At 42.2% G+C, this 57,671-nt stretch carries 34 protein-coding genes and 1 riboswitch (1 of these 35 running past the window's edge); of the genes, 10 read left to right on the plus strand and 24 right to left on the minus strand.

Translation table 11 applies throughout. The features are described from left to right. Window positions 1-226 precede the first annotated feature (226 nt). Entirely contained in the window at window positions 227-3,712 is a 3,486-nt protein-coding gene (locus E7303_RS01550; RefSeq protein ID WP_292143532.1) for a DNA polymerase III subunit alpha, read from the plus strand. Window positions 3,713-3,735: 23 nt separating this feature from the next. On the opposite strand, the gene E7303_RS01555 is transcribed toward E7303_RS01550, so the two are convergent. The 5 genes from E7303_RS01555 to E7303_RS01575 form a co-directional block, all read right to left on the minus strand. Beyond that, window positions 3,736-5,973: a glycosyl hydrolase 115 family protein gene (locus tag E7303_RS01555; protein ID WP_292143533.1), complete on the minus strand. Its 2,238-nt coding sequence runs from the start codon at window positions 5,971-5,973 to the stop codon at window positions 3,736-3,738. A gap of 51 nt (window positions 5,974-6,024) precedes the next feature. After that, complete coding sequence (locus E7303_RS01560; protein WP_292143534.1) at window positions 6,025-8,007, minus strand: glycosyl hydrolase; 1,983 nt, start codon at window positions 8,005-8,007, stop codon at window positions 6,025-6,027. A gap of 1,426 nt (window positions 8,008-9,433) precedes the next feature. Further along, window positions 9,434-10,624 (minus strand): methionine adenosyltransferase, encoded by a 1,191-nt coding sequence (gene metK / locus E7303_RS01565; protein WP_292143535.1) that lies wholly within the window; start codon window positions 10,622-10,624, stop codon window positions 9,434-9,436. Window positions 10,625-10,719: 95 nt separating this feature from the next. Further along, a riboswitch (SAM riboswitch) is annotated at window positions 10,720-10,839 on the minus strand. A 170-nt stretch (window positions 10,840-11,009) separates the two neighbouring features. Then, complete coding sequence (gene xylB / locus E7303_RS01570) at window positions 11,010-12,479, minus strand: xylulokinase (protein ID WP_292143536.1); 1,470 nt, start codon at window positions 12,477-12,479, stop codon at window positions 11,010-11,012. 196 nt (window positions 12,480-12,675) lie between these two features. Beyond that, entirely contained in the window at window positions 12,676-15,342 is a 2,667-nt protein-coding gene (locus E7303_RS01575; protein WP_292143537.1) for a Tex family protein, read from the minus strand. Between the two features lie 188 nt (window positions 15,343-15,530). On the opposite strand from E7303_RS01575, the gene E7303_RS01580 reads away from it, so the two are divergent. The 4 genes from E7303_RS01580 to E7303_RS01595 are packed head-to-tail and all read left to right on the plus strand — an operon-like array spanning window position 15,531 to window position 19,159. Next, a complete protein-coding gene (locus E7303_RS01580) occupies window positions 15,531-15,935 on the plus strand; it encodes a hypothetical protein (RefSeq protein ID WP_292143538.1) in 405 nt (134 codons plus the stop codon). Window positions 15,936-15,967: 32 nt separating this feature from the next. Continuing rightward, window positions 15,968-16,465 carry a hypothetical protein gene (locus E7303_RS01585; RefSeq protein ID WP_292143539.1) on the plus strand — a complete coding sequence of 166 codons (498 nt, stop codon included), beginning with the start codon at window positions 15,968-15,970 and terminating at the stop codon, window positions 16,463-16,465. A gap of 19 nt (window positions 16,466-16,484) precedes the next feature. Further along, on the plus strand, window positions 16,485-17,219 hold the full coding sequence (locus E7303_RS01590) for a DUF975 family protein (protein WP_292143540.1): 735 nt from the start codon (window positions 16,485-16,487) through the stop codon (window positions 17,217-17,219). Between the two features lie 14 nt (window positions 17,220-17,233). Then, window positions 17,234-19,159 carry a glycoside hydrolase family 2 protein gene (locus tag E7303_RS01595; RefSeq protein ID WP_292143541.1) on the plus strand — a complete coding sequence of 642 codons (1,926 nt, stop codon included), beginning with the start codon at window positions 17,234-17,236 and terminating at the stop codon, window positions 19,157-19,159. Window positions 19,160-19,238: 79 nt separating this feature from the next. On the opposite strand, the gene E7303_RS01600 is transcribed toward E7303_RS01595, so the two are convergent. The 5 genes from E7303_RS01600 to E7303_RS01620 all read right to left on the minus strand — a co-directional run bounded on the left by E7303_RS01600 (window position 19,239) and on the right by E7303_RS01620 (window position 27,999). Continuing rightward, window positions 19,239-20,609, minus strand: a complete 1,371-nt coding sequence (locus E7303_RS01600) for an MATE family efflux transporter (protein WP_292143542.1) — start codon at window positions 20,607-20,609, stop codon at window positions 19,239-19,241. 221 nt (window positions 20,610-20,830) lie between these two features. Further along, window positions 20,831-21,274 (minus strand): hypothetical protein, encoded by a 444-nt coding sequence (locus E7303_RS01605; protein ID WP_292143543.1) that lies wholly within the window; start codon window positions 21,272-21,274, stop codon window positions 20,831-20,833. A 2-nt stretch (window positions 21,275-21,276) separates the two neighbouring features. After that, the gene (locus tag E7303_RS01610) at window positions 21,277-24,480 is read right to left on the minus strand and encodes a glycoside hydrolase family 3 C-terminal domain-containing protein (RefSeq protein WP_292143544.1); all 3,204 of its coding nucleotides are present in this window, start codon (window positions 24,478-24,480) and stop codon (window positions 21,277-21,279) included. A 16-nt stretch (window positions 24,481-24,496) separates the two neighbouring features. Further along, window positions 24,497-26,029, minus strand: a complete 1,533-nt coding sequence (locus E7303_RS01615; RefSeq protein WP_292143545.1) for an MFS transporter — start codon at window positions 26,027-26,029, stop codon at window positions 24,497-24,499. 17 nt (window positions 26,030-26,046) lie between these two features. Continuing rightward, the gene (locus tag E7303_RS01620) at window positions 26,047-27,999 is read right to left on the minus strand and encodes a glycoside hydrolase family 2 protein (protein ID WP_292143546.1); all 1,953 of its coding nucleotides are present in this window, start codon (window positions 27,997-27,999) and stop codon (window positions 26,047-26,049) included. 125 nt (window positions 28,000-28,124) lie between these two features. Here E7303_RS01620 and E7303_RS01625 point away from each other — a divergent pair, with 125 nt between their 5' ends. The 3 genes from E7303_RS01625 (at window position 28,125) to arcC (ending at window position 31,145) form a co-directional block, all read left to right on the plus strand. Beyond that, the gene (locus tag E7303_RS01625; protein WP_292143547.1) at window positions 28,125-28,838 is read left to right on the plus strand and encodes a LytR/AlgR family response regulator transcription factor; all 714 of its coding nucleotides are present in this window, start codon (window positions 28,125-28,127) and stop codon (window positions 28,836-28,838) included. Window positions 28,839-28,845: 7 nt separating this feature from the next. After that, a complete protein-coding gene (locus tag E7303_RS01630; protein ID WP_292143548.1) occupies window positions 28,846-30,132 on the plus strand; it encodes a GHKL domain-containing protein in 1,287 nt (428 codons plus the stop codon). 74 nt (window positions 30,133-30,206) lie between these two features. Next, window positions 30,207-31,145: a carbamate kinase gene (gene arcC, locus E7303_RS01635; protein WP_292143549.1), complete on the plus strand. Its 939-nt coding sequence runs from the start codon at window positions 30,207-30,209 to the stop codon at window positions 31,143-31,145. A 67-nt stretch (window positions 31,146-31,212) separates the two neighbouring features. On the opposite strand, the gene E7303_RS01640 is transcribed toward arcC, so the two are convergent. Continuing rightward, window positions 31,213-36,345: a hypothetical protein gene (locus E7303_RS01640; protein ID WP_292143550.1), complete on the minus strand. Its 5,133-nt coding sequence runs from the start codon at window positions 36,343-36,345 to the stop codon at window positions 31,213-31,215. A gap of 22 nt (window positions 36,346-36,367) precedes the next feature. Next, a complete protein-coding gene (locus tag E7303_RS01645) occupies window positions 36,368-37,888 on the minus strand; it encodes a glycoside hydrolase family 32 protein (protein ID WP_292143551.1) in 1,521 nt (506 codons plus the stop codon). Between the two features lie 236 nt (window positions 37,889-38,124). Between E7303_RS01645 and E7303_RS01650 the strand changes: the two genes are divergently transcribed. Further along, window positions 38,125-39,189 (plus strand): LacI family DNA-binding transcriptional regulator, encoded by a 1,065-nt coding sequence (locus tag E7303_RS01650; protein ID WP_103868141.1) that lies wholly within the window; start codon window positions 38,125-38,127, stop codon window positions 39,187-39,189. A 113-nt stretch (window positions 39,190-39,302) separates the two neighbouring features. Next, entirely contained in the window at window positions 39,303-40,859 is a 1,557-nt protein-coding gene (gene clpX / locus E7303_RS01655; RefSeq protein WP_292143552.1) for an ATP-dependent Clp protease ATP-binding subunit ClpX, read from the plus strand. Between the two features lie 101 nt (window positions 40,860-40,960). Here clpX and E7303_RS01660 read toward each other — a convergent pair whose 3' ends face one another. The 12 genes from E7303_RS01660 to E7303_RS01715 form a co-directional block, all read right to left on the minus strand. Then, complete coding sequence (locus tag E7303_RS01660; RefSeq protein WP_292143553.1) at window positions 40,961-42,580, minus strand: S1C family serine protease; 1,620 nt, start codon at window positions 42,578-42,580, stop codon at window positions 40,961-40,963. 191 nt (window positions 42,581-42,771) lie between these two features. Continuing rightward, a complete protein-coding gene (locus E7303_RS01665) occupies window positions 42,772-43,041 on the minus strand; it encodes a hypothetical protein (RefSeq protein ID WP_022772435.1) in 270 nt (89 codons plus the stop codon). Beyond that, window positions 43,022-43,837, minus strand: a complete 816-nt coding sequence (locus E7303_RS01670; protein WP_292143554.1) for a phosphatase — start codon at window positions 43,835-43,837, stop codon at window positions 43,022-43,024. The genes E7303_RS01665 and E7303_RS01670 overlap by 20 nt, the downstream gene beginning before the upstream one ends. A 21-nt stretch (window positions 43,838-43,858) precedes the next feature. Next, window positions 43,859-44,875, minus strand: coding sequence for a UDP-glucose 4-epimerase GalE (gene galE, locus E7303_RS01675; protein WP_292143555.1), 1,017 nt, complete (start codon window positions 44,873-44,875; stop codon window positions 43,859-43,861). A 169-nt stretch (window positions 44,876-45,044) separates the two neighbouring features. Next, on the minus strand, window positions 45,045-46,274 hold the full coding sequence (locus tag E7303_RS01680; RefSeq protein WP_292143556.1) for a UTP--glucose-1-phosphate uridylyltransferase: 1,230 nt from the start codon (window positions 46,272-46,274) through the stop codon (window positions 45,045-45,047). A 153-nt stretch (window positions 46,275-46,427) separates the two neighbouring features. Further along, window positions 46,428-48,134, minus strand: coding sequence for a GH25 family lysozyme (locus E7303_RS01685; RefSeq protein ID WP_292143557.1), 1,707 nt, complete (start codon window positions 48,132-48,134; stop codon window positions 46,428-46,430). 209 nt (window positions 48,135-48,343) lie between these two features. Next, window positions 48,344-49,822 carry an L-fucose/L-arabinose isomerase family protein gene (locus E7303_RS01690; RefSeq protein ID WP_292143558.1) on the minus strand — a complete coding sequence of 493 codons (1,479 nt, stop codon included), beginning with the start codon at window positions 49,820-49,822 and terminating at the stop codon, window positions 48,344-48,346. Between the two features lie 161 nt (window positions 49,823-49,983). Next, window positions 49,984-52,107: a glycoside hydrolase family 3 C-terminal domain-containing protein gene (locus E7303_RS01695; protein WP_292143559.1), complete on the minus strand. Its 2,124-nt coding sequence runs from the start codon at window positions 52,105-52,107 to the stop codon at window positions 49,984-49,986. Between the two features lie 185 nt (window positions 52,108-52,292). Further along, window positions 52,293-54,011, minus strand: coding sequence for an extracellular solute-binding protein (locus tag E7303_RS01700; RefSeq protein WP_292143560.1), 1,719 nt, complete (start codon window positions 54,009-54,011; stop codon window positions 52,293-52,295). A 50-nt stretch (window positions 54,012-54,061) separates the two neighbouring features. After that, complete coding sequence (locus E7303_RS01705; RefSeq protein WP_292143561.1) at window positions 54,062-54,946, minus strand: carbohydrate ABC transporter permease; 885 nt, start codon at window positions 54,944-54,946, stop codon at window positions 54,062-54,064. Between the two features lie 43 nt (window positions 54,947-54,989). Further along, window positions 54,990-55,937, minus strand: coding sequence for an ABC transporter permease (locus E7303_RS01710; protein WP_292143562.1), 948 nt, complete (start codon window positions 55,935-55,937; stop codon window positions 54,990-54,992). Between the two features lie 201 nt (window positions 55,938-56,138). Continuing rightward, window positions 56,139-57,671, minus strand: partial view of an alpha-glucuronidase family glycosyl hydrolase gene (locus tag E7303_RS01715; RefSeq protein WP_292143563.1) — the 3' portion only. 453 nt of this gene lie beyond the right edge of the window; only the last 1,533 of its 1,986 coding nucleotides appear in the window; its start codon lies beyond the right edge, outside the window — the gene reads right to left on this strand; its stop codon occupies window positions 56,139-56,141.

A 57,671-nucleotide genomic window follows, 5' to 3' on the forward strand; every position in this document is an offset into this window, starting at 1 on the left:
ACTTTTACCCTAAAACTAATGCGAGGTTTCCGCATAATTACTGCGGTTCCTCGCATTTAGACTGTCAAAGATGGGAATTTAAATCTGCAACGGAAACGTTTCTTATTTCAATTTTTTTTAACATTTTCACTAATTATTTTATCATATTGTCTGCTTTCTTGTGGTATTGGATGTTAATCCCATTGATGCTATAATCTTCTAATAATCATTAAAGTTGAGGGAAAACATGGCATTTACGCATCTTCACGTCCACACTGAATACAGTCTTTTGGACGGATCTAACAAAATAAAAGAATATGTAAAAAGGCTTAAAGAACTTGGTATGACCGCCGGCGCAATTACCGATCACGGAGTAATGTACGGTGTGATTGATTTCTATAAAGCCTGCAAAGAGGCCGGCATCAACCCTGTTATCGGCTGTGAAGTGTACGTTGCTCCTTCTTCACGTTTTGATAAGGAAGCTTCTGCCACTGACGACAGGTACTATCATCTGGTTCTTTTGGCTGAAAATAATGTAGGCTACGCCAACCTCTCGCATATTGTAAGCCGCGGATTTACCGAAGGTTACTACTACAAGCCACGTGTAGACATGGAGCTTTTGGAGAAATATCACGAGGGTATCATCGCCTTGAGCGCGTGTCTTGCCGGCGAGATTCCCCGCAATATATTAAAAAGAGAAAACGCCAAGGCAAAAGAAGCTGCCATCCGCATGGACAGGATATTCGGTCATGGCAATTTCTTTTTAGAGCTGCAGGATCACGGTATTCCCGATCAGAGAACTGTGAACAATACTCTTTTGGCCCTTTCAGATGAGCTTGACATTCCGCTGGTTGCAACCAACGACTGTCACTACACTTACGCTGACGACGCGGAAGCTCACGATCTTCTTTTGTGCATCCAGACTGGTAAAAAAGTTGGTGACGAGGACAGGCTTCGCTATGAAGGCGGGCAGTACTACGTAAAAAGTGAAGAGGAAATGAGAGCTCTTTTCCCTTATGCAAAAGAGGCTCTTGATAATACGCAGAAAATTGCGGACAGATGCCATGTAGAGATTGAGTTTGGTGTCACAAAGCTCCCACACTTCGAGGTTCCTGAAGGATACGATTCCTGGACTTACCTGAATAAGCTGTGTCTTGATGGACTTCATGAGAGATATCCCGATGACGACGGCACTCTGAAGAAAAAGCTTGACTATGAGCTTGGCGTCATCAAGCGAATGGGGTATGTGGATTACTTCCTTATTGTATGGGATTACATCAACTATTGCCGTGAGCACGATATAGCAGTTGGCCCGGGCCGTGGTTCTGCTGCCGGAAGTATTGTTTCCTACTGTATGCACATAACCAACATTGATCCTATTAAGTATGACCTTCTCTTTGAAAGGTTCCTTAACCCTGAGCGTGTGTCCATGCCTGATATTGACGTGGATTTCGAGTACGAGCGCAGGCAGGACGTTATCGACTACGTAACCGAAAAATACGGTGCGGACAAGGTTGTTCAGATCATAACTTTTGGTACTCTTGCTGCCAAGGGTGTTATCCGCGATGTGACAAGGGTTATGGATCTTCCTTACAGCTATGGCGATCAGATTGCAAAGATGATCCCCAACGAGCTTAACATAACGCTTGAGAAAGCTCTTTCCATGAACCCGGAGCTTAGAACCCAGTATGAAACTGACGAGACAGTGCATAAGCTCATAGACATGTGTAAAAAGCTTGAGGGTCTTCCAAGGCACACATCCATACATGCGGCAGGTGTAGTTATCTGTCAGGCTCCGGCTGAGGATTTGGTTCCTTTGTCCCGCTCTGCTGAAGGAAATATAACAACTCAGTTCACCATGACCACCATAGAAGAGCTTGGTCTTCTTAAGATGGACTTTTTGGGACTGCGAACCCTTACAGTTATCAAGGACGCTGTGCGTTTTGCCAACAATTCCATCGGTGCCAAAAAAGGTGACCCTAATTTCATCGATATAGATAAAATTGATTACAATGACCCCAACGTCCTTGCGCTTATCGGAAGCGGCAAGTGCGACGGTATATTCCAGCTTGAATCAGGCGGTATGCAGGCCTTTATGAAGGAGCTTCGCCCCCAGTCTCTCGAAGACATCATAGCGGGAATATCTCTTTATCGCCCGGGCCCAATGGATTTCATTCCTAAATATATTTCAGGAAAAAACGATGCTGCATCCATCAGCTATCAGACTCCTGAGCTTGAGCCAATATTAAAGCCCACCTACGGCTGTATCGTATACCAGGAACAGGTTATGCAGATAGTTCAGCAGCTGGGTGGCTACACTCTTGGCCGAGCTGACCTTGTAAGACGTGCCATGAGTAAAAAGAAACAGCATGTCATGGAAGTTGAAAGAGCTAACTTTGTATACGGCAATCCCGATGAAAATGTTCCAGGATGCGCTTCAAAAGGCATTTCTCCTGAAATTGCCAATGCAATTTACGATTCCATGATGGACTTTGCAAAGTACGCCTTTAACAAATCACACGCTGCCTGTTACGCAGTAGTTGCCCTGCAGACAGCATGGCTCAAAAACTACTACCCTGTAGAATTTATGGCAGCGCTCATGACTTCAGTTATTGATAACCCCGGCAAAGTTTCCGGCTACATCATGAGCTGCAGAAACATGGGAATAACTCTTTTACCTCCTGATATCAATGAGGGGTACTCAGGCTTTTCTGTTACTGACCACGATGGCAAAAAGGCCATAAGATACGCACTCACTGCCATCAAAGGTGTCGGAAGGCCGGTTATTTCTGCCATTGTAAAAGAGCGTGAGCTTCGCGGAAAGTTCAAGAATATCAACGATTTCCTGACTCGTATGCAGGGAAGAGAAAGCGACGTAAACAAAAGAGCTATTGAAAACTTCATAAAAGCCGGTGCTCTTGACTGCTTCGAGGGAAGCCGCAAACAGCTCATGACTGTTTATGTGCAGATAATGGACCAGCTCCACAACAGCGGAAGAAACTCAATGGCGGGCCAGATGTCACTATTTGATCTAGCCGGAGAAACTGAGAAAAAACAGTACGAAGTACCACTACCTGATGTAGGAGAGTTCCCCCGTGAGCTTCTTTTAGAATTTGAAAAGGAAGTCCTTGGAATCTATGTTTCAGGCCATCCTCTCGAAGAGTATGTGGGAATGTGGAAAAAGAATATTACAAATACCACGGCAGATTTCTATCTTGATGACGAGACAGGAGTTCCTAATGTAAAGGATAACGCCAATGCAAAGATAGGCGGCATAATAAGTGATAAAAAGATCAAGTACACCAAGACTGACCAGGTTATGGCATTTTTGTCCTTGGAAGATATGGTTGGAACTGTAGAAGTAATTGTCTTCCCAAAGACCTACGAAGCCAACGCCCCAAGGCTCAACACCGATGCCAAGGTGTTTATTGAAGGCCGCGTATCTGTCGAAGAAGACCGCGACGCCAAGCTCATTGCCAGCAAGATCACGCTGTTTGATGAGATAGCCAGAACAGTGTGGATAAGATTTGCCAATATAGACGAATACTCTGCTAAGGAGCAGGAGCTCTTTTCACTGTTATCGGATAGTGACGGCAAAGACGAAGTCACTGTTTACCTCACAGACACCAAGCAGGTAAAAAAGCTGGGTAAAAGCTACACAATAAGAGCTGACAAAGATATGATTGAAATGCTTGCAAATGCATTTGGCAGAGAAAACGTTCAGGTTGTTTGATACAGCCTGAACGTTTTTGTTTCTCACCTGGTCATGAGATTCCACAGCTCATCATCTGTCAAGTGCGCCTTAATTCTAAGGATAAGATGCACTTTTTCTCCACCGGATTCTTTTTGGAATTTGCGCTGCCACTTATAAAAGTGAGGGCCATCTCCTAATACTCTAAGATATGACATAAGGCTTTCAGCTACAAAGCCTGACTGTCTGATATCCGCTTCGCAGTCATTCTCATAAAATCCTTCCCAAATGTCATGTTCATGGCTTCTCATAACATTGTAGCCTTCAAAAAAAGCTTTTTTTGCCAGGCCGGCCTCATAAAAAGCTGTGAGGTAATCCACAGGCTTGCCATTTGGACCTTCTTCAAGAACATCTATAAATTTGCCACCTTCACTTTTATCATCGAGACAGGTAAGAATAGCCCTGCAAATATGGTACGCTCCAAGATAGCTGTAGTAGTGGTACTGAACCTGACAGATAAGGTTGTTACTGAATCTTTCTGCTTCCTTTGCATCGCCTGCGGCTAAGAGGTCCTCTTTTACTCTATTGCAGTCTGCAAGGTATTTTTCGTAACCATCAAGTGCTTCCTTATATTTTTCTTCATGCCACTTTACCTGTTCTAATAATGTGTCTCTTTTACAGATCCAGTTAAGTTCAGGTAGTGACTTGGTATTTGCAGGATCCAGCTTATTGAAATTGCTGATAAATCCGCAGGTCAAAATCCTTGCTCCGTGATTGCTAAACTGTTCTCCCGCATGGTCGTCTTCATTTGGCCCATACTTTGGAGTGTAGTCAGGCCATGCTTTGTAGGCATCTTCAATCTTGCGGAGCAATTCTGACGTGGCAGTATTGCCGTAGTATCTTTTGACAAAATCCTGCAGATGCTCTTTGGCATATTCTCGGCTATCAATGCTCTTGATATTGCTTTGAAGAGATTCTGCACCTTCATCATTACCGTCTTCCATGCCCCCACTCCACATCCTGGCTATAAGGTCAAGGTAGTAGGTGTGAGGTTTTATATTTGAGCAGTTGATTATCCAGAAATCATCTACTCCATGAGCATATACGTCTTTTAGCTCATTTACTACAAATTCAGGCGAATTGGGAAGCATGGTCATCATGGCTGCCGCCTGAAGATCATAGAAAGATGCATGGTAATAGATTCCATGAGCACTATTATCTCCATGAGCAGGAAGGGCATAAACTCTAGGATTGTGGTTGTTCTGTCTTCTCGAAACCATCTTGCCAAAACCATTATCTGCCCAAATCTTTATGACATCTTCAGGGAATGTGAGATATCCATCCTTGTAAAGCTCCATAGTTTCGCCGTAAAGGTTTGTACAGCAAACTGCATCCTTATCTGACTCTTTTACCAGATTATACTGTTCAAGGATAAGATCGCTCATGAGCTTGCCGCGAGCTTCAGGTGTATCGTAGGTTGGATCATCAGCCCAAAAAGGCCTGTCTCCCTGGCCTCTAAATCCCAGATTCCACACCACCTTACAATTCTTTTGATCCTCTATAGCCTGCTGCCAGAGGCCCCTGAAAAGATCCGGGTGCTTGTTGAAACTTGCCTCAAGATCAGGATAAGCCCTAGCAAACATCTGGGCTCCCAAGGGTTCCGCATGATGGTGAGTTATCCAAAGGCCATAATCATTAGCAAGGTCTTTATACCTGTGAGAATTGTGGTCAGTGCCCGGAATCGTCATATTACCACCGCAGCGAAGAAGGGCTTCAAAGGCCATTTCCCACGGGAAGTTCTCACCGACCTTTTCTCGCCATCCGTCAAAAAGGACCTCATCATTTATAAACCAGCCGCGGAATCTGACTTTGGAAGGTTTTGATTCGTAGTGATAGTTATCAGGAACTATGTGCTCTGATTCTTTCGTAAGCTCCTGTTCATTCCAAAACCAGAAATTCTGAACTCCTAAGAATTCTCTACTGACATGGTAAATGCCATAGATAAGGCCAAGACTGCTGGCAGATGTTATGGTAAGGTTGTCTTCATTTCTGTCTATCGTAAAAACTTCAGTCGCTGCATCATACGCAATTGACTTTTGGCTATTAGAAGATACTTCGCTATGTGATAAGCCGCTAGTTCCACTATTGGCGCGGTCTTCAATGTGAACCAGCCTAATCTCAAGCCCTGGTTCTGTGGTGTCTTTACATGTATTTTTAATATCTCTCTCCAGTGCCTGCACCGCTTTACGTACAGGTACCAGGTTAATGTCCCCAATTATTTTAGTGTTGATGTTGATCTGCATTTTGTGTATCCCCTGCTCCTCTCTAGAAATAATTCATTCTTTCGAAATGCGCTAGTGACAAATCACATTCTCTTCTAACTCCATAATCCACAGATTGCACGGCTCAATAGTGATGTTTTCCACATCTGTTCTACTCTCCAGTGTATAAGGATTCCATAGTGACACAGCTCTAAACTCGCCGGATCTGATGTTCACTGTGATAGGCTCCATTCCTTCGTTAGTGAGTATAAGAATGTCTTTTCCATCCTTTACTATGTGGCTGCAGCGAAGGTCATCGGTATCGCCGCTAAAATAAAGTCCCCTGCGGACATTTTCCAAAACATGTTTGACTAGTTCCTGGTCATTTCTTACAGTCACTGCATCATCTTCATTAATAGCATTATTGGCGTATAGCTCACCATTTACACTGGCAGCTTCACTGGCAGATGAATTCAAGAGCTTTCCACATGCTATCAATAGTTTTCCGCCACTTTTCGCAAACTCTTTTAACAGATTCTTATCACTTTCATTGAGAGATTCGTACTCTTCCTGCTCTGCGATCAGAACCGAATACTTCTGAGCTGCAATACTTATCTTTCCATCTGCGATCTTGCACTCAGGCAGGAGCTCAGCTTCCAAATAGTTAAACTCAATCTGATTTGTAAAAAGAGGCTTTGCGATTTTCCAGGACAAAGTATCTGCGCCGCACAAGATTGCAACCTGCGCGCAATTATATGAATCCGTGTTGAGGTAGCACATCCTCTTGATAAAATCACTCATCTTGCGGTACTGAGGCCAGAAAGGATTATTAAGTCCTACCTCTGGTGGACGCTCATCACCTCTGTCTTCTCTTATTGAATAGTAGAAAGCATGAGGATAAACGAGATTAACCCCTCTGACAAAAAGCCAGTTAAGGTACCATCTCATATCCTGTTCTGTAAAAAGCTTTGGATCCTGCCTCTCGCCACAGCAGCCAAAGCACTCATTGCCGTTTCTTCTTTTGCCTCGATGTCTTGCACTGTCTGAAGAGCATTTTCCCATTGTGGAGTGTTCCCCTTCTATAGCATGACCATCCTCCGGCTCAACAAATCTCCAGACTATATCCTGGCAAGGTCTCTGGAAATACTTAAGATAGCCGATGTCCGTGCTCTTCTCCGGGTGGCCTGTAAGCTCGATCCCATGGGATACGCACCAATCGGAAAGCTGCTTGTAGTAGCTGTTAGCAAGCCTTTCATGAATAACCTGTTTGTAGATACGTTTTGCCAAAAAAGCTCTATTTCCATTCTCGACTGTCATAGAGTTATCACTGATATTAACGCTTTTGTTGCTGACATTGGGATTATCACTACCGTCGATATCTTCACTCTTGGCATTAAATGCCTCACTTTTATCAACACATCCACTTTCAAACAAGTACTTCAGCTCTTCTTCAGTTCCACCTGCTGACTTAAATTCTTCAAGAAGTCCCTCACTCCAAGGAATAACATCCTCTCTTGAATTTCTTCCTAATATGTTTGGTTCATCAGTAAAGAAAGCTATTATGGTATCTCCAAAGTATTCCGAGAGCTCAGAGTAGTATTTTTCATGAGTAATCTCTATAAATTTAGCTACAGCTTTTGGATTTAAAAGGTCTGCGCTTTTTGGAGCATTTTCCTCTCCATCATCTTCCCCTGGATGAACACCCCTGATCGTGCCGCCACTTGGAACAAGCTCATAACTATCACCATTTTTTAGAAGTCCCTTCGACGCAAAAGAAGGATCGGCCTTTACCACTTCCCCATGGGCAGAACCGGAAGGATACATGGCTTCGTCATAAAGAACTACCTTCATATCCATCTCTTTTGCTTTCTGAACTGCAAACCTTACATAATGAAAATATTCAGCAGATAGATATTCTATTTCTTTTGGTAATCCTTTTCTTGGATGAATTACAAAACCATAAACGCCCTTGTCCTTCATCTCCTTCATCTGTCTTAATATTTCTTCTTCAGACAGATAATCATTCCAAAACCAAAATGGAATTGGTGTAAACTCCTTAAGTGCTTCGATTTCCATACCCTCTCCTAATACCTTGATAATACGCTAGTTCCCTATACTGATATTATCACTTATGGAAATATTTTCTTCGCATTTTTTGTCCAATAATTTGTAATTTCTTCTATTTATAATTGGTATGTTTTTTGGTATTCAAAGTTTTTGGGGGGCTCTTTGTATATGCGTAAGTAATTGGCTTCGCGTATGTCAAACACTGTTGATTTTTGTTACGAATGTGTACGCCACCCTTGACTGAATCTTCTGGAAACGCCGTCGATACTCTGCCGACGGTGAAGATGATGGGAACAGTAGATTTTATCTCACCGTCGGATCCAGCATTTTAGCGTTTCCATCAGCCCCGTCAAGGGCAAGCACCTCCGGTGTGGCTGTTTTTTTGCCTCGGGCTCCAAATCCAGGAACAGTAGGGGCGGCTGCTTTCAAGAACGTGCATGGCTATATGCTCATTTTACTATGGCAATTTATATATTAATCTGCAATCTGCACGAATATTGCCATGCTGTTACACCTTGCAATTACAACAATTATGACCTAATCAGTGGTTTTCATATGTCTAGGTCATGTTTTGGGGCATGATATTGTCTTGCGATTACAAAATTCATGACCTAATCAGCGGTTTTCCTACGTCTAGGTCATGTTTTAGGGCATGGTAGTGCCTTGCGATTACAAAATTCATGACCTAATCAGCGGTTTTCCTATGTCTAGGTCATGTTTTGGGGCATGATATTGCCTTGCGATTACAAAATTCATGACCTAATCAGCGGTTTTCCTATATCTAGGTCATGTTTTGGGGCATGGTATGCCTTGCGATTACAAAATTCATGACCTAATCAGTGGTTTTCCTATGTCTAGGTCATGTTTTAGATGCTCGGCCCGGTTTTGGCATATAGCCTAATATCTGGCTTGCAGCCACCCTCATCCTGCTGTGATGTAGGATAAAAGCGAAAGATTTGTGATACTTATCCCATTCAATCCAAGCAGATTTTCTACATGGGGGAGCTGCAGACATGTAGCCCTGCACACTCTTGAAAGCAGCCATCCCTACTGTTCCTGGATTCAGAGCCTGAGGCACCTTAAAGCAGCCACACCGAAGGTGCTTGCCATTGACGGGTTCTGAGGAAAACGCTACAATGCTGAATCCGACGGTGCGAGATAACTACTGTTCCCATCATCCTCACCGTCGGCTCGACGACAAAGACGTTTTCCTCAGGTTCAGTCAATGGTGGCGTACGCTGCCGCAATCTAAACTTTTCCAAGAAAGTCCAGAGAGATGGTCTTACCAACAAACTTGGATTACAAAAAAATCCTCAGCCAACCCATACAGGGTGGCTGAGGACGAATTTTTATCCTACCAAAAATCAACATGTACTATTCCAAAGTCAACATGAAACATTCCTATTGGCTCATGATAGTTCTTATTGCATTTCTATTACTTAACTGCTGCCTTGAGCTCTTCAACCTTATCTGTCTGCTCCCAAGGAAGGTTAAGGTCGTTGCGGCCGAAGTGTCCGTAAGCTGCTGTCTGCTTGTAGATAGGACGACGAAGGTCGAGCATCTTGATGATTCCTGCAGGACGAAGATCGAATACCTTGCGAACTGCCTCTGTAAGCTTTTCATCAGAAACCTTACCTGTTCCGAATGTATCTACAAGAATTGATGTAGGCTCAGCTACACCGATAGCGTATGAAAGCTGAATCTCTGCTCTGTCTGCAAGGCCTGCTGCCACGATATTCTTGGCAACATATCTTGCTGCATATGCTGCAGAACGGTCAACCTTTGTGCAGTCCTTTCCTGAGAAAGCTCCGCCGCCGTGACGAGCAGCTCCACCGTATGTATCAACGATGATCTTACGACCTGTAAGTCCTGCATCACCCTGAGGTCCACCGATAACGAAACGACCTGTTGGATTGATGTAAATCTTAGTAGCATCGTCAACCATAGCGCTGTCAACTACAGCATCAATAACATACTTTCTGATATCCTCATGGATCTGCTCCTGAGTAACCTTCTCATCATGCTGAGTTGAGATTACGATAGCTTCAAGTCTCTTAACTTTTCCATTCTCATCATACTCAACAGAAACCTGGCTCTTACCGTCTGCTCTAAGGTAAGGAAGTGTTCCGTTCTTTCTGACTTCTGTAAGCTTCTTTGTGAGCTTGTGAGCAAGGCTGATAGCGTAAGGCATGTAATCATCTGTCTCGTTTGTAGCATAACCAAACATCATACCCTGGTCACCGGCACCGATAGCTGAAAGCTCTTCATCAGTCATCTGATTCTCTCTTGCTTCAAGAGCCTTGTCAACACCCATAGCGATATCAGCTGACTGCTGATCAAGAGCTACAAGTACTGCGCATGTGTTTCCATCAAATCCCTTTGATGAATCGTCGTATCCGATTTCCTTGATTGTCTCACGGGCAATCTTAGCGTAGTCAACGTGAGCCTTTGTTGTGATCTCACCTGTAATAAGAACGAAACCTGTACAAGTTGCTGTCTCGCAGGCAACACGGCTCATAGGATCCTGTTCCATGCATGCATCAAGAATTGCATCTGAAATGTTATCGCATATTTTATCAGGATGTCCTTCTGTTACTGATTCTGATGTGAAAATAAATTTATCCATATAATACCTTTCTGTGCCATTTTAAGCACTAAAAAATCCACTCGATTTATGACGCGTGCAAGTCACAAATGAGTGGAACTAATCATCACAAGTCCCTCTTATTGCTCGTAGTCCGAAAAAACGGAATTGCACGCTCAGGTTGGCACCTTCCTGAATGATCAAGGGGTTGCCGTGGCTTCATAGGTCCTATGTACCTCCACCACTCTGAATAAGAGAACAATAAATTGTAAAAGCGGATATATTGCTATATCCGCATAAATATTACCTTATATGGATTATAAAATCAATAGGTCAAATAATAACATTTGTCTTATAAAAGTATAAACAAATGATAGCCACCTATCAGATAGCCTTATCAAAGGCATGCTCACATGTCATCAAACTATCAGATGATCTTATCAAAAGTATCAGCAAGTGCAGGATAGATGTTCTTAAACTGCTGGTATCTTGCCTCATACTTTGCAACAAGCTCAGGATCTGGCTTCTCAGTCTTATCAACCTTAACGATTGCAGCTGCTGCCTCTTCAACACTCTTGTATGCTCCGCATGCTACCATCGCAAGCATTGCACCACCCATTCCAGGTCCTTCCTCGCAGGCAGGAACATCAACTTCGATGTTGAGGATGTTAGCGATCATCTTTCTCCAGAGAGGGCTCTTTGCGCCACCGCCACAGATCATTGTTCTCTTTGGCGCAACTCCGATAGATTTTGCAACTTCATACATATCTCTTGTAGCAAAAGCAACACCCTCAAGAACAGCCTGAGTCATATCTTCTCTTGTTGTATCCATTGTAATGCCTGTAAATGTGGCACGTGCGTTAGGATTGTTCCATGGTGATCTCTCTCCCATGAGATATGGTAAAAAGAATACGTGGTTCTCACCAAGCTTCTCAATCCCCTTCTGCTCAACGGCATAATCCTTAGTCTTAAGGATTTCATCCATCCACCACTTATTGCAGCTTGCTGCGCTGAGCATGCATCCCATAAGGTGGAAATGTCCATCTGCATGGTCAAAAGAATGAAGCGCATTGTTCTTATCTACTGCAAAAGAGTCAGCTGACATGAAGATTGTTCCGCTTGTTCCAAGTGAAATATTACATCTGTTGTTGCCAACTGTACCTGTTCCAACTGCAGCTGCTGCATTGTCTCCGGCGCCTGCTGCCACTACAACTCCTGCATTTAAGCCGAGTTCAGAAGAGAGCTCTTTTGTAAGTTCTCCAACCTTCTCATAGCTTTCAAAGAGCTGTGGAAGCATATCCTCAGTAATGTGGCAGATATCGCACATCTCCTTGGACCATTTACGATTCTTAACATCCAAAAGGAGCATTCCTGAAGCATCTGAATAGTCTGTACAGAATGTTCCTGTAAACTTATATGCAAGATAATCCTTAGGAAGCATTATCTTTTTGATCTTTTTGAAGTTCTCAGGCTCATTCTCCTCAACCCAAAGGATCTTAGGAGCTGTGAAACCTGCAAATGCGATATTGGCTGTATACTCAGAAAGCTTGTCTTTTCCAATCTCGCCGTTTAAATAATCAACCTGCTTCTGTGTTCTTCCGTCGTTCCAAAGAATTGCAGGACGGATAACATTGTCATTCTCATCAAGGATAACAAGTCCATGCATCTGTCCGCCAAAACTGATGCCTGCAACCTGTGTTTTATCCACATCTTTAAGAAGTTCCTTAAGACCATCTACAGCCTCTCTGTACCAGTCTTCAGGGTTCTGTTCTGACCAGCCCGGCTGTGGGAAATACAAAGGATATTCCCTTGAAGTTGTTCCATGAATAGTTCCCTTTTCATCCATAAGTACGAGCTTAACAGATGAAGTCCCCAAATCTACACCTATAAAAAACATACCTTCCTCCTAATAATTGTAAAGAATTTGTTTCTTACTCTGCTTTATCCACATCGTTGGAAAACATAAATTCAGATTTCCACAATCATTATTATACCTTCTTTACAATCAACTATCCTTGCATATTTTGCTCTAATCTAACTAATTATTTGCATTTACTAAAAGACCACTCTGAATAATCAAAGTGGTCTTAAAATCAGTCGTTAGCATTTCCTTTAAAAATGACAATGCCCTTTTTCTTGAACTTCTTAGGAGCCTCAGTAGTTGTTGCTGCAGGCTTTGCAGCTTCTGCAGGCGCTGATGCTGCCTTTGGAGCAGCAGTCTTTTTAACAGGAGCAGCTTTCTTGGTTACTCCTGCTGCCTTTGCAACCTGATCAACAACTGAAGTTCTCTTTGGTGCAGGCTTTGAAGCCTTATCCTCAGCTTTTACCTTTGGTGCAGGTCTCTCTGCAGCTTTTGCAGCAGCTTCTGCAGCAACCTTTGCAGGATCCTGAAGCTTCATTGAAAGAGAAATTCTCTTTTTATCAAGCTCAACATCAAGGACCTGAACATCTACAATATCTCCTACGCTTACTGCCTCAAGAGGGTGTTTGATGTACTTGTCCGTGATGTGTGAGATATGAACAAGTCCATCCTGGTGAACACCTATATCTACAAAACATCCAAAGTCGATTACGTTTCTTACTGTTCCCTTAAGTACCATTCCCGGCTTTAAGTCCTTCATATCAAGGACGTCGCTTCTAAGAATTGGTGCAGGCATATTCTCACGAGGGTCTCTTGATGGTTTTTCAAGCTCTGAGAGGATATCTGTAAGTGTGATCTCACCGATTCCAAGTTCCTCTGCAAGTTTCTTTTTATCTGACTCAGATACTTTCTTTGACAGTGATCCTGTTGCAGGAGCTGTATTTGAAGTATTCTCAGTTTCTTTTTCCTTCTTTGAATTTGAAACCTCCGCTTCTGTGACAACGAGGTTACTTCCCGCAAGAGCTGCAGCAAGAGCCGCACCCATAGCTGTGCTTGTATTTCTGATAACAACCTGCTTTGCTTTTTTCTGTGGCTTTGGCTTTTCTTCCTTTTTAGCTGAAGGCTTTTCAAGTGAAGCCTTAGCAGCGTTCTTCTGAGCCTGCCTTACATCATCAAAAGTGATTCCAAGCTTATCCATGAGTTTTAATGTAGCATCATAGGATTCAGGATGAACACTTGTGGCATCGAGAGGGTTCTCACCGTCAGTAATCCTTAAGAAACCTGCACACTGCTCATATGCCTTAGGTCCGAGCTTTGGTACATTTAAAAGCTCTGCTCTGCTGTTAAACTTACCGTTCTCTTCTCTATATTCAACGATGTTCTTGGCAATAACTTTGCTGATACCTGAAATGTACTGAAGAAGTGGAGCTGATGCTGTGTTGAGGTCTACACCAACTTTGTTAACGCAGGTCTCTACTACACCTTCAAGGGCTTCTCCAAGTTTTTTCTGGTTCATGTCGTGCTGGTACTGACCAACACCGATTGACTTAGGATCGATCTTAACAAGCTCTGCCAAAGGATCCTGAAGTCTTCTGGCAATTGAAGCTGCGCTACGCTGTCCTACATCAAACTGTGGGAACTCCTCTGTAGCAAGCTTACTTGCTGAGTAAACTGAAGCACCTGCCTCACTTACGATAACGTACTGAACAGGCTTATCCAGCTCTTTTATCAACTCGACGATAACCTGCTCTGACTCTCTTGAAGCAGTACCGTTACCAACTGAAATAAGGTCAACATCGTATTTGTCGATGAGTTTTTTAAGCTCGACCTTGGCCTCCTCAACTTTGTTCTGAGGTGCTGTAGGATAGATGACCTTTGTATCAAGGACCTTACCTGTTGCATCTACGACTGCGAGCTTGCAGCCTGTTCTGAAAGCAGGGTCCCAGCCAAGGACTGTCTTGCCGGCAATAGGTGGTGCCATAAGAAGCTGAGTGAGGTTTTTGCCAAATACGGAAATAGCGCCGTCCTCAGCCTTTTCTGTGAGTTCGTTTCTGATATCACGCTCAATAGCAGGAGCAATAAGTCTTTCATATGCATCCTGGTTGATTTCTTTTATTACAGGAGTTGTGACAGGATTGTCGTTTTTGAGCATCTTTTTATCAAGGTACTGCAAAATCTGCTCTTCGGGTGCCTCAATCTTAACAACCAGGAACTTCTCTGCCTCTCCACGGTTAAGAGCAAGTACTCTGTGTCCGAGAACTTTTTTAACAGGCTCTTCGTAGTTGTAGTACATCTCGTACACGCTCTGAGCCTTCTCATCCTTGGCCTTACTGGTAAGCACGCCCTGCTCCATTGTAGTTTCTCTTATGTATGTTCTGAAGTCAGCGTTATCAGAAACATCCTCAGCTATGATATCCATAGCTCCCTGAAGTGCCTCAGCAGGGTCATTGACTCCTTTTTCAGGGTCAACGAATGCAGCAGCCTCCTCCTGGAGCGGCTTTGTTGTTTCCTGCGCCAAAAGAATATTTGCAAGACCTTCAAGTCCCTTTTCTCTTGCGACGCTGGCTCTTGTCTTTCTCTTTGGTCTGTATGGAAGATAAAGATCCTCCAGAGCTACCATTGTTTCTGCAGCTATAATCTTGGCTTTGAGTTCGTCAGTCATCTTGCCCTGTTCTTCTATAGAAGCAAGTACCTGCTCTCTACGCTCTTCAAGACCTCTTAAATACTTAAGCCTTTCATCAAGATTACGAAGCTGCTCATCATTAAGTGAGCCCGTTACTTCCTTTCTGTAACGAGAAATGAATGGGATGGTGTTGCCTTCGTCAATAAGTTTGACAGCGGCCTCTACCTGCCACTTTTCCACGTTAAGTTCTTCTTTGATCTTTAATACAATATCCATACTTCCCTCGCTTATAAAAAGCTATTTAATAATAAATTTTTGCTGAAATTTCTATAAATCAGCACACTCCCCTATTATACCAAGCATTTTGCACTGTTTTCAAGACTTACATAAAGGCCCAAACATTGTAAAAAAGCGGTTAATATTGTATATTTAATGTATGAAATTATGTTCGCGAGGAGTTTTGTATGGGCGATAACGGGGATGATAAGTACTACTACAATAATTACAACTACAACAAGAGCCACAATCAGCTTGACGGCCACGTAAACATGGCCACTGTAGCTCTTATTACAGGACTTATAGCTATTCCTCTTTGTTTTGTCATGAATATAGGCATTGTCCTTGGAGGAGTGGCAGTTGTCCTTGGCATTTTGTCTAAGGGTTCAGAGAAAAAGTTGCTCCCTCAGGCAAAGCGCGGAATTATATATGGAACTATCGGTATAGTTCTTGGTTACATTGTTTTTGTTTCATCTATGCATACTATTCTTACTGACCCTACCTACAGACAGCAGCTCAACCAGATGTCCGAGCAGATGAACGGTCAGAGTTTTGACGATCTGTTAAAAGAGCTGGGACTAAGCGATCTGTAACAGTAAGAGTCCTATGTTGAAAAGAGGTGCCTATGAGTATGATCGGTGCAATAGGCGGCGGATATGGAATGTTCGGAGGTTATGCAGCATCTTCCACAAGTGCTGCAGAAGCTACAAAACCTATCCTTAATCCAAACGAGTCTACCCAGAAAGCTCCTGGAAAAACATCATCTCCTGCAGAGTGTGAGACCTGCAAGAACCGAAAATATCAGGACGGTTCTGATGAGATGGTTTCCTTTAAGAGCGCACAACACATTGATCCAGCAGCGGCAGGTGCAAGAGTCCGCGGTCACGAGGCTGAGCATGTGAGTAATGCATATAAAGACGCAGCCCAGAACAACGGCAAAGTCTTACAGGCTTCTGTTTCTATCAAGACAGCTGTATGTCCTGAGTGTGGGCGCGTTTATGTAAGCGGTGGAACAACAGCCACCAAAATAAAATATGAAAACGAGGAGAATCCTTATCAGAAGGTGAGAAAGTCCATGGACAGACAGGGACTTGTGGGGAACAACGTAGATCTTGCCGGATAAGGCGGGGTTTATTATCAAAATGACTAATCTAAAATCATCAGCAGAACTTAAAGCAATCGCAAAAGAACGTTCTCTTGAAAAGTACGGAACACTTATATCTGCGGATCTTATCGTCATCATCATACAGCTGGTTCTGTCTGGTATTGCCACTGTTTCCAGTTCCGGAAGCATAATTCAGTATGTAATAAATGAAGTAATAGTGCTTATTGTAAGCATTCTTTTAGGTGTGCTTGTTTCAGGCAAGACATACCTTTATATGAATCTGATCTATTCACAGAATGTCTCTATTTCAGATCTCTTTTTCGGATTTAAGATATTCCCTGAAAAGGCTGTGAAAGTTCAGTCTCTTTTTGTGCTTGTAGACTTCGTTATAGGGCTTCCTGCCACATATCTTCTCTACCTCACACAGCACAACACTTCACCGAATCTGATACTTGGAACAATACTTGCTCTTTTCGTAGAGCTCATTGTTAATATTTATGTTCGTCTGACTTATTCACAGGCTTTTTACCTTCTTCATGATTTCCAGGACAGAAGTGCGAAAGAGCTGTTGTCAACAAGCAGACGCCTCATGAAAGGCAATCGTTTTAAACTTCTTTATCTCAACGTATCATTTATCCCGATCATGCTCCTTGGTGTGATAACTCTTTTTATCCCCCTTCTGTGGATAAATGTATATCGCAATGCTACACTTGCAGCATTTTATCAGGACCTTATTATGCAGTACGCACATAATAATACAGTAGAACACTAAAAGGATGGTATGTTATGGACTTAATTGATGCAATCAAAGCTATCGATAAGCCCCACGAAGATGACATTCTAAACAGACTCTACACGACTTGGGGTGAAAACATTGATCCTGCCAATCTGTTAAAAGAATATCCGCGTCCGCAGTTCGTCCGTGATAGCTACATCAATCTCAACGGATATTGGGAATATCTTTTTGCCCCTGTTAATTCAAAAGATGAGCTTCCTTCTCGCATGGAAGGAAATATTCTTGTACCGTTTTCGCCGGAAGCCATTCTTTCAGGCGTTGAAAAAAGACTCCTTCCGGATCAGCTTCTATGGTATAAAAAGAATCTCCCCTGTATCACAAGAAAATCCCGCACTTCAAGGATTCTTCTGCATTTTGGAGCAGTCGACCAGTTTGCTGATGTATTTGTAAATGACTCCCTTGTTGGTTCTCACAGCGGTGGATATCTGCCATTTACAATTGATATAACTGATTTCCTTATTTTCAATGAGGATAATCTAAGTACAGCCGATAACACGATTTACCTAAGGGTTCGCGACACCAGTGATTCATCCTATCACAGCCGCGGCAAGCAGACTTTAAAACGCGGTGGCATGTACTACACAGCTCAAAGCGGAATCTGGCAGACTGTATGGATCGAAGAAGTTCCTGAAGTCTATGTCAGGGAGATAAAAATCCATCCCGGCGCAGACCTTCATTCCGTAACTATAGAAGTTGCAACCAACAAAAAAGCTACCGTAACAGTGAAGATTCCCGGCCACGAACTTGTTAAGTCACCTGACTCTGACACTCGTCCCGGAATAACCTTTAGTGGAGACTGGTCTTTTTCTTCAGACACGTATCCTACTATCGGTGTAGATCACTCTGCTATTGCACCTTCCTACTACAGCTTTAAATTCAAGATTGAAAGTCCTCATCTGTGGAGTCCGGAGGATCCTTACCTGTATCCGATCCAGATCTTATGCGGCCAGGATCATGTAAGCTCCTATTTTGCCATGAGGTCTTTTGAAGTCAAATATGACGACAGAGGCAAATCCAGATTCTTCTTAAACGGAAGGCCCTATTTCCTCATGGGAGTTCTGGATCAGGGCTACTGGCCCGATGGCCTTTACACTGCTCCATCTGATGATGCTCTCATATATGACATAACCGAGATGAAGCGTCTTCATTTCAACATGATGCGCAAGCATATAAAGGTTGAGTCTGCACGCTGGTACTACCACTGCGACAGACTTGGCATGATAGTATGGCAGGATATGGTAAGTGGCGGCTCCTCCTATGCCAAGCCCGTGGTTTCTTACCTGCCAACTCTTTTTCCTAAGGTATTCGGACGTATGTCCGACGGACCGGCTTACTACAAGACTTTCTCAAGAGGCTCTGCTGAGGGCCGCAGGGAATGGCTCGATGAAATGCAGAACACCATAAGGTATCTCTACAACGTTCCAAGTATTGCTACCTGGGTGCTCTTTAACGAAGGCTGGGGGCAGTTCAATGCTGCAAGTGCCACTATTATGGCAAAAGAGCTGGATAAGACCCGACCTGTTGACCAGGCCAGCGGATGGTTTGATGAGGGAAGTGGCGACTTTAGAAGTGTCCACAATTACTTCAGGCCTTTGTCTGTAGAAAACGATCCTAAGGGACGTGCATTCGTCATATCCGAGTACGGCGGCTACACCTGCCACATAGGCGGTCATTCAAGCGTAGACAGGGTTTACGGCTATAAAAAATACGACACCTTAGATGACCTTGGTGTCGCTTACTACAATCTTATAAATGCGGATCTAAAACCGCTTATTCCAAAGGGTCTGGCCGGTGCAGTTTACACGCAGGTCTCTGACGTCGAGGAAGAGGTAAATGGCCTTATGACCTACGACCGCAAGATAACCAAGATAAATCCTGACCTAGACCCAAACATGAGCAGCCGATTGAATGAATGAGACAAAGGGGACGGTTCTAGTTGACTCGCGACTAAAGTCGTGAGTCAACTAGAACCGTCCCCTTTGTCTCTTACAGAAATCAGTAAACTTCTACCTGACCTCCAAATATTCTGCGCAATTTATTCCTTACCATGATGAATGCAGGGATAAGGAAAAGATCTGCAAGTATCCAGGCTGCCGGTGAAGCAAGGCATATAGCTATGAATCCAAATCTAGGAACAAGGAGAATAGCAACAACGCTTCGGCCTATCATCTCCATGACTCCGGCCAGGACGGCAAACATTGAAAAGCCCATGCCCTGAATCAGGAATCTCACTATGTTAACAAGTGCCAGCGGAACATAAAACATACTGTTGTAGAAAAGGAACATGTGAGCATTATCAAGGCAGGCTGCCTCTCCTGCATCAAGGAATATCATTGAGAACTGTCTTCCAAAGAGGGCAAGCACTACGAATGCAAGGATTGCATAGCCGCAACCAAGCTTAACTGCTGCCACAAGTCCCTGCTGAAGGTGGTCAAGCTTTTTGGCTCCAACATTCTGCCCACCATAGGTAGCCATTGTTGAACCAAGAGCATCAAAGGGAATACAGAAGAACATTCCAACCTTACTTCCTGTTGTAACAGCGGCTGCCGCATCTGTACCAAGGGCGTTGATGGCGGTCTGGAGGATAACACTTCCGATGGCTGTTATCGAGTACTGAAGTCCCATTGGAACACCCATGTTAAACAGGATAACAAAGTGGTCTCTGTCCAGCTCCCAGTCTTCTTTCCTCAAATGAAGGATATCTATCTTTTTGATTATGTAAACAAGACACATTGTGCCCGCAGCAAGCTGTGAAACCACAGTAGCAAAGGCTGCTCCAAAAATCCCCCAGTGAAGAGGAATGATAAACAAAAGGTCCAATACAATATTGAGAACTGAAGCAATTATCAGATACTCTACAGGGTGCTTGGAATCTCCAAGGGCTCTTATTATGGCAGAGAGAAGATTGTACATATATGTAACCGGTATTCCAAGAAAAATAACGATAATATAAATATATGCATATTCAAAGACATCTTCAGGAGTCTTCATGATAACAAGTATCTGTTTGCAAAAAACGCTGACAAAAAATGTCATTACAACTGCAAATACAGAGCAAAGAATTATGGCATGTGACACGAACTTTCTCATGCTCTTATAGTCTTTTGCACCAAATCTCTGAGCTACAGGAATCGCAAATCCGTTGCAGACTCCCATGCAAAAGCCCATTATAAGGAAGTTAACAGCACCGGTTGTTCCCATTCCTGTATAGGCCTCTTTTCCAAGAAACCATGAAACTATTGCAGTATCGATCATGTTGTACATCTGCTGGAAGAGCATGCCCCAGAAAAGTGACATGGCAAATCCAAAAATCAGAGACATTGGATTTCCAACTGTAAGATCTTTTATATTACTTGTCTTCTTCATAAATTACCTATTTTTCTTGAATCCCAATTCATAACGCGCTTCGCAAAAAGCTTTGCTCAAACAAATATAAGTCAGAGCATTTATAACCCTGACTTATAGTATCTAACAACGAGATAGTCTACTACTTTTTATCAAAATTTCAAGTGAATTTTTTATGTCTTTTTCATAATATAAATCCCTCACACAGACGTTTGTCCATGTAAGGGATCTGTTAAAATTTATCAGTTCTCTTTAACTGATCTTGAAAATGCACCAATGATCAGAATGATATCAGCTACAAGGAAAGCTGCAATTGAAACTACTGTTACGTAGAATACCTGCCAGCCTACTGTGTTAACTGAATCATAGCTGAAAAGTCCCGCAATAAGGAGGATTCTCTCTGAAAGAACCTGACCAAATGCTGCTGTGTAAACTGCAATGGCACCAAGAACTGCAAGAGTTCCTAAGATGTCATGGTTGCCAAACTTGTTTGGAAGGCAGATTGCAGCTACTGCAAGGATTATTCCGCAAACTCCAAGGAGTGCTATTGTTCCCAAATTTCCGAGAGCATAAGTCACTGTCATTTTGCTGCAGATAAGTGCTGCCACAATTCCAACAATACCCAGTACTGCTGCGATGCAGTTAAAGTATGAGCCAATGCTCTGCTTTTTCATAAAGTCTGCCATATTCAAGCCTCCTTCTTTTTTCTCTTTGAAAGGACGTACAGCAGTGCAAACAGTACTGTAAATGCAGCTGTAACTCCGATTGCTGTGTAGTAAGCTGTTCTCCACCATGTGTTTAACTTAACAACATGTGTTGTTGCGTTGTACCTGTTCATAAGGTTACTTGATGCTATTGCATAGAGAACATTATGAGCTGCCTCACGAACTGCAAGCTGAGCGTTCTTGTCTCCTGCAAATACCGATGCACTGATAGTTGAACCATCTGCCTGATTTGCAAATCTTGGGCTGTCAAGAGTTGTATCTGTGTAGAATCCTGACATTCCTCGTGTATCGTAGCAGGTAGCACCGGATGTAAGAACTGCTGTATAAAGGTCAAAGTCATCATAGATATCTGTTACAGCATATCCTGTGAAGCCCCATTCCTTCTTGAGGATCTCAGTCATAAGTCCTGTGCTTACAGTACACTCAACCGGTCCGATCTTGGAGAAGGAGATCATGAGACCTCTCATGCCTGCATCGTAGTCTTCTGTATCATACTTTGTTGCTTCGAAAGCAATCTGGTAAGCTCTAAGCTCAACTTCACGGGCTCTCTGCTCTGTCATGAATGGAGCAACACCTGCTCTGTTTGTCTCCTGGTCGTTGAATGCATAGTGCTTAGGAGCAGCAATAAGACCATAGTTAAGTGCACCAATTGCAAATTCCATTGCTGTGTAGCCTGAGAGGATAGGATCCTCTGAATAGTACTCGCCGTTACGTCCGTTATAAGCGTGGCGGTGTGTGTTAAGTCCGGGACCCCAAAGGATCGGAATACCTGTAAAGAGTGACTCGATACCGATAAACTCGCCGAGATCATAAGCAAGCTGTGGATTAAATGAAGCTGCTGTAAGCGGGCTGCTTCCGAATACTTCAGGATGCCAGTTTCCGTTAGGATCATCACTTGAGATGTTCCATGGAGCCTCTGTATCTTTTGACGCATTGAGGTTAACTGCAATACCGTTTCCGGCATTCTCTGTCATGTATGTCTCAACTGTTCCAATTGAGTCAGCACCAGGGATACTTGGGCCACCGAATGTAGCAAGGTACTGAGCCTCTTCAAGTGTCATCTCTGAAAGAAGTTCATCCCACTTCTCATCATCAAAGTCAAGGCCTGCCATCTCATAGAACATGAGGTCGCCGTCCTGGCCCCACTTGATATCTGATGTATCATCATCTGTCTTAAGTGTGTAGTACTTACCATTGAGGTAATCAATGAGTTCCTGACTTGTAAGCTCCATATCGCTGTATGTCTTAGGATATGTACCTTCCCAGTCAGCACGGCTAAGGTATGTAACCTCGCCATCCTGGAAGTAATTCCAGTCAGCATAGTCAAGCTGGTTAGAGATCTTTTCACCTGTCTTTGAATATGCAAATGATGTTCTTGCAAGTGTATCTTCTGTGATCTCTGTCTGGTATGCATAGTCTGCATTTGCTTCGCCTACAAGTGATGCAGTGTCGATGCCCTGAGCTGCCATGATATTGTTAAGTGCATCATGAGCGCCGTTACCGAATGCGAAGTAGTATGTGCCTGGATCGATTACGTATGTACCGAATGTTCCATCGCCATTGTCAAAAGAGCTGTCGTAAGTAGCAATGTACTGAAGATCAACAGTTACAGGAACTACTTCTGATTCTCCAGGCTGCAATGTGCCTGTTTTTCCATAGTTCAAAAGAACTATTGCGCTCTTCTCAAGTCCGCCTTCTGTATAAGGAGCCTGTCCATAGATCTGAACGCTCTTTTTACCTGCTACATCACCTGTATTTGTAACCTTTACATTAAATGTGGCTGTTGCTGTTGTTACATCGCCGTCTTTTGAAATTTCAAATACCGGATCACCTTCATATTCCATATCAAAAGTTGTATATGAAAGTCCATAGCCGAAGCCATAAGCAACTTCTGCGTCATAATCCCAGCCGTTAGCTGATGCATATGTTCCTGCATTTGAAGTAGCATTTCCCTGTCCGAGAACTGCATCATAATATCTTGTTTCATAGTAGCGGTAACCAACATAGATTCCCTCAGCCTCTATGATGTAGTTGCTGCTGTTTTCTCTTGTGATAACTGATTCAGCATTCTTGTATGAGAAATTTCCCATATTCTGCATAGCTGGAGCAGAAAGGTTATATGTTGGGAAAATATCAGCAAGTCCGCCTGAAGGGCTAACCTTTCCTGAAAGGATATCTGCTACACCGAGCATTCCGTATGAGCCTGGTGCACCGATCCAAAGGATAGCATCAATATCTGCATCGTCCTTAAGGTCGCCGATCTCTACTGCTGAAGCGCTGTTGATAAGAACGATAACCTTATCACTGCACTCTTTTGCAAGAGCAATAATATCTTTTTCATTAGTTGTAAGAGCAAGAGGCTCCTCTGCACCAAGTCCTGCTACGATTCCACCAGGGAGATAGTCTTCACTCTCTGCGCTTGGTCTGCCGATAACAACGATCGCTGCATCGCCATACTGAGCAAATGTGCTCTTATAATCTGCGTTAACTGCCTCAATTTCTGCAATTGAAGGCTCGCCCGGATCATACTCTTCTGAAGGGCCTGCATTTTCTGTATGAAGGTATGTCTCATTGAGCTTTGTATAGATGCTGGTCATTGTAGAATTAACCTTGAATCCGGCACCGTCAAAATCAAACTCATCACCAGACCATCCGTCTGTTGTTGCTCCTCTTTCAACCTGGCCTGTTGCCCAGTTCTGTGAAAGTGATGTAGTGATGTGATGAGCGAAATCTGTCTTATTGTTCTGAAGTGCCTCATCGAGATTGATAAAGCCTCCGCATGCTTTTACACCAAAGCTTGATCCTAAGATTGGCACCTGTGATCTGATACCAAAAAGTGTAACTGCACTTCCTGATGAAAGAGGTAATACTCCATTGTTCTTAAGAAGTACTGTTCCTTCTGCTGCCTGCTGTCTGTTAAGATCAATAGCAGCCTGGATAAGTGCGTGTGAGTTACCTGTACCGTCTTCGTTAAGAAGCTCTGCAGGTGGTGTGAATTTGTCGTACACAGCATCCTGATCATCTGTTACCATCATCTCACTCTGTGTTCCAAGAGCAGTGTCGATTGTTGATGAAAAGGACTCAAGTGTGTTTCCAACGATTACTGAGATTGACAGCAAAAATGTCATCAGTGCTGCTAAACCTCTGAAAATACCTGTCTTTTTCAAGTTTTCTTTCCTCCTGTTATTTATATTGTTCCATTGCCTTCTCTATACTCATACCTTCTTCAATGGCCTTCTTGCGCTTCTGATTAACTTCCTGTATCATGCGCATCTTTTCCCCCGTTAAGATGTAACCCTTCATTGCAATGATCGTAGCAATCCAAGCAACCATAGGCACTACGCAGAAAAGTATGATAACAACTGCATTCATACCAGATGAGTATGGGGTCTCAGCAGTTGGTAGAGACTTGATTCCTATCAGACTTACAGCGATTCCGACTACTGTAGCTGACAGTGAGGAAACAAGCTTATCCACAAGGGAAAAGAGTGTTCCCATGATTCCAGGAATATATTTTCCTGATCTGTATGTTTCATAATCTGAGCAGTCTGCAACCATTGGGATTGGCATATCTGCTGTTGAATAATAAGCACCATATCCAACACCAAAGAACACAAGGAAAAGAACTGTGTAGATATTGATGCTGAGCTTTCCGTTTGAAATAAGTGAGAGGTTAACTCCCGGCACACCCTGCTTCCATGCAAGTAAAAGTGCAAGTACACCTACATAACAAACAAGTGCAAGTGATACATATCTAAGAAGTGACGCCCTCTGGCCTTTCTTTTGACTTGTTCTTACTGTGAGAACAAAGAAAGGAACTGAGAATACGTAACCAACTATCATCATTGGAAGGTAAAGTCCGTCGTAGTTACCCATCATGCAACCGTAGAGCATGCACAATACTGTTGTGTTTGTGGCGATTGAAAGAGCCAGTTTGCATCCGGCGCCTGCAATCATAAGTCTCTTCATAGGGCTGTTGTTTTTGATGATCTCCACGTATTCTGAGATCTTTACCTTTTCCTGCTTGCTTCCACCGATTCCGAAGTACTTCGGCTGGTCTTTTTCCCAGATACCGATGATGGCAAGTATTGTAAGAATAATTGAAACTGTGATTCCAATTGGTGTTAAAACCTTGTAAAAATCTGCGCTTGAGTAGTCTGCAACATTTGCTCTGATGATCGGAGCAAGGAACTGCATAACTCCCATTCCTGCAAGAGAACCTACAGTATTGAATATTGTGAAAAGAGGTCTCTGGTTAGGATCAGATGTAAGAACTGTCTGACCGGCTCTTGTGCAGGAGGTCTGGAATGTATAGCCGATAACCCAGATTGCATAGAGGCCTACAAAAGCTGCGTACCTAAGAGCCATCATTGTGTCAGGAATCATAGGGGTGATGATGTACATAGTGATAATGCTAAGTGCCATAATGACATTTCCGATCACCATGAAGGGTCTGAACTTACCGAATTTACCGTTTGTTCTGTCCATAAGCGCGCCGATAACAGGATCTGTAATAGCGTCGAATACTCTCATTCCTGTTACCATCACTGACGCAAATAAAACTCCAAGTCCAAGTACGTTTGAACCAAAGGTCGCAATGTAAGCAAGGACCAGGACGTAGTAAACATTTGTAGCCCCGTTATTCAGCGGAAAAAGCACCAGCTGATAGAGCTTTGCTCTGTTTATTCCGTCATTTTTTGTTACTGTTTCTGCCATAACTCTTCTCCCTCTTATTACTTTGTCCAGTTAGCTCCCTTATCTCCTGATTCCTTAAGTGTATATTCAGGATTTGGTCTGCTAACCTTTCTAAAGACTGCTTTGTCGCGGCATGCCCCGCTTACAGCCATAAATTCATTTTCTCCCGTAAGAGAAACCTTAAACTCAAATACATGCTGGCCATGCTTGGTCTCAAGCTTGTTTCCATCTTTGTAAAGAGTAACTTCGTTCTGATTTGAATAAACCTTTACAGTTATCTTGTTTGAGGTTCTGTCCCTAAATCTCTTGGATGTGATATGAACAAAAGGTTCTTTGCTCCACCATGCTTTGTAGATGTAGAAGCTGTCTTTCTTGGTCTTCCTGTCAAAAGTAATAAGTCCCTTGTGGTTCATACCCGGCTCACCGCCCTGATTTCTTGCATCTGCTGCAAAGTCGAACATATTCCAGACGTGTGTTGCCCACATAAATGGATTTCTCTCAAAGCATCTGAGCATGTACTCGTGATAATGGGCCTGATACTCCTCTGTGTGGTCGCCTCTTCTAGGTCTTTCTGAATGAAGGTTTGGCATTCCCTCACATCCATATTCCGAGTAACCAAGGCTTCTGTCCGGATAAACGAAGTGGAAAAATCTCATCCACAGGTCATTTAAGAAAAGTCCCGGAACATACCAGCCAAGATAAAGGTTCCAGCTTACAGTATCTGTGATATGCGCCACTTTATTGAATGGTCCGCAGACAGCATAACAGGCAAGTGTTGTAAATCTTGTCTTATCCATTTCATGACATAGATCGTTAAGCTCTCTGTGGTTATCCAGCATATCCTTTTTGTCTTTTGTGGATATCGTTATCTCATTGGAAATACCCCAGCACACAATTGATGGATGGTTATAGTTCTGAATGATCAGTTCTTTCATCTGGCTGATGGTGTTTGCTCTTCCATTTGGCATGTGCTCTGAAATATAAGGAATCTCAGCCCACACTACCATTCCCCTCTCATCGCAAAGATCATAAAATGTCTGGCTGTGCTGATAGTGCGCAAGTCTGATAGTGTTGGCTCCAACCTCGCAGATAAGATCCATATCCTCTTTGTGCATCTCATCTGTGATTGCATTACCAAGGCCTTTCCTGTCCTGATGTCTGCTAACGCCGTGAAGAGTATATTTTCTACCGTTCAGATAAAAGCCTGTCTTGGGGTGATAATGGAAATCTCTGACACCAAAACGTGTCTCTACTTCATCAACCACATTTCCATCAACCAAAAGCTCTGCCTTTAATCTGTAAAGATATGGGTCATCGATTCCATCCCAGAGATGAACATCCTGAATGAGCATATCTGACCAGCCCTCATCCATAGATCTGTGAGACATCTCCTGACATACTTCATTTCCCTCTTTATCAAAAATCGTGACACGCACTTCCCCTGAATCAGTGTTGAGCCACATTTTTGTGGCTACCTTTGCTTTTTTATATCCTTCAATAGGAGTTGCTGTAACCTGAAGTCCCTTGCCTCCGAAGTAATCCAGGTCAAATCTCTTTTTATTAACTACTACGAGCTTTACATCTCTGTATATTCCGCCGTAGAAAGTGAAATCCGCCTTTTGTGGATAAACTCTGTCGTTTGGTCTGTTATCCACTTTTACAAGAAGGTTGTTCACTCCCTCCTTCAAAACTTCTGTGATATTTTTTCTGAATGTGGAATAACCACCTTCATGTCTGATTATTCTTTCATCATTTAAAAAGACGTCGCACTCTGAATTCACTCCGTCAAACTCCAGATAAACGTCTTCACTGTTTCTATCAAAGGAAGGACTTTCAAATTTCTTTTCATATGTTGCCAGTGTCCTTAGATAGTCATTTCCACCATCCTGACCGTCGATATTGTTCCAGGTATGCGGAATATTGACTACTTCTTTTTCTTTTCCATCAATAGAAAAGTTCCAATCGTTGTTAATGTTGTGAATTTTTCTCATGCTAAATCTCCTTTATATGGTTAAATCTTACAAAATTGCAATATATGATTTCAATCATTGTGGAATAAACGACAGTTTTAACAGCATAATTTACAATGCACAATTCAATGCTGTAAAATAGACTCATGAAACAGTTTCGAGTAGCTATAATTGAAGACGATACAGAGTATTCTTCTTTCCTTGAAAGTTGCCTTGAAAAGTACGGTAACGAAAAGGGATTTGATTTTAATGCAAAAATATATACCAAGGCCGAGAGCTTTTTAGATGATTACAAAAAGGCTTTCGACATTGTTTTTATGGACGTGGATTTGGGAAAAGGTTTCCTCAATGGTATGGAAGCCGCTAAAAAGCTGCGTCGGATTGACGATACAGTTCTTTTGTTCTTTGTTACAAACATGCCTCAATATGCGCCTGAAGGCTACGGCGTTGACGCTTTGGACTACTGTCTTAAGCCCATCAGCTACAGCAACCTCTCTGTAAAGCTTGACAAGGCCATGCGACTTTTAGAGGGAAGAACAGGTCAGCCCGTTAAGGTAAAAGACAAAAGAGGCACTCACATTCTTTCTTCCAATGACATTATGTATATCGAAGTAATGGGACATGATCTGATGTTCCACACTGCTGATGAGATAATTGATTCTTATGGCGGCCTAAGCGAAAGGGAAACAGAGCTTGCAGGGAGTAACTTTGCCAGATGCAGTGCCTCAGTTCTTGTAAATCTCGCTTACGTAAAGGGGCTTTACGGCGATGAGATCAAGGTCGGCAGAGATATGATCAAAATCGGTCGTTCCAAGAAAAAAGCTTTTTTGGAACAGCTTAATATGTACCTTGGAGGATGATTTTATAATGAACGGTTCCATGATCATAACCCTTACATCTGTGGGATATTTCTTAGAGATTCTCGTTGCAGAGCTTCTGTTTTTAAGCGCCTATAAAAGAAAAAAATTCTTTATATTAAGGTTTGCTTTAAGTCTTATAGTAGCCATACCTCTGGTCCTTCAGATAGACTTCTACAGCACTTCTTCCACTTTAGGAAGATTTATTTTTCTACTTATAATAATAGGAATTACCGCTGTCATCTCGATTGTGTCATTTGAAGGTGATTCTTTCTCCATAATCTCATCATGCATAAACGGTGTTGCAACTCAGCACATTGCCAATAAGCTCACTTTGATGATCACTCTTATTCCTTTTGTAAAAGAGGCAGCTTCATCAAATTATATTTTTTCCATCGCTTTAGAAATTATCATTTGTTCGATTGTTTATATTATTGTTTTCATACTGGTTGCCAAAAACTTCCATTTTGAAAAAAATTCAATAAGGCTAAATGTCCTGTCTATAACAATCGTCCTCACCTGTATTGGCGTAAACAGACTGGTTGTAGACCACAGTTCTGACAACATCTACTACGAGATTGCAGCTTGCACATACGCCATCATATGCTGTGCCCTTGCCCTTGCCATGCAGCTTTATCTGTACAGATGGCAGGAAGAAAAATCAGAGTCCCTGGTTATAAAAGGTCTTTTGTCTGCTTCTGAAAAACAGTATGAACAGTGGAAAGCAATGGTTCAGTTTACTAACATCCAAACCCATGACTTAAAACATATGCTGGACAGGATCGAACGTCTGGCAGAAGAGAACAAGCTTGATGTGCCGGATCTTTCACCTATCAGAGATTCAATTGAAGGCTTCGCTCCCCTGGTAAAAACAGGCAACGAAGTTCTTGATGTTCTTCTTAGAAATATGAGCACTCTCTGCAAACAGCAGAACATCCGCTTTAACTGCGTAAGCTACACAGATTCTCTCGGTGCCTATGACAGCATGTCCTTGTATTTTCTTTTTGCCAATGCAATAGATAATGCAAGAGCCGGCGCTGATTCTGTAACAGATCCCGACAAGCGCGTGATCGATGTCAGTCTTAAAAAATTCGGAGATTCTGTTATTATCCATATTTGGAACTATTTCGAGGGAGAGATTGTTTTTGACGGCCAGCTCCCAGTCAGAGAAAAAAATGAAAGTGGTCACGGCTTTGGCGTAAAGAGCATAAAAATGCTGGTTGATAAGTTTGAAGGCGCCATGAACGCATACGCTGAAGAAAATGTATTTCATCTGAATATTATTCTTCCTATTTAACTTTTAAAACCGGGGCAATTATTGTACAATAACTTTATCTTTACTAGCACATTCCGTGCGGAAACGGGGATAAAATGGACAATATTAAGGCTGTAGTTTCTCTAGGACACGAAGCTCTCGGTGTTACAACCAATGAGCAGATGAATGCAACAAAGGTCACTGCCAAGGCATTGGCGGATCTCATAGAAGCTGGTTATCAGCTCGTCATTACCCACAGTAACGGACCTCAGGTCAGCATGATCCATAAAGCGATGACTGAGCTCCACAGAATCTATATCGACTACACAGCAGCTCCTATGTGCGTGTGCAACGCCATGAGCCAGGGCTATGTAGGTTACGATATTCAGAACTCCCTAAAAACAGAACTTACAAGTCGCGGCATCTCAACTCCTGTAAGTACACTTCTCACACAGGTTACAGTAGATCCTTATGATGAGGCTTTTTACGCACCTACCAAGGCAATCGGAAGAAACATGTCAAAGGAAGATGCTGACACCGAAATTAAAAAGGGTAATTTTGTAAAAGAAATTCCAGGCAAAGGCTATCGCAGAATAATTGCTGCTCCCAAGCCTATAGATATAGTAGAGATTGACGCCATCAGAGCACTTGTTGATGCAGGCCAGGAAGTTATCGCCTGCGGCGGCGGCGGAATTCCTGTAATTGAACAGGGCCACGTACTTAAGGGCGCTTCCGCTGTTATTGAAAAAGATGCCATTGCCGGTAAGCTTGCTGCAGACCTTAAATCTGACAAGCTTATAATCCTTACTTCCGTTCCTTATGTATATACAAACTTTGGCAAAGAGGATCAGCAGCCAATTCAGAAGATGAATGTTGATGCAGCTAAGAAATATATCGAAGCCGGAGAATTCGGCGAAGTTGACATGCTTCCAAAAATTGAAGCAGCTATCGAGTTCCTTGAAGCAAATCATGCAGGCGAAGTTCTTATCACTTCTCTAGACTCTGTTAAGGATGCGCTCAAGGGCAAAGCCGGAACACAGATCGTATTTGAATAATAACTCAGCATTACTAAAATAGCCCAGTGCACACGCACCGGGCTATTTCTTTATCTCTTTTTACCTATCACTCGATTGGTTCGATATTAACTGAAAGTCTTCCACCATCCCAGCTATCGTTTCCATCCGGATCAATAGCAAACATGATTATATCACCCGCACTAACATCGAATTCTTGATAAAAGCCTCTGCTTCTTTCGGAATCAAAGTTCCCCTGCGTGTCTCCTCCAATCCACTCTTTTTCTTCTCCATTTAAAAAGATTCTCATACATGTTCCATTTGCATCAGGATCATCACTATTTGCAAACTTAACGTATTCTCCACTGACTCTCACACTTCCATCCTGAGCTACAATCCACATGTATGCTGCGTTTCTCCAGTTTCCCGGTTCAACGAAATCCCTCTTAAGTTCAGGCTTTCCGTCATTGTAATATCTTTCTGCATCCGGATCATATGTCAGCTCGCTGAAGTTTTTACCATCCCAGTCACACATTCCATAGTGCCATCCATCAACGCCCTGCTCACCAAACGCATCGTACAGGCAAGTGCTGTTGGTTCTGTCTTCAGTTCCTTCACCACTTGGGTCTTCAGGATCCATTACAGGATCACCTCCCGGTGTTGTCGGATCTACCGGCTGCTGCTCCCCAGGCTCTACTGCAGGATCAGTGGTACCATTTTCTCCAGGCTTATCCGTTGGTTCTTCTCCACTGTCAGGAACCTTCTCGGCATCTTCGATAGTTACGGTAAGTCGTCCACCATCATAGCTGTCATTTCCGTCAGGATCCACAGCAAACATTACTATATCTCCTGCATGAACAACATACTCTTCCTTGAACTTAACCTCGACTTCAGAACCAAAGTTCCCCTGCGTATCTCCACCAATCCACTTCTTTTCTTCGCCGTTAATGAATATTCTCATGCAGACGCCATTGGCTTCAGGGTCGGTATCATTAGCAAATTTTGTATAGCTTCCTTTGACTCTTATCTTACCTGTTTCTGCAACTTCCCACTGATATGCAGCATTTCTTCCGTTACCCGGCTCAACAAAATCTCTCTTAAGCTCAGGCTTTCCGTTATTATAGTATCTTTCTGCTTCTGAATCATAACTTAACTCTTCAAAGTTTTTACCATCCCAGTCGCACATTCCATAATGCCAACCATCAACACCTTGCTCACCAAACGCATCAAAAAGGTTTGTGCTATTAGTTCTTGTTTCCTCACCGGCAGGTTTTTCTTTTACCTCATAGGTACTAACTGACAATTTTCCTGCATCATATGAAATATTCCCCTTTGCACCAATCACAAAGGACAAAATATCGCCCCTCTTTACCTCAAGTTCAGTAAGCATGAAATCTACTTTACTGTCATTTCCATCGCCCTGTAGTACAGGAACATCTTCTTCCTTCAGAACTTCGCCATTAAGATATATCTTAAGCGATACACCATCAGGATAATCCGGATTCTCATCGTTGTGTCCAAACTTAGTGTAGTCTCCAAGTACATCTATCTTGCCATCTTCATATACTACCCACTGATAGATTGCAGCTTTTTTCTCGCCGGGATGAACGAAATCCTTTTTCATCTCAAGATTATTATTGGTTGGTGATACAAAAGCTGTCTTGTCATCATTTGTATACGTAAGTACTCTTGCAGTTTCAAGGTCATTTCCTTCAAGGAACCACCATCCATCATGTCCCTGCTCAATCTTATCCAGGTTTCCTAAAACAGTGTTGTTGGTCCTAACTTCATCACCCAAGCAAACCTTTTTCTCATTGGAATCTGCAATATCAATTTCAAGTCTTCCGCCATCCCAGGCATTGTTCTTGTTGCATCCAATGTCGAATGTGAGTATATCGCCTTTTTTAACCTTAAGCTTCTTGATATCGATGTCTCTTGTATTGTTATTACCTTCGCCCTTAGAGCAATTGCACTCTGTCTTAAAAAGACTTGTATTATTCTGGAATACTTCTACAGTTACACCGTCTGGCCAGTTTTCATTGGGATCCTGATGTCCAAACTTCACGTATTGGCCTGTCACATCAATTTCTCCATCTGCTGCCACAACCCACTTGTACATTGCATCAGCGTTAAGTCTTGGCTGAACAAAGTCTTTTTTCACTTCAAGATTCTTTAATTTTCTGGAGACATACCCTGTATCATCAGCTGTTTTCTTTGAAAGGACTTCGGCCTTATCTATGCTTCGGCCCTCGCAGTAATACCATCCATTGCTTCCCTGCTGGCCAAAGTCATGGGCAAGGTTAGCATAGTTGACGCCACTTTCGTTTACCATCTTTGTAGTTTTTATTTCAGAATCTTCTATTACAAAAGTAAAATTGCCGCCATCATACGCTGTATTCTGTCTGCCATCAACCAAAAGAGTGATAGTATCTCCCTCTTTTACCTCAACACCTTCTTCATAAAACTTCTCAGTGACTTTCTCGTCTGTAAGTGGCTTGAATTCTTCCTTATCCAGCTCTTCATCATTTTTGAAAAGATATACTGTCACACCATCAGGCCAGTCTGGATTTTTGTCTTCATTGAGAAGCTTTGTATAAGATGCCATGATATCAATCTTTCCATCCTGGGCTGCAACCCATTTTACATTTGCTGATCTTCCTTTGTTAGCAGGCATTATATAATCACGTTTTATCTCTATTCCGTCCAGTGTGACAAATTTTTCGTAGTTTATAAAGCGTTCAACATTCACAGCAAAAGAAGGCTTTAAGTAATAACCTGACTGGAAGCACCAGCCATTATCCCCCTGGTCATCAAAATCATCCTGAAGAGATGCGTTATTTGTTCTGCCTGTTCCTTTAGCTACAACGTCCTCTTCGGTCTTTCCCACAAGTGAAGTTAAGCCCTTTATAGAAAACTCAAATTTTCCTGCATCATAAGCATTGTTTTCCTTACCATTCACAACCATAGTGATATAGTCGTCTTTTGAAACATCCACAGACTCAACATCAAGTCTTTTGGTTATCTCAGTATTTCTGTCTGCTGCAAATTCCTGCTGTGCCAGAATTGTATTGTTGTGATAAAGAGTGACTCTCGTTCCATCAGGCCAGTCTGGATTTTTATCCTCATTCTTAAGCTTTGTATAAGAAGCATCAATCCTGATTTTTCCGTCCTGTGCTACTTTCCACTTGATCACTGCTGACTTGCCTTTTCCGGGATTTACAAAATCTCTTTTTATCTCAAGTCCTCTGGAATCAATATATCTTTCGTCATCAGCTTCATATCTTCGCATGTTGTATGCCACAAACGGTGCATCACCTGTGCTTTCCTGATAAAACCAGCCATTCTTTCCAGGTTCGCCAAAATCATATTTCACATCGGCAAAGTTCTGCCTTGTCTCGCAGTCATCTATAGATATATCGTTTTCAGTAGTAGCGTTAGTGAGATCAAAAATAGAAAACTCGTACTTTCCTGCATCATAGGCGTTGTTTTCTTTTCCATTTATGACCATTGAAATATAGTCGCCTTTTTTTACAGCTAAGGACGCAACATCCATTCGCTTTGTAATTTCCTGCTGCCTGTCCGGAGCAAACTCCTCCTGGGCAAGAACCTTGTCGTTGTGATAAAGTGTAACTCTCGTTCCATCAGGCCAGTTTGGATTTTTGTCCTCATTTTTCAATTTAGTGTAAGAAGTACTAAGTTTAATTGTCCCGGTCTGTGCAACCTTCCATTTGATCACTGCAGACTTCCCCTTTCCGGGATTAACAAAGTCATTTTTTATTTCCAGATAGCTGCTGTCAAAATATCTGTACTCTTTTTCATCGAAAGTACGCATATTATAGACTTCAGAAGGGTCATCCCCATAGCCTTCCTGATAGAACCAGCCATTTTCCCCCTGCTTTCCGAAATCATATTTGACATCTGCACAGTTTTCCCTTGAAGCATCTCCTTCTATGACAATATCTTTTTCTGTGGTGACATTAGTTCTGTCAAGTATCGATATATCAAAGCATCCTCCATCATAGGATGCATTCTGATTGGCATCTACAACAAAATATAGCCTGTCGCCGGTGCTTACGCTTATATCCTTCTGTCTGAAGGAAATCTCATTTGTCCCTTTCTTAGGTGCATACACCTTCTGAGAAAAGAGCTTTTCACTATTTTTATATATAGAAACTGTTACACCATCAGGCCACTCAGGGTTGCCATCGTTTTGTTCAAACTTTGTATAAGTCGCCCTTACTTCTACAGCGCCGTCAATAGCTGGCTGCCAACAGAGCATTGCTGCATCATTGATTGCCGGGTGGATAAAAAACTGACTAATGGAAAGATTTGGAGATGTGGCATTCATATACTCTCCATTCTTTTCAGTGGAAACAAGTTTTGCCGCTCCTACACTTTTTCCACACATGTAGGTCCATCCATTATTTCCCTGGCTGCCAAAATCATCGATAGAATAAGCATTGTTATCTATCCTCGTCACATCTTTTTTGACACCCATAACCTGTGAATCAACATCAGCTATTGAAATGTACAAAGAGCCGCCATCATACGCATTGTTCATGTTTGGATCCACGACGAAATAAAGACTCTCCAGCTCTTCCACATGCAAAGACTTTAATGACTCCTCTACAACTTCCTCTTTATCAGTCTTGGCATCAACCTTGTATCTGCCTATAGCCTCGTCTCCCTTATACACATAGAGCGTAACTCCATCCGGATACATTGGGTTTTTGTCATTATTTACGTTTTTAACATAAGTAAGATCTATGTTTATCTCACCGGCTTTAGCTGCTCTCCATTCAAGAATGGGGGCTGTCTCCCCTGCAGTGTGGATAAAATTAGACTTAACTTCAAGGCCGTTTTGTCCAATCTGGTAATATCTTTCTCCATCAAAAGACTCCAGTCTTTTTGACCTTGCAGGATCCTGAGATGATCCGTACCTGTAAAACCAGCCATTAGTCCCCTGCTCACCAAAGTCCGCTACGTTAAATGCATTGTTTGTACGATTCTCATCATCAATAAATTCCGGTTCGGAATAGGCATCAGAAGTAAAAGATGAAGGCCATTTACTTGCAAATGTCATTATCTCATTCTCTACCACTTCCACTATTGGCTGCGAATCCTCTTTTGCTATGATAAATGTTGCAGACCCTGCAAAAACTGCTGCCCCAGCCAGAATTCCTACAATTGCAATTTTATGCTTTGCTACCATTCCTACAATACTTTTTATATCCACTCCCATATGCTTCCTCCCAAAAGCAGTTCTACTTATATGCTCTAATGTTGTCGAATTTTACTTTTGTTCCAACACTAAACACTCCCCAGTCTGATCCCTGCGACATATACATCCTTGTTGTGAAAGCCATTTTCTCATTGACATACATGCAGACAACACCATCTGAAACCAGCATGGAGACATCAAGCTGATCCGATCCTGAAATATCGAAATCGACATAGGACTGTGCCTTTCTCTCCATGATGTTTTCGCCGTTGTAAAACTCAATTCTGTTTGTTGCCCCATTAAATATGATGTTCAATCTCCCCACATTTTCATCATTGGTGTTGAAGCAAAAACCAAACATGCCGTCCTTATCGAATTCCTTTATGGTTGTCTTTATAAGATAACTCCCCAGAAGGTCCCTGAACCCTGCCATCTCATACTGATCTCCTGCAAAAGAGATACTGCCCTCTTCAACAGATGTAGTTTCTGTCATTTTTAACGGCTCTACTACCAGTTCATTAGAAAAGAGCTCTTCGACTTTTGGATTTAATACAGGAAAAAGGCTGCCATCTTCATTCTGTCTCAAAAGATATGTGACCATATTTCCGCCCCAGTCATAGTCCTCTGAGTCTGTGTGCTTCTTTTTGGTTCCATTCCAGCCTACGACATAGAGATTATCCCCATCTGTCTCCATTCGACCGGCGTAAAATCCATTACAGTCAAAAATGTCCTGATCCGGAATTGTAAATGGTCCATCGATACTGTCCGCTATTCTGTAATGTACCAGCCTGTCAGGCCACTGATCAGAAAATGCCAGATACCATTTTCCCTTATATGTAAGAAGTGATGGACATTCCAGATTCGAATCCGTCCCCATGTCATTTTCAAAGAACACGCCGGCATCTTCCCAGCTCTTTAGATCATCTGATGTGAACCTGGCTATAACTCCTATGTTGTCCTTTCTTGTGGCTACCAGCATGTTATAAAGGCCATCTGATTCTACATAGTATACGTAAGGGTCTCTGAAATCGTTTTGTGCATAATTATCACCGGCATACAGCGTATCCTCTGGAATTTTTTCCCAATTCTCCATGTCTGAACTTACGGCGTGCATGACCGCTTCTTTTGGCTCAAACATATCATTATGTCCAGTATAAAAAGCATGGTACTGACCATCCTTCCCCTTAATAACTGATCCGGTACCAAGCGCTATATCCTGATCTTCAACAGATTCCCCATAATTTATGACAACTCCTTTGTCTTCATAAGAAGAGAAATCTGTAGTCTTTATAAGTCCCCAGGGGTGATAGCCCTGTTTACCATCCCTTTGATCAGCCAGATAGAATACATTGTATGTCCCATCGTCATAAAAAGGCATTGTATCACCTACAAGGCCCTCCACCGATGCAGGAAAAATCACATGATCTTCTATGCTCTCCCCCAGGTAGTTTTCTTCCTTAGTTTCCACAGTATCCACTACTTCTTCATTCGTTTTTTCTGCCCCACATCCAACACTTGCCACAGCGAGAATGCCAACCAATACCAAAGCATTTAACCGTTGCATAATTCCTCCTTTGGTGCTTTTGCACTATCTTTTGACAGATTCAATATAGCATTATGTTTCATTTGTATCAACATAAAAGTGCAAATGCCTCACATTTTCGTATAATACTACATTTTTTCTGTTTTATTTTTTGTTTAATATGCACACTTGTTTCTCCAGGAATGTTGCATTTGACACATTCATGTAGCTAAGATATGATATTTTAAGGTCCGACTTTATTTGATTGGGGATACATTATGAGTAAAAGAGTTACTTTACAAGAAATAGCAGATGCTCTCGGAATGTCCAGAAATACTATATCCAGAGCACTTAACAATTCCGGAAGCGTATCCATTGAGACCAGAAACAAGATATGTCAGATGGCAACAGCAATGGGATACAAACAGTTCAATTTGGTTGACACAGCCGTCAACCCTTCCACGTCACTGCCTGCCGCAAATAGCGGAAAAACAGAGATTGCACTGCTTACACATGCTTTTCCCGGAGCTTCGCACTCAGGAAACAAGCTCCTTGAAGCATTTCAAAACAGGATCGATTCTTTGGGGTACAAGCTTTCAATTAATATAATCAAGGATACTGACATTGATAACTTAACCCTTCCTACCAATATAAATCCTGATAATATTGCGGGTATTTTCTGTATAGAAATGTTTTCTGACAAGTACAGTAAATTCCTGTGTGATCTAAATATTCCTATTCTTTTTGTAGACACACCTCTTGTGCAAAAAATATCACTAAATGCAGACACACTCTACATGGAGAATATCACAAGCGTTTATCGCCTCGTAGACTCTTTTATCCAGGAAGGAAAAAAGAACATTTCTTTTGTAGGCGACAGATTTCACTGTCAGTCTTTTTACGAAAGATGGCAGGCATATGTTTCAGCAATGACTGACAACGGAATCAGTATCGAAACCGGCAACAGTATTTTGGAGGATGACTCCATGCCTTACCGTGACATTGACTGGCTTGCTGATAAGATCAGAGCTTTAAATAAAAGGCCGGAGGTTTTCTTTTGTGCCAACGATTTCCTTGCCATATGCACAATTAAAGCCCTTAGGAAACTAGGCTTAAATGTACCTGATGATGTATTGGTATGTGGCTTTGACAATGCACCTGAGGCAACAATTATTGATCCGGGTTTAACAACAGTAAAAATTCACAGCAGTTCAATGGGATATATTGCCGCAGATATTTTACTTTCACGAATTGCTAATCCTCATACTCCATATAAAAAGACCTATATAGAAACCGACATAATCCTTCGTGAGTCCACAGGCTCAGTGCACATCTCTGTCTGAATCAAACATTAGCTCAATCATCTGTTAATAGAATGTTAACTTGTAAGGATGCCCCCGGTGTGCATATAATAACTTCATGGGTTTAGTAGTTTATATTGAAGATTGGAGTAGTTATGACAAATAACAGAGACGACGAATTTGATTTCAGAGAAGTCAAAGACGGCGAGGAATCCGAAGTTGTGGATACTACAACTGATTCAGCTGCCTCTGACGATAAATCTGATAATACATCGAATAATAATGAAGAAAAAACTGAATACGAAGACGTCTGCTTTGTCTGCAGACGTCCTGAGAGCAAAGCTGGCAAGATGTTCCATCTTCCAAACAACATCTGCATCTGCAATGACTGTATGCAGAAGACCATGGATACTGTAAGCCAGTTTGACTATCAGAATCTTTTGAACAATCCAAATCTCATGAATGAGCTCAACAAGAATCAGAATGGATTCCCAGGATTTGGATTCTTTAACATGGACAACAACAATGGTTTCAACATGGGCGGCATACCAAATTCTCAGAAGATCAAGAAAAAAAGCGAGGGCAAGGTAAAACCTGCTTTTGACATCAAGAACATCCCTGCTCCTCACAAGATCAAGGCTAAACTTGATGAGTATGTTATCGGCCAGGATCAGGCCAAAAAGGTTATGTCTGTAGCAGTTTACAACCACTATAAGAGAGTGGCCACAGACACAATGGATGACATTGAAATTGAGAAATCAAACATTCTTTTACTGGGTCCAACAGGAAGCGGAAAAACATATCTTGTTAAGACCCTTGCCAAGCTCCTTGATGTTCCGCTTGCAATTGCTGATGCCACATCCCTTACAGAGGCAGGATACATCGGCGATGATATCGAGAGTGTTGTTAGTAAGCTCCTTGCTGCAGCAGGAAATGATGTAGAAAAGACTGAGCATGGAATTATCTTTATCGATGAAATAGATAAGATTGCCAAGAAAAAGAACACCACATCAAGAGATGTCAGCGGTGAGTCAGTTCAGCAGGGAATGCTCAAACTCCTTGAAGGTTCTAACGTTGAAGTACCTGTAGGCGCCGGCAGCAAAAATGCCATGGTTCCTCTTACCACAGTAAACACCAGAAATATCCTGTTTATCTGCGGCGGTGCTTTCCCTGATCTTGAAGAGATCATTACACAGAGACTTAACAAGCAGACATCAATTGGTTTTGATGCTGACCTTAAGGATAAATATGAAGATGACCCTAACATTCTTTCTAATGTTACAGTCGAAGACCTTAAGAAATTTGGAATGATTCCTGAGTTTCTTGGAAGACTTCCTATTATCTGTACACTTCAGGCCCTTACAAAGGATATGCTTATCAAAATATTAAAAGAGCCTAAGAATGCAATACTTAAACAGTATCAGAAGCTCCTTGCGCTTGATGAAGTTGATCTTCAGTTCGACGACAGTGCACTTGAAGCTATCGCAGAAAAGGCGCTTGAAAAAGATACCGGAGCCAGAGCTCTACGTGCCATCATAGAAGAATTCATGCTTGATATCATGTATGAGATTCCAAAGGATGAGAACATTGGACGCGTAACCATCACAAGAGACTACATCGATGGTAAAGCCTCTCCTCTCATAGAGATCCGCGGTGATTCCATCCAGCCAAAGCTTCCCGTCTTTGATACAAGCCAGGCAACATCTGTTTAAAAAAAGTTCCAATATACTTCAAACAGAATTTAATAATTGTTTAGAAAAAAAATAGACCATATCTTTGATTTTCCAAAGATATGGTCCTTATTTTTTATTTATTAGTGTCCACCGCCCTGCTGCTGGCTGTTTTCACCATTCTGTCCATTCTTGTCATTTGGAAGTGCAGGCTGCTGCTGGCCATTGTACTGGTTTTCACCGGATCCTGCTGCGTTAGAATCTGTGCTGCTTGATGTGCTGGCTGCTTCGCCAAGTGTTACATCAAGAGTTACCTCTGTGTAGCCTGAATCGCTCTGTCTCATTACAGTAATTGAAACAGTTGTGTCCTTTGCGTAGTACTCAAGTCTGCTCTGAAGATCATCCATTGATGTGATTTCTTCTCCATCAAATGCAATGATAACATCACCGCTCTTAATACCTGCATCGGCTGCTCCGCCGCCTTCATATACATCGTGAACAAGTACTCCAAGAGGAATACCATATACTTCATGGATCTCTGAAGGAACGCTTACACCTGAGATTCCAATGTATCCTCTGTCTTCCTCAGATACCTTGCGTTTTGTCTCTTCGTTCATGAGCTTATCGATGATAGGCTTTGCTACTGAAATAGGAATAGCATATCCCATACCTTCTACTGTATCGCCGCCAATCTTGTTGGAGTTGATACCGATAACTTCGCCCTGAATGTTCAAAAGAGCTCCACCTGAGTTACCTGGGTTGATAGCTGCATCTGTCTGAATAAATGTATGTGTTACGCCCTCTTCAGTTTCAACTTCTCTGTTGATAGCTGAAATAACACCTGTTGTAACTGACTGACCATAACCAAGTGCGTTACCGATTGCTATTGCAGGTTCGCCAAGTGTAAGTGAATCGCTGTCTCCAAGAGTTGCAACCTTGATTGAATCAAGTGTATCTGATGAAACCTCATCGATTGATACAGCAATTACCGCAAGGTCCATATCTGAGTCAGATCCCTTAACAACAGCCTCTACTGATGAATCATCATTAAAGATAACTTCAAGGGAATCAGCTCCTTCTACAACATGGTAGTTAGTTGCGATCAAGAGCTCTGTATCATTCTCACCTACAATAATACCACTACCTGAAGCTGTAGCTTCCTGTGTCTGTGTGTATCCAAAGTAGCTTGCTGATGCTGTGTAGTTATTGTGGATAATTACCATTGCTGGCATTACTTCTTCAACTACCTCTGTGACATCAGTTACAACTACTGATGTAGCTGCGCTGGTTGTTGTAGTTTCAACCTTTTTCTCTGTAGCCTGCTCTGTTTCTGTGTTCTCTGAGCTTTCTGCAGTTTGTGTCTCTTCTTCTTTTTCCTGATCCTTAGTTACTTCCTGAGAATTTTCACTTGAAGCTAAAAGTGAAATATGTCTTGAATATGCATAATATCCTGCACCAACACCGCCAACTACCAAAGCAAGTATCAAAACTGCTGCAATAACAATTGCTGCTGTGTTTTTCTTTTTAGGTGGTTTGGGTGGTTCAGGTGTACTTCCAAAATTATTTCCACTATACTGATATGTACCATATGTCTGCTGACCATTTCCATATCCGTATGAGTTCTGACCGCCATATGAATTTTGATTATTTACATAATTATTATTTACATATCCATTTGAAGAAGTACTCTGTTGCCCGTATCCAGATCCATAACTATAAGATCCATAAGAATTGTTCTGTCCGCTTTTATCATCTTCAAACATCTCTATTACCTTCTTCCTTTCTTTTTATGAAATTCAGTATAATTTTATTCTGTGACGGAATTGTGTTCAATTTATAATATAAAAATAATATTTTTTTATAATTTGACAATACCCTTGAAAAGAAATTTCACATAATAATAAGAAAAATCTCACAGGCACCGCCTTGTCAGCAGAGCATGTGAGAATCATTCTCAATAGTCTTCTTCTATTACTTGAATTTCCATATAGTCAAAAGGTACGTCTTCAATAAAGGCATCCTTAGTAAATCTGCACTTGGCATGAATCTGAAAATCTCTAACTATAGGCTTAAGCCATATGGGCTTTGAAAGATCCATTTCATAGCAGGCCTTCTCTATTGAATTCATGACTTTATGTGTTCTGCTGTCTACAGTATCATCACACACGACCATGTCTTTGATCAGGTGATTATCGTCTATAAGTTTAACCCACAACCGAAACATCAGTGAATACCCCGCTGTCTTTAAGTCCTTTCAGGAAAGCTTCCCTGGAGCGGTTTATTATAAGCTCCTGCGGAAAATCTATGCTTTCGAGCATATTTACAGCTTTATCCATATGACCTATCTCGATAGAAATATGTGCATCAGTGTTTATACAGATGCTGACACCAAGCTCTGCGCATCTTTCTGCAATCTTTCTGCAAAGCTCTTTGTGATGTCCTTCAAAAGAAAAACTGTGTTCATTGATCTCTATCGGTTTTTGGAGCTCTTTTGCCCTTAAAAGAACTTCATCAAGTTCAAAGGGAACTCCTGCCCTTCCAATATGTCCAATAAAAAACACCTTGGGATTCTCAAGAGCATTTATGTACATCTGGGTATTCCTTGCGATAGACTCACCAATCGTGTGTCTCTTGGCATGAACACTTGCAATGACATAATCGCATCTGTCAAAAACCATCTTCTGTAAATTCTGAGGTGGATCGTATGTATCACCTATAGTTGATTTTAACACCTCTATATCGTGACCAAACAAGTGACCATCCATGTCAACGATATCTGCTTCACAACCTCTTAAAAGTGTAACCCCCTGCCAATTTCTTGGCCACATATTGGTACAAAAGAGATACTGATAATTCTTGACCTCTTTGTAATCCCCAAACAGCATATCACTGAAGTGATCTGTGCTGCCCAAAAGCGTCATACCCGCTTCCTTCGCTGCTCGTACATTTTCTTCAATAGTTGAATAAGCATGTCTTGAATAAAATGTATGAGTATGTGTGTCACACTCAATTTTGTACATTATAAAACCTCATTTAAATCTTTAATCGTCGTATCCATTTGGATTCTGACTCTGCCATCTCCAAGAATCAGCGCACATTTCCTTGATTCCGTTCTGAGCCTTCCATCCAAGTTCTTTTTCTGCCTTATCAGCATTGGAGTAGCATGTAGCGATATCGCCGGCACGTCTCTCCTTGATAACATAAGGAATCTTAACTCCTGTAGCAGCTTCAAAGTTCTTCACAATGTCAAGAACGCTGTAGCCCACACCTGTTCCAAGGTTGTAGATGTTAAGTCCGCTGCCTGGCTCAAGCTTCTTAAGAGCCTTAACATGTCCGAGAGCAAGGTCTACAACATGGATATAGTCGCGGACGCCTGTTCCGTCCGGAGTATCATAGTCATCACCAAATACGTTGAGCTGTGGAAGCTTTCCAACAGCAACCTGTGTGATATAAGGCATCAGGTTGTTAGGAATTCCGTTAGGGTTCTCACCGATCGTTCCGCTCTTATGTGCTCCGATAGGATTGAAGTATCTAAGAAGAACAACATTCCACTCTGGATCTGCCTTCTGAATATCTGTAAGAACCTGTTCAAGCATTGACTTTGTCCAACCATAAGGGTTTGTGCATGTTCCCTTAGGGCACTCTTCAGTGATCGGAATAAATGCAGGGTTGCCATATACTGTTGCTGATGAAGAGAAGATTATGTTCTTGCAGCCATGCTTTCTCATAACATCTACAAGTGTAAGAGTTCCTGTAATGTTGTTGTCATAGTACTCCCATGGTTTCTGAACAGATTCTCCAACAGCCTTAAGACCTGCAAAATGAATTACGCTGTCGATCTTCTCACTTGAAAAAATCTTCTCAAGTCCTTCTCTGTCTCTTATATCTGCCTCGTAAAATGGTACCTTTTTACCTGTAAGTGCTTCTATTCTTCCAATTACTTTTTTGCTGGAGTTAACAAGGTTATCCATAACTACTACATCGTAGCCTGCATTCTGAAGTTCTACTACTGTATGTGATCCAATATAACCTGCTCCACCCGTTACAAGAATTGCCATAATCCACCTCTTTCTATAAAGCGATGGATATTTTTGTGCGATCGCTCACACAAAAAATCCATCAGAATTTATTTAAACTGCTTGGTTCTTTCTATATATTATGGTCAGCCTTGTTTCTTTTCAACATTCTATTGTTAAATCAAGCTGTCATTTTGTTAACTATTATTTCTTATAGTTCTATGCCACACTTCTTGCAGAGCTCTCTTGCGGACTCTACTGAGTCGATTCCTTCTTTGTTTTTGATAGGTGCGAACTCGTACTCTCTTACTACTTCATATGGAAGGCAGCTGTCAAGTTCGTGGATCATATCAAGAACGAGCTGCTCAAACTTGCAACCGTTTGGCTTCTCAGGCTTTACCAGATTAGCATTCTCATCGATGTATGGAATCTTCTTCTCAACTACGTGAAGAGGAAGTGTCTTTTTAGCGATCTCATTAAGTGCCTTCTCGTTAAAGAGGTAGTTAAGGATTACTCCGTAGTTATATGCAGGATCGCCGTTCTCATCCTTGGCGTCCATCATTTCCTGTGAAAGCTCATAGTACTCAACAATTGATGGCTTGCCATCTTCAAGGCACATAACGCCAACCTTCTCATCAGGAGCATTCTTTCTAACAACCTTTGCACCACAGTCAACTGCTGCATTAACTGTAGCACCTACGAAACAAGGATCTGCTATTCTCTGAAGAACGTTATCTACTGCAAAGATATCGATCCATTCGATGCCCTCTTTTAAAATAAGATCACGAAGACCTGCCTTGAGCATTGATGAATACCAGCCTGCATTTCCGTTAGGTGATGTGGAGATTCTGTTCTTGCCCTCCATATAAACCTTTCCTTCATAGTCAGAAGCAGGTGCCATGTCCTGTTTAAAGAATGTAACCTTTTCCTCAGGATATCCGAAATAGTTGTGCTCCTTAAGGAAGTTTATTGTTGCATCATTGTTCTTTTCACTTGTCATGATAAAGAGTCTTAAGTATGTTCCACCTGCCTGCTTAACTGTATCAAGAAGGTTCTCGATGATTCTCTGGAAAATGTAAACATGCTTGGTAAGTCCGATATCATACATACCCTTTGGATTGTCAGAGCCAAGTCTTGTTCCCATTCCGCCTGCAAGGAGACAAGCTGCTACTTTTCCGGCTTTGATAGTCTCAACACCAATCTTTGTGAACTCTTCTTTTCTCTTTTCAATCTCAGAGATCTGCATTGCTGCAAGTGGAGCAAAGTTTCCTCTTCCCTCGCTCTTACCAAGGTTCTTGCAGTTCTCAAGTACAGCAAAATCTGTCTCATCAATCTGCTGCAAAAGTTCCTTTTTCTCAGCCTCGCTGAGTTCATCGTAGTATTTAAGAACATGTTCCTGACCGAACTGTTCAAGTTTCTTTTTAGCTTCTTCGAAATTCATTAACGTTTCCCTCATCTTTCAAATTATAAAAACTCCAAGGAACATTTTAAGTGATTAGCAGACTTTTTACAAGGTGACAAAAAAGGCATACATACCACGTATTAAATGTGATATGTACGCCTTTAATATTTACGCTTAAATATTCGATAATTATCAGCCTGCTGTAGTTGAAGCAGCTGCTGCAGCATCAGCCTCAGGTGCTGGTGCAGGAGCCGGTGTTCCCGGTGTCCAGCCTGCAGGATCAACTAAGATTCCGTTCTTATCAAATGTGCAGTTTACATTATCAAGAGGTACTGTCACAGATGTGAGCATCTTGCCAGTGTTGCCATCGAAGAATCTCCAGCCTTCTGCTGTCTGTACCCATCCAAGTGTCATATGTCCGTCTGTTGGCTCAAGGTAGTAGGTTCCGTCTGCAATCTTTGCAAGTCCTGTTACCATCTTGCCGTCAGCTCCGAAGTAGTAGGACTGTCCGTCTATCACGTTCCAGCCTGTAACCATCTTGCCATCTGCTCCGAAGTAATATCTGCTTGCTACATCTCCTGACCAGCCAGTCTGCATTACTCCATCATCACCAAAGAGGTAATTAGCTCCCTCTACAGTCTGAAGTCCTGCAAGTGCGGTGTGAGTCTCAGGATTAAAATAGAATCTCTGTCCCTGCTCGTTGGAGTACCAGCCGCTTATAGCAATACCGTCTGCTCCAAACATGTACTTACCTGTTTCAAGTGCATGCATTCCTGTGAGCATTACGCCGTTTCCGTCAAAGAGGTAGAGGTTATTTCCAACCTGTGTAAGTCCAACATGCATTGCATAGTTATCATCAAAGAAGTGGATTCCGTCTTCTAACTGAACAAAGCCCTTCTGGCATACGCCGTCAGCATTGGCATAATAAACACCGGCTTCTCCAAGATTAAGAAGACCTGTGCATCTTACGCCGTTGGCATCAAAGTAAAAACGTGATCCGTCGATATCATTAAATCCAACAGCTGCAAGACCACCTTCAGCTGGCTTAAAGTAGTAGATACCGCTCTCGTCCTGGAACCATCCGGTCTGAACAAATCCATTTTCATCCGTGTGATATCTGCCATTTGCAAGGTTAAGCCATCCGTACTGTTTACGGTAGTTGCTGTAATAATATACATGTCCGCCCCAGCTGTTGAAGCCTTCGCCGATTATTCTGGAGAAATAGTCAACATAAAGGTGGTTAACATCTACTCTTGTAGGGATTCCTGAGTAAGAACCATGGCTGCTTGACTGCCACATTGCATACTCGCCTGCGTAATCACAGGAAGAGTTGTACTGTGCAACCCACTTTGCAGAAGCTACATTAGGCATCCTGTTAAGGAACCAGTTTCTGCTTGCATATACCATTGTCTCGTATCCGTTGGCATTGAGGATACCGCAAAATGTATCCGCAATTGCCTGAAGCTGCGCTGAGCTTAAGTTCTTTTGACAGGAATCTTCTATATCAATTGCTACCGGGAATGTTACTGTATATGGTGCGATCCATGCTAAAACCTGGTTGGCTTCTGCCGCCGCTGCCTCAGGTGTTGTCGCATAAGAATAAATATAGACACCTGTTCTTACACCTGCTGCATTAGCTCCGTTTATATTATTAGCAAACTGCTCATCAAGTCCTTTTTTGGTTGTGCCTACTCTGATCATGGCGAATCTGACGCCTGCTGCCCTGACCTGCTGCCAGTTGATCGCACCCTGATACTTAGAAACGTCGATACCAACTGCCACTTCCGGGCCGGATGCTCCTGCTGCGGCTTTGATTCCAAAGGCAGGAACAAAAGATAGGAATGCTATAACCGCTACTAGCAAACCCATAGAAAAAAAGATTTTTCTAGCTTTTTTCATTTAAAAAACTCCCCTTCAACTTTTTTACAAAACTCTTAACATTTTAATTATAAAGGAAAAGCCACCTTGGAGCAACCTCCAAAGTGGCTTCTATTGTCAATCTGCTATACCCTATACATATAGATCTTCTGCTGCACTAAACTCGAAATAACCTCGTTAAGTGCACAGAAGTGGTGCGTACTAGACTCGATAATACCTCGTCAAGTACTTTACACAAATGGGTTTTCTGTTGGGTATGGAAGTGATGCTGGCTGGTTGTAACCGATTGTCTCAGCGCCAACATACTTAAATACTTCGTAAAGAGCCTTTCCAAAGTGACCAAATGCAACGGCACCATGGTGAGGGAAGTTCTGCTGAATGAGTACATGTCTGTAGAATCTGCCCATCTCAGGAATAGCGAATACACCGATTCCACCGAATGACTGTGTAGCAACAGGAAGAACTTCACCCTGAGCAACATATGCGCGAAGGTGGTTGTCTGATGTGCTCTGCAGTCTGTAGAATGTGATATCACCAGGAATGATATCTCCTTCAAGTGTTCCCTGTGTAACTTCTTCAGGAAGGTTTCTAGCCATGATTCTCTGGAACTTCATCTCACAGCTTGAAAGCTTGCTTGTGCATGTGTTTCCGCAGTGGAAGCCCATGAATGTATCTGTGTGCTTGTAATCAAACTTGCCCTTGATAGACTGCTCATACATGTCAGCAGGAACAGAGTTGTTGATATCAAGAAGTGTAACAGCGTCGTTACTGATGCATGTTCCGATGAACTCACTGATTGCGCCGTAGATATCTACTTCACAAGATACAGGAATTCCGCGGCCTGTAAGTCTTGAGTTTACATAGCAAGGAACGAATCCAAACTGTGTCTGGAATGCAGGCCAGCACTTACCAGCGATACATACATATTTCTTACCGCCTCTGTGCTCTTCGATCCAGTCAAGAAGTGTAATCTCATACTGAGCAAGCTTCTCAAGGATTTCAGGCTTCTTGTTGCCTGCACCAAGGTCTTTTTCCATATCAGCCTTAACATCAGCGATCCTAGGATCTCCGGCATGCTTGTTGAAGCTCTCGAAGAGGTCAAGCTCTGAGTTCTCTTCAATCTCTGCACCCATGTTGTAGATCTGCTGAATAGGAGCGTTACAAGCAAGGAAGTTCATAGGACGAGGCCCAAAGCTGATAACCTTGAGGTCTCTAAGTCCAACGATTGCTCTTGCGATTGGAACGAACTCGTTGATCATCTTTGCACACTCATCAGCTGTTCCAACAGGATACTCTGGAATGTATGCCTTTACTCCACGAAGGTGAAGGTTGTAGCTTGCGTTGAGCATACCGCAGTATGCATCTCCTCTGCCATCAATAAGGTCGCCCTGTGACTCTTCTGCAGCTGCGCAGAACATTACAGGTCCATCAAACTTCTCAGCAAGAAGTGTCTCTGAAATTTCAGGTCCGAAGTTTCCAAGATATACGCAAAGAGCGTTACATCCTGCTTTCTTAACATCTTCAAGAGCCTCAAGTGTCTGAACTTCGCTCTCGATGATGCATACAGGGCACTCATAAACGTCCTTATCCCCAAACGCTTTCTTGTAGGCTTCAGCCAAAGCCTTTCTTCTGTTTACAGCAAGTGATGCTGGGAAGCAGTCACGGCTTACTGCAACAAGTCCAATTTTTACTTCTGGAATGTTAATCATAAAAATCCCCTTTCTCGCGTAAAACGCTTAAAACTTATATTGTTTTCCCCTAATTATTTTATTTGCATCTAAAATATTATCTGTCATTGCTGACTAAAATACAATCTTGCAAAATGTAGAAAAACACTTCACTTTTTTATTCATATTGTACGCAATCAATGTCACAACTTAACATCAAAGCTTGCACACTTATGTCCTGTAAGCTCCTCTGAACGGGCATCAGGCTGCTGTGTTCCAAAATAAATCTTGAAGTTCTTGCCAAATATCTTTCTCTCACCATCTTCATTGACAGATGTGAAGGCCTTCTTATCAAGCTTTATTGTTACCTCTGTTTCTGCGCCTGCCTTAACATGTACTCTCTTAAATCCGCAGAGACGTGGATAAGTTGTGGCAAACTCAGAATCAAGATCCTTGATGTAAACCTGTACAACTTCGTCTGTGTCCACTTTACCATCATTTACTACTGTAACAGTAAGCTCTGCATCAAATGTATCAGGTTCACTACCATTATCCATATGTAAATGGTTGTCAGGCTTAACATAGCAGTCACCATATGTAAGACCATATCCAAAAGGATAAAGAGGTGTTCCAGTAAAGTATCTGTAAGTCCTGTTCTTCATTGAGTAGTCTTTGAAGTCAGGAAGATCATCTGCTGACTTGTAGAAAGTAACAGGAAGCTTTCCTGAAGGTGATACATCACCAAAGAGGATATCAGCTACATCTTTTCCGCCTCTTGCTCCCGGATAAAATGCCTGGAGAACTGCATCTGCATCATCCTGAGCCTTTGAAAGATCTATTGCACTTCCGGCCATATCGATGACGATCGTAGGCTTTCCACACTCAAGCACTGAGTAAAGGAGCTGTCTTTGTGGAAGAGGAAGGCTAAGGTTGATCTTATCACCTGATGCAAACTGGTTTCCTGCATCACCTTCTTCACCCTCAAGGTTCTCATCAAGGCCCAGCACAACAACTACTACATCTGAGTAGTCTGCAACTGCCTTAGCCTCTGAGAGTCTGTCAGGAAGGTTAGGATCAGAAAGGTTACTTATATTGTCTTTAAAAATATCGCAGCCCTCTGAGTAAAGAACGCGGACATCTCCTCCAACCTTGTCCTGGATTCCCTCAAGAACAGTGATATATCTTGAAGCTGTTCCGTGATAGTTTCCAATAAGTGACAATCTTGAGTTGGCGTTTGGTCCAACTACGCCGATAGTCTTTATCTTGCTCTTATCAAGAGGAAGGATTCCGTTGTTTTTCAAAAGAACTACTGACTCTTTTGCCGCTCTGTGCGCAACTTCAAGGTGTTCTTTGCACTCAACAACATCGAAAGGAATCTCATCGTACTCTGTCTTATCAAACATGCCCAAAAGGAACCTTGTTGTAAAGAGTCTTTCACAGGAAGTAGTGATAGTCTCCTCACTTAAAATACCTGCTCTGTAGGCATTCATAATTTTCTGGTATGTACATCCGCAGTTAAGATCGCAGCCCATTTCAAGCGCAAGCTTAGCAGACTCTTCAGGACTCTTTGTAACCTTGTGATTCTCATGGAAATCTTTTACTGCCCAACAATCAGATACGAAGTGGCCTTCAAATCCCCACTTGCCTCTGAGTGTGTCAACCATAAGTGGCTTGTTAGCGCAGCAAGGCTCGTCGTTGGTTCTGTTGTAAGCACCCATGACTGCCTCTACACCGGCCTCCTTTACGCATGCTTCAAATGCTGGAAGATATGTTTCTTCAAGATCTTTCTTAGAAGCCTTGGCGTTAAAGAAATGTCTTTCGCCCTCAGGACCTGAGTGAACAGCGAAGTGCTTGGCACATGCGGCTGCCTTCATATACTCTCCATCGCCCTGAATTCCCTTAACAAAAGGAACTGCAAGGCTGCTTGTAAGGAATGGATCCTCACCATAGGTCTCATGACCTCTGCCCCATCTTGGATCTCTGAAAATATTAACGTTTGGTGCCCAGAAAGTAAGTCCCTTGTAGATATCTCTGTCTTCTCTCTTAGACTGCTCGTTATACTTGGCTCTTCCCTCTGTAGCGATAATCTCGCCGACTTCTTTCATCAGCTCCTCGTCGAAAGCTGCAGCAAGACCGATTGCCTGCGGAAACATGGTAGCTGTGCCGGCTCTTGCCACCCCATGCAGAGCCTCGTTCCACCAGTTGTAAGCAGGGATTCCAAGTCTGTCAATAGCAGGTGCGTCATAGCGAAGCTGAGATGCCTTCTCTTCAACTGTCATCTTAGCAACAAGCTCTTTTGCACGCTTTCTTGCTTCTTGTCTATTCATATCTATACCCCTTAAGTTTCTTTTGTTTACCATATTTATTGTATAGGTGGAGCATATAATTTTCTTACCATATTTTGCCTTTATTAGCTTAATTATTGTTGTTAGTTCCATGCAGATTTTTATATGCAAAAAACAGCTGCCACAATTAAGTGACAGCTGCTCAAAATTTCTTTTGCCAATACTAATTATCTGATATTCTCAGCATCGCCGTATGTAGCTTCCCATTTCTGAGTTCTCTCATCAATGATAGCCTGTCCGCCTGAACCAAGGTAATCAGCAATACCCTCATCCCAAACAGAATCGAATGTATCTACGCTTGCGCTCATAGCCTGATCATAGATCTGATCTCTCTTAGCTGAAAGTGTATCGCCTACGCCACCTTCTGCTTCGATGTCACCAGTCTTAACATTGATACCAATTCTTGTGTCAGTCTTTGCAATTTCGTTAGCTTTGATTACATCCTCAACGTCGATTCCTGCATATGAGTGAGCAAGAGTCTTCTCTGTGAGGTCATCAGATGTAAGGTGAAGACCATTACATGTGATTGTGTAGTCAATGTTCATACCAGAGTTCTGGATTGCATCGCCTGTTGCAGCAACGATCTCATATCCACCGTCATCAAGCTTGTTGCATGTAACACCTTCTTCACCAAGCTGTAAGAACTGGATTGTCTCAGGTTCTGAGATGAAATCAAGGTAAAGCATTGATGCAAGAGGCTCATCGTTTGTTGCAGGGAAGAAGATCTTACGATCAATAGGGCCTGCAAGGAACTTGTTGTGTGTTCCGTTCTTGTCTTCGAATGGATCGATTGCAACGTACTTAGCGTCTTCGCCTACAAGTCTCTTAAGGTTAGCCTGGATTGAATCCTCACCGTTTCTGAAAGGATAATCCCAGTTGTGTGTGAATGCGCCAACATAACCAGCCTTCATCATGTCATCTTCTGTTGTGTCGCCTGATCCGTAGATAGCAAAGTCATTCCACATAAGACCTTCGTTGTACCACTGGTTAAGAAGCTTAACTGCTTCCTTTGTTCCGTTCTGTGTAAGCTTTCTGTCATCGAAGCCGTTTACATAGAACTCTTTGTCAGAGATATCTGGATCAATGAAAGACTCGATAAGAGTACCAGCTCTCCAACCTACATCGTAAGAAACTGAGTAAGGAACCATCTTGTCAGCGTCTGCTCCAAGAAGTTCGCTAGCATTGTCCTTGAATGCTACGAGCATGTCATGGAACTCCTGCTTTGTTGTAGGTTCAGCAAGACCAAGCTTATCAAGCCAGTCCTTACGAACGAATGTAAGAATTCTGTTCATGTTAGCAAGCTTTGCTTCAACTGCCCATGTCTGGCCGTTCTCAGGATCAGCATCCCAGTAAAGGTTTGACTCACCAAGCCATGTCCAAAGGTTAGGAAGTTCATCCTTGTAATCATCAATGTAAGGTCTAAGATCAAGAACACCGCCCATGTCAGCATATGTCTTGATTGTTGGATAAGAATAAGTTACACATACATCAGGTGCTGTACCGCCTGCAAGAAGGTTGTTGATCTCATCAACCTCTGTCCAACGAGGAACTGCTACGAACTCAACTTCTACGTTATGCTTCTCGAGCATTCCCTTCTTGATGTAGTCTGTGTACACGTTGTTTGTTGGGTCTGATCCGCCGTCGTTACCACGGTCATAAACCTCAACTGTGATGTGTCTTGTGTCTGCGAACTTACCATCTGTAAGTTCTGAAGCAACTGCTGGTTCTGTTGCTGTGTCAGCCTGAGTTGCCTCAGTCTGAGCTGCTGGTGCATCAGTGCTAGCTGGAGCACTTTCAGCGGCCTGTTCACCGCCCTGGCTACCGCATGCTGCAAGTGAAAGAGTCATTGCAGATGCAAGTAACATAGATAATACCTTTTTCCTCATAACATACCTCCATTTATCTTTTACCCCCGAAGGGGGAGTTAACTAAGTGCTTATTCTTTTACCGCTCCAAGAGTAACTCCATGGATGAAGTACTTCTGAAGGAACGGATAAATACACAAAATAGGAATAGTTGAAAACATAACTATTGCGGACTTAAGTGAATCCTTAAGACCAGGTGCTGAGAAACCTTCCTGTGTAGCAACTTCTACTGAATTGATATTGTTCAGAATATTGTAAAGAAGAAGCTGCAAAGGATAGAAATCCTTGTTTTTCATAAACATAAGAGCATCTGAATAACCATTCCAACGTCCTACTGCATAGAAAAGAGCAAGTGTTGCAAGAACAGGCTTGGACAATGGAATGTAAATTGACCAAAGAATCCTGAAGTATGATGCTCCGTCAATCTCGGCTGATTCTCTAAGTGACTCAGGTATTCCATAGAAGAAACTTCTCATGATGATCATGTTGTAAACGCTCATGCAATATGGAACGATAAGTACCAGCGGATTATCCAAAAAGCCAATCTTCTGCATAAGCAGGTAGTTTGGAATAGTACCTGCAGAGAAGAACATTGTAATTGTGATAAAGATATTGATAATACCTCTGCCTTTTAAGTTTTCAAAGATCAAGGGGTATGCACATATTGTTGTCATAAAAAGTGAAAAGATTGTGCATACTACTGTCAAAAATACAGTCCATACAAATGCATGAATATATTTCACATCGCCGAGAACTGTTTTGTAAGCATCGAAGTTAAGTCCCTTTGGTATAAGATAAACCTCATGCCTTACAAGATAGTCTGTACCTGAAAGTGATCTTGCCAAAAGATTTATCATAGGAATCACACAGATAAGACTTATAAGTACACATATAATAACGAAAACCCAATCCCCAATTTGTGTCTTGGTGGATCTTATAGTTCTACTTTCATCCATTTTATATATTCTCCTTTAAAATTATGCGCTTGCCAGCAATATATCACCAGATTCCTCTCTCACCCAGCTTACGTGAAAGCCAGTTAGCAGCAAGCAGGAAGAATACATTTATTACTGACTGGAAAAGACCTATTGCAGTTGTCAAACTGAACTGCAGTCCCTTAATACCAGCTTTATATACATATGTAGAGATAACTTCTGCATACTTCATAACGAGGTTGTTCTGAAGTGCGAATGGTCTGTCAAAGTTTGATCCGATGATATTACCAAGAGCCATGATCAAAAGAACTACGATAGTAGGCTTGATTCCCGGAAGTGTAATATGCCACATCTTCTGGAAACGTCCGGCACCATCTACACTGGCTGCCTCATAAAGCTCAGGTGAAATACCTGCAATAGCAGCAAGATATATGATTGAGTTCCATCCAAAACTCTGCCATACACCAAGGCCGATATATGTTCCAACCCAGTGAGCCGGATCATTAAGGAAAGGAACTGCTTCACCGCCCAAAGCCTTAATCGCCATATTTACAAGACCATCTGTCGGTGTAAAAAGCTGAAGTGCAAGACCATAAATAATAACCCATGAAAGGAAATGAGGCATATATGCAATAGTCTGAACTGTCTTTTTGAACGTTTTAAATCTGAGCTCATTTAAAATAAGAGCAAATATGATCGGTATTGGGAATCCGATAATCAGATCAAAAAGGTTAAGAACAATTGTGTTTCTCAAAGAATTGATAAAGTCTTTTGTACTAAATGCTTTGATGAAGTATTCCATACCATGATTCTTGGCCCAGGGCATTTCCCAGATAGACTGGACAATGCTGTATTTCTTGAACGCGATCATGATATAAAGCATTGGAATGTACTTGAAAACAATCAGATAGATGATTGGCAGAGCAAGAAGAACGTATAACTGCCAGTAGCGCTTGATGTATACACCAAAGGACTGATTACTCCCCTTCCTCTGTGTTTTGGTTCTGCTCATAAACTCCTCCTAAAACCCCTATATTCTTTTATAGAAATATTGCACAATTTCTACTCTCTTATTGTAAGTTATCGACGTCAGATATTCCTATCAAATATTGACTATCACTTACTAATAAATGCGCGCTTTGTGCACAGTGCACAAAATCAAAAAGCTGATAACTGTAGGTTTTGTCCATGCAGTTACCAGCTTTTATTATATTTAATATATCTTTCTGCCTTTTTGGTCAGAAATACCACTCTTTCTATAGAAGTAAGAGTTCACCTGATCTCTCCACTCTTTTGCATTGTAGATCTGAAGTTCGAATCTGTGAGAAACATTTTCAAAAACTTCTGAAGGAACCTTTCCTTCAAGACTCTTCCAGGTTTCAAAAAGCTCTTCAGCCTCAGCCTCTCCTTCAAAGTGGCTGTCGTAGATGTGCTGGATCAGTGTCTTTCCTGTTTTGAGCTTCCATGTATATGGAATGTGGTGGAAGAAAAGAAGCAGCTCTTCCGGACATTTTTCAGGATCATTGTACTTTTCAGCATTTTCTTTGTAATACTGCTGAGCGTATCCTGTTCCCTTATCTGATCTGTCAACACCAATTCCAAGGTGGTCTGCCCTGTGATATGTGCCCCATCTTGAGTACTCATATCCATCAACGCTTGGGCCGTAGTGATCATGTGGTGTAACCATCCAGCCGATTCCAAGAGGACTTGTGTACTTTTCATATATCTCGCGAGATCTTAAGAGCATATCTGTAAGCTTATCTTCATCCACTTTTTCAAGGGCAAATGTAAGTCTTATCCACTCTCTTGCTATTTCTTCAGAGGAAAGCTCCGTGTCAAAGCTAAGTCTTCCAAAACCATAAAGGTTAGCTGCTGCCAGGTAATTACCTGTCCAGTTCTTGTCATTACCGGTATTGATAACTGCTGCCATTCCTGCAAGCTTATTGCCAAATGCCCTTCCACTCACTACATCTGCAACAGTATCATTTTCTTTTTGACAGTAGGTCTTAAATCCAAGAACCTCCTTGAACATTGGCATAAGATAGCAAAGATCTATCTGATGTCCTGTGTATTCCTGTGCAATCTGAACTTCCAGCATCTGATTGGTCTTTGTAAGTCCACCAATAAGTGGAGAAATAGGCTCTCTGATCTGGAAATCCATAGGACCATTCTTTATCTGAAGGATTACGTTGTCATGATATGCTCCGTCAAAATCCTTGAAGTAATCATATCCGGCTCTTGCTCTGTCTGTCTTGTAGTCTCTCCAGTCCTGAGTGCAGTTGTAAACAAAGCATCTCCAAATGATGATTCCGCCATAAGGAGCAACTACATCTCCCAGCATATTTGCGCCGTCTGCCTGTGTTCTTCCGTATGTAAATGGTCCGGGTCTTCCCTCTGAGTCAGCCTTTACAAGGAATCCACCGAGGTGTGGAAGCTTTCCGAATACTTCTTTTGCCTTCTCTTTCCACCAACCTATAACTTTTTCATCAAGAGGATCACAGACTTCAAGTCCGCCAAGCTCTATTGGTGCAGCAAAGTTAAGGGACAGATATGTCTTTATGCCATAATCTGCAAATACTTCTGACAGCTCTTTTACCTTATCAAAATATCTGTCTGTAATAAGGTAAGTTGCTGCGTCTTTTACATTAACGTTGTTAATTACAATTCCGTTGATACCGATGCTTGCCATGAATCTTGCATAGTCACGGGTTCTCTCATCAACCACGATCTCTTTATTTTCGAAAAA

The organism is Butyrivibrio sp. (assembly GCF_015056685.1).
Classification (GTDB): domain Bacteria; phylum Bacillota; class Clostridia; order Lachnospirales; family Lachnospiraceae; genus Butyrivibrio.

What these genes read in the sequence shown, in the direction of transcription:
- E7303_RS01550 (WP_292143532.1), top strand. Translation starts at nt 227, where the DNA reads ATGGCATTTACGCATCTTCACGTCCACACTGAATACAGTCTTTTGGAC.
- E7303_RS01555 (WP_292143533.1), bottom strand. Translation starts at nt 5,973, where the DNA reads ATGCAGATCAACATCAACACTAAAATAATTGGGGACATTAACCTGGTA.
- E7303_RS01560 (WP_292143534.1), bottom strand. Translation starts at nt 8,007, where the DNA reads ATGGAAATCGAAGCACTTAAGGAGTTTACACCAATTCCATTTTGGTTT.
- metK (WP_292143535.1), bottom strand. Translation starts at nt 10,624, where the DNA reads ATGGATAAATTTATTTTCACATCAGAATCAGTAACAGAAGGACATCCT.
- xylB (WP_292143536.1), bottom strand. Translation starts at nt 12,479, where the DNA reads ATGTTTTTTATAGGTGTAGATTTGGGGACTTCATCTGTTAAGCTCGTA.
- E7303_RS01575 (WP_292143537.1), bottom strand. Translation starts at nt 15,342, where the DNA reads ATGGATATTGTATTAAAGATCAAAGAAGAACTTAACGTGGAAAAGTGG.
- E7303_RS01580 (WP_292143538.1), top strand. Translation starts at nt 15,531, where the DNA reads ATGGGCGATAACGGGGATGATAAGTACTACTACAATAATTACAACTAC.
- E7303_RS01585 (WP_292143539.1), top strand. Translation starts at nt 15,968, where the DNA reads ATGAGTATGATCGGTGCAATAGGCGGCGGATATGGAATGTTCGGAGGT.
- E7303_RS01590 (WP_292143540.1), top strand. Translation starts at nt 16,485, where the DNA reads ATGACTAATCTAAAATCATCAGCAGAACTTAAAGCAATCGCAAAAGAA.
- E7303_RS01595 (WP_292143541.1), top strand. Translation starts at nt 17,234, where the DNA reads ATGGACTTAATTGATGCAATCAAAGCTATCGATAAGCCCCACGAAGAT.
- E7303_RS01600 (WP_292143542.1), bottom strand. Translation starts at nt 20,609, where the DNA reads ATGAAGAAGACAAGTAATATAAAAGATCTTACAGTTGGAAATCCAATG.
- E7303_RS01605 (WP_292143543.1), bottom strand. Translation starts at nt 21,274, where the DNA reads ATGGCAGACTTTATGAAAAAGCAGAGCATTGGCTCATACTTTAACTGC.
- E7303_RS01615 (WP_292143545.1), bottom strand. Translation starts at nt 26,029, where the DNA reads ATGGCAGAAACAGTAACAAAAAATGACGGAATAAACAGAGCAAAGCTC.
- E7303_RS01620 (WP_292143546.1), bottom strand. Translation starts at nt 27,999, where the DNA reads ATGAGAAAAATTCACAACATTAACAACGATTGGAACTTTTCTATTGAT.
- E7303_RS01625 (WP_292143547.1), top strand. Translation starts at nt 28,125, where the DNA reads ATGAAACAGTTTCGAGTAGCTATAATTGAAGACGATACAGAGTATTCT.
- E7303_RS01630 (WP_292143548.1), top strand. Translation starts at nt 28,846, where the DNA reads ATGAACGGTTCCATGATCATAACCCTTACATCTGTGGGATATTTCTTA.
- arcC (WP_292143549.1), top strand. Translation starts at nt 30,207, where the DNA reads ATGGACAATATTAAGGCTGTAGTTTCTCTAGGACACGAAGCTCTCGGT.
- E7303_RS01640 (WP_292143550.1), bottom strand. Translation starts at nt 36,345, where the DNA reads ATGGGAGTGGATATAAAAAGTATTGTAGGAATGGTAGCAAAGCATAAA.
- E7303_RS01645 (WP_292143551.1), bottom strand. Translation starts at nt 37,888, where the DNA reads ATGCAACGGTTAAATGCTTTGGTATTGGTTGGCATTCTCGCTGTGGCA.
- E7303_RS01650 (WP_103868141.1), top strand. Translation starts at nt 38,125, where the DNA reads ATGAGTAAAAGAGTTACTTTACAAGAAATAGCAGATGCTCTCGGAATG.
- clpX (WP_292143552.1), top strand. Translation starts at nt 39,303, where the DNA reads ATGACAAATAACAGAGACGACGAATTTGATTTCAGAGAAGTCAAAGAC.
- E7303_RS01660 (WP_292143553.1), bottom strand. Translation starts at nt 42,580, where the DNA reads ATGTTTGAAGATGATAAAAGCGGACAGAACAATTCTTATGGATCTTAT.
- E7303_RS01665 (WP_022772435.1), bottom strand. Translation starts at nt 43,041, where the DNA reads ATGTTTCGGTTGTGGGTTAAACTTATAGACGATAATCACCTGATCAAA.
- E7303_RS01670 (WP_292143554.1), bottom strand. Translation starts at nt 43,837, where the DNA reads ATGTACAAAATTGAGTGTGACACACATACTCATACATTTTATTCAAGA.
- galE (WP_292143555.1), bottom strand. Translation starts at nt 44,875, where the DNA reads ATGGCAATTCTTGTAACGGGTGGAGCAGGTTATATTGGATCACATACA.
- E7303_RS01680 (WP_292143556.1), bottom strand. Translation starts at nt 46,274, where the DNA reads ATGAATTTCGAAGAAGCTAAAAAGAAACTTGAACAGTTCGGTCAGGAA.
- E7303_RS01685 (WP_292143557.1), bottom strand. Translation starts at nt 48,134, where the DNA reads ATGAAAAAAGCTAGAAAAATCTTTTTTTCTATGGGTTTGCTAGTAGCG.
- E7303_RS01690 (WP_292143558.1), bottom strand. Translation starts at nt 49,822, where the DNA reads ATGATTAACATTCCAGAAGTAAAAATTGGACTTGTTGCAGTAAGCCGT.
- E7303_RS01695 (WP_292143559.1), bottom strand. Translation starts at nt 52,107, where the DNA reads ATGAATAGACAAGAAGCAAGAAAGCGTGCAAAAGAGCTTGTTGCTAAG.
- E7303_RS01700 (WP_292143560.1), bottom strand. Translation starts at nt 54,011, where the DNA reads ATGAGGAAAAAGGTATTATCTATGTTACTTGCATCTGCAATGACTCTT.
- E7303_RS01705 (WP_292143561.1), bottom strand. Translation starts at nt 54,946, where the DNA reads ATGGATGAAAGTAGAACTATAAGATCCACCAAGACACAAATTGGGGAT.
- E7303_RS01710 (WP_292143562.1), bottom strand. Translation starts at nt 55,937, where the DNA reads ATGAGCAGAACCAAAACACAGAGGAAGGGGAGTAATCAGTCCTTTGGT.